Origin of the sequence: Bradyrhizobium sp. HKCCYLRH2015, from assembly GCF_051168215.1 — a bacterium.
Taxonomy (GTDB): Bacteria; Pseudomonadota; Alphaproteobacteria; order Rhizobiales; family Xanthobacteraceae; genus Bradyrhizobium.
Genome location: NZ_JBNPUO010000004.1, coordinates 110,560 through 168,230, shown reverse-complemented (window position 1 = coordinate 168,230; position 57,671 = coordinate 110,560). Strand labels below are relative to the sequence as shown.

Annotated in this window: 42 protein-coding genes and 1 pseudogene (2 of these 43 only partly in view); 20 read left to right on the top strand and 23 right to left on the bottom strand. The window is 66.3% G+C overall.

Going from position 1 to position 57,671, the window contains the following annotated elements; all coding sequences use genetic code 11:
• Positions 1-1,046 carry the 5' portion of a caspase family protein gene (locus ACQR1H_RS11895; protein ID WP_410053121.1) on the bottom strand. It extends 451 nt beyond the left edge of the window, so 1,046 of the gene's 1,497 nt are visible here — the first part of the coding sequence; its start codon is at positions 1,044-1,046; its stop codon lies beyond the left edge, outside the window.
• 481 nt (positions 1,047-1,527) lie between these two features.
• On the opposite strand from ACQR1H_RS11895, the gene ACQR1H_RS11890 reads away from it, so the two are divergent.
• Positions 1,528-2,994: a DEAD/DEAH box helicase gene (locus ACQR1H_RS11890; RefSeq protein WP_316236563.1), complete on the top strand. Its 1,467-nt coding sequence runs from the start codon at positions 1,528-1,530 to the stop codon at positions 2,992-2,994.
• Positions 2,995-3,341: 347 nt separating this feature from the next.
• A complete protein-coding gene (locus ACQR1H_RS11885) occupies positions 3,342-4,409 on the top strand; it encodes a GGDEF domain-containing protein (RefSeq protein WP_316236564.1) in 1,068 nt (355 codons plus the stop codon).
• A gap of 31 nt (positions 4,410-4,440) precedes the next feature.
• On the opposite strand, the gene ACQR1H_RS11880 is transcribed toward ACQR1H_RS11885, so the two are convergent.
• From ACQR1H_RS11880 to ACQR1H_RS11845, 8 genes are all read right to left on the bottom strand, one after another.
• Positions 4,441-5,007 carry a TfoX/Sxy family protein gene (locus tag ACQR1H_RS11880; RefSeq protein ID WP_315800128.1) on the bottom strand — a complete coding sequence of 189 codons (567 nt, stop codon included), beginning with the start codon at positions 5,005-5,007 and terminating at the stop codon, positions 4,441-4,443.
• Between the two features lie 117 nt (positions 5,008-5,124).
• On the bottom strand, positions 5,125-5,514 hold the full coding sequence (locus tag ACQR1H_RS11875; RefSeq protein WP_316236707.1) for a HesB/IscA family protein: 390 nt from the start codon (positions 5,512-5,514) through the stop codon (positions 5,125-5,127).
• A gap of 61 nt (positions 5,515-5,575) precedes the next feature.
• Positions 5,576-5,947 carry an SUF system Fe-S cluster assembly protein gene (locus ACQR1H_RS11870; RefSeq protein WP_315800129.1) on the bottom strand — a complete coding sequence of 124 codons (372 nt, stop codon included), beginning with the start codon at positions 5,945-5,947 and terminating at the stop codon, positions 5,576-5,578.
• Positions 5,944-7,191, bottom strand: a complete 1,248-nt coding sequence (locus ACQR1H_RS11865; RefSeq protein WP_315800130.1) for a cysteine desulfurase — start codon at positions 7,189-7,191, stop codon at positions 5,944-5,946. The genes ACQR1H_RS11870 and ACQR1H_RS11865 overlap by 4 nt, the downstream gene beginning before the upstream one ends.
• The gene (gene sufD / locus ACQR1H_RS11860) at positions 7,188-8,501 is read right to left on the bottom strand and encodes a Fe-S cluster assembly protein SufD (protein ID WP_434885634.1); all 1,314 of its coding nucleotides are present in this window, start codon (positions 8,499-8,501) and stop codon (positions 7,188-7,190) included. Before sufD ends, ACQR1H_RS11865 begins: the two co-directional genes overlap by 4 nt.
• A gap of 19 nt (positions 8,502-8,520) precedes the next feature.
• Positions 8,521-9,273, bottom strand: a complete 753-nt coding sequence (gene sufC, locus ACQR1H_RS11855; RefSeq protein WP_434907583.1) for a Fe-S cluster assembly ATPase SufC — start codon at positions 9,271-9,273, stop codon at positions 8,521-8,523.
• 114 nt (positions 9,274-9,387) lie between these two features.
• Positions 9,388-10,884, bottom strand: coding sequence for a Fe-S cluster assembly protein SufB (gene sufB / locus ACQR1H_RS11850; protein ID WP_316215729.1), 1,497 nt, complete (start codon positions 10,882-10,884; stop codon positions 9,388-9,390).
• Between the two features lie 84 nt (positions 10,885-10,968).
• Entirely contained in the window at positions 10,969-12,132 is a 1,164-nt protein-coding gene (locus ACQR1H_RS11845; RefSeq protein ID WP_434907582.1) for a cysteine desulfurase family protein, read from the bottom strand.
• 116 nt (positions 12,133-12,248) lie between these two features.
• Between ACQR1H_RS11845 and ACQR1H_RS11840 the strand changes: the two genes are divergently transcribed.
• Together ACQR1H_RS11840 and ACQR1H_RS11835 are read left to right on the top strand one after the other, a co-directional pair.
• Positions 12,249-13,100 (top strand): LytTR family DNA-binding domain-containing protein, encoded by an 852-nt coding sequence (locus tag ACQR1H_RS11840; protein ID WP_434907581.1) that lies wholly within the window; start codon positions 12,249-12,251, stop codon positions 13,098-13,100.
• 333 nt (positions 13,101-13,433) lie between these two features.
• Entirely contained in the window at positions 13,434-14,081 is a 648-nt protein-coding gene (locus ACQR1H_RS11835; RefSeq protein ID WP_008971476.1) for an alpha/beta hydrolase, read from the top strand.
• Between the two features lie 156 nt (positions 14,082-14,237).
• Here the strand turns inward: ACQR1H_RS11835 and ACQR1H_RS11830 are convergent, their stop codons facing one another.
• Together ACQR1H_RS11830 and ACQR1H_RS11825 are read right to left on the bottom strand one after the other, a co-directional pair.
• Positions 14,238-14,915: a glutathione S-transferase family protein gene (locus ACQR1H_RS11830; RefSeq protein ID WP_434907580.1), complete on the bottom strand. Its 678-nt coding sequence runs from the start codon at positions 14,913-14,915 to the stop codon at positions 14,238-14,240.
• Between the two features lie 81 nt (positions 14,916-14,996).
• Positions 14,997-16,100, bottom strand: coding sequence for an anhydro-N-acetylmuramic acid kinase (locus ACQR1H_RS11825; RefSeq protein WP_315800137.1), 1,104 nt, complete (start codon positions 16,098-16,100; stop codon positions 14,997-14,999).
• 194 nt (positions 16,101-16,294) lie between these two features.
• Between ACQR1H_RS11825 and tyrS the strand changes: the two genes are divergently transcribed.
• From tyrS to ACQR1H_RS11810, 3 genes are all read left to right on the top strand, one after another.
• Positions 16,295-17,548 (top strand): tyrosine--tRNA ligase, encoded by a 1,254-nt coding sequence (gene tyrS, locus ACQR1H_RS11820; RefSeq protein WP_316178926.1) that lies wholly within the window; start codon positions 16,295-16,297, stop codon positions 17,546-17,548.
• 56 nt (positions 17,549-17,604) lie between these two features.
• The gene (locus ACQR1H_RS11815) at positions 17,605-18,864 is read left to right on the top strand and encodes an MFS transporter (RefSeq protein ID WP_434895172.1); all 1,260 of its coding nucleotides are present in this window, start codon (positions 17,605-17,607) and stop codon (positions 18,862-18,864) included.
• A gap of 142 nt (positions 18,865-19,006) precedes the next feature.
• Positions 19,007-20,704, top strand: coding sequence for a methyl-accepting chemotaxis protein (locus ACQR1H_RS11810; protein ID WP_434907579.1), 1,698 nt, complete (start codon positions 19,007-19,009; stop codon positions 20,702-20,704).
• A 49-nt stretch (positions 20,705-20,753) separates the two neighbouring features.
• Here ACQR1H_RS11810 and ACQR1H_RS11805 read toward each other — a convergent pair whose 3' ends face one another.
• The gene (locus ACQR1H_RS11805; RefSeq protein WP_434883135.1) at positions 20,754-24,452 is read right to left on the bottom strand and encodes a YhdP family protein; all 3,699 of its coding nucleotides are present in this window, start codon (positions 24,450-24,452) and stop codon (positions 20,754-20,756) included.
• Positions 24,453-24,968: 516 nt separating this feature from the next.
• On the opposite strand from ACQR1H_RS11805, the gene ACQR1H_RS11800 reads away from it, so the two are divergent.
• The 4 genes from ACQR1H_RS11800 to ACQR1H_RS11785 all read left to right on the top strand — a co-directional run bounded on the left by ACQR1H_RS11800 (position 24,969) and on the right by ACQR1H_RS11785 (position 30,095).
• Positions 24,969-25,655 carry a peroxiredoxin gene (locus tag ACQR1H_RS11800; protein WP_434883136.1) on the top strand — a complete coding sequence of 229 codons (687 nt, stop codon included), beginning with the start codon at positions 24,969-24,971 and terminating at the stop codon, positions 25,653-25,655.
• A gap of 105 nt (positions 25,656-25,760) precedes the next feature.
• Positions 25,761-27,125 (top strand): M23 family metallopeptidase, encoded by a 1,365-nt coding sequence (locus tag ACQR1H_RS11795; protein ID WP_316178936.1) that lies wholly within the window; start codon positions 25,761-25,763, stop codon positions 27,123-27,125.
• 109 nt (positions 27,126-27,234) lie between these two features.
• The gene (locus ACQR1H_RS11790; RefSeq protein WP_315800144.1) at positions 27,235-27,624 is read left to right on the top strand and encodes a hypothetical protein; all 390 of its coding nucleotides are present in this window, start codon (positions 27,235-27,237) and stop codon (positions 27,622-27,624) included.
• Between the two features lie 230 nt (positions 27,625-27,854).
• Positions 27,855-30,095 carry a TonB-dependent receptor domain-containing protein gene (locus ACQR1H_RS11785; protein ID WP_434845938.1) on the top strand — a complete coding sequence of 747 codons (2,241 nt, stop codon included), beginning with the start codon at positions 27,855-27,857 and terminating at the stop codon, positions 30,093-30,095.
• Positions 30,096-30,138: 43 nt separating this feature from the next.
• On the opposite strand, the gene ACQR1H_RS11780 is transcribed toward ACQR1H_RS11785, so the two are convergent.
• Together ACQR1H_RS11780 and ACQR1H_RS11775 are read right to left on the bottom strand one after the other, a co-directional pair.
• Entirely contained in the window at positions 30,139-31,305 is a 1,167-nt protein-coding gene (locus tag ACQR1H_RS11780) for a trans-sulfuration enzyme family protein (protein ID WP_315800146.1), read from the bottom strand.
• 104 nt (positions 31,306-31,409) lie between these two features.
• Positions 31,410-32,657 carry a LysM peptidoglycan-binding domain-containing protein gene (locus ACQR1H_RS11775; RefSeq protein ID WP_434883138.1) on the bottom strand — a complete coding sequence of 416 codons (1,248 nt, stop codon included), beginning with the start codon at positions 32,655-32,657 and terminating at the stop codon, positions 31,410-31,412.
• Positions 32,658-33,534: 877 nt separating this feature from the next.
• Between ACQR1H_RS11775 and ACQR1H_RS11770 the strand changes: the two genes are divergently transcribed.
• Positions 33,535-35,685: a methyl-accepting chemotaxis protein gene (locus ACQR1H_RS11770; RefSeq protein WP_315800148.1), complete on the top strand. Its 2,151-nt coding sequence runs from the start codon at positions 33,535-33,537 to the stop codon at positions 35,683-35,685.
• 12 nt (positions 35,686-35,697) lie between these two features.
• On the opposite strand, the gene ACQR1H_RS11765 is transcribed toward ACQR1H_RS11770, so the two are convergent.
• The gene (locus ACQR1H_RS11765; RefSeq protein ID WP_434839476.1) at positions 35,698-36,252 is read right to left on the bottom strand and encodes a DUF3124 domain-containing protein; all 555 of its coding nucleotides are present in this window, start codon (positions 36,250-36,252) and stop codon (positions 35,698-35,700) included.
• Between the two features lie 25 nt (positions 36,253-36,277).
• Between ACQR1H_RS11765 and ACQR1H_RS11760 the strand changes: the two genes are divergently transcribed.
• On the top strand, positions 36,278-38,005 hold the full coding sequence (locus ACQR1H_RS11760; RefSeq protein WP_434907578.1) for a cation:proton antiporter: 1,728 nt from the start codon (positions 36,278-36,280) through the stop codon (positions 38,003-38,005).
• A gap of 53 nt (positions 38,006-38,058) precedes the next feature.
• Positions 38,059-38,694, top strand: coding sequence for a uracil phosphoribosyltransferase (upp, locus tag ACQR1H_RS11755; RefSeq protein WP_315800151.1), 636 nt, complete (start codon positions 38,059-38,061; stop codon positions 38,692-38,694).
• Positions 38,695-38,705: 11 nt separating this feature from the next.
• On the opposite strand, the gene ACQR1H_RS11750 is transcribed toward upp, so the two are convergent.
• The 5 genes from ACQR1H_RS11750 to ACQR1H_RS11730 form a co-directional block, all read right to left on the bottom strand.
• A complete protein-coding gene (locus ACQR1H_RS11750; protein ID WP_434886064.1) occupies positions 38,706-39,629 on the bottom strand; it encodes a DMT family transporter in 924 nt (307 codons plus the stop codon).
• 83 nt (positions 39,630-39,712) lie between these two features.
• Positions 39,713-40,600 carry an NAD(P)-dependent oxidoreductase gene (locus ACQR1H_RS11745; RefSeq protein WP_434872732.1) on the bottom strand — a complete coding sequence of 296 codons (888 nt, stop codon included), beginning with the start codon at positions 40,598-40,600 and terminating at the stop codon, positions 39,713-39,715.
• Positions 40,597-41,731, bottom strand: a protein-coding gene (gene prfB, locus ACQR1H_RS11740) for a peptide chain release factor 2 (RefSeq protein ID WP_315737783.1) whose coding sequence is annotated in 2 segments (ribosomal slippage) — positions 40,597-41,661 and positions 41,663-41,731 — 1,134 coding nt in all. Because the reading frame shifts where the segments join, the coding sequence is not laid out codon by codon here. The genes ACQR1H_RS11745 and prfB overlap by 4 nt, the downstream gene beginning before the upstream one ends.
• A gap of 126 nt (positions 41,732-41,857) precedes the next feature.
• Positions 41,858-44,365 carry a penicillin-binding protein 1A gene (locus ACQR1H_RS11735; RefSeq protein WP_315800153.1) on the bottom strand — a complete coding sequence of 836 codons (2,508 nt, stop codon included), beginning with the start codon at positions 44,363-44,365 and terminating at the stop codon, positions 41,858-41,860.
• A 230-nt stretch (positions 44,366-44,595) separates the two neighbouring features.
• Complete coding sequence (locus tag ACQR1H_RS11730) at positions 44,596-45,912, bottom strand: N-acetylmuramoyl-L-alanine amidase (RefSeq protein WP_315800433.1); 1,317 nt, start codon at positions 45,910-45,912, stop codon at positions 44,596-44,598.
• Between the two features lie 805 nt (positions 45,913-46,717).
• On the opposite strand from ACQR1H_RS11730, the gene ACQR1H_RS11725 reads away from it, so the two are divergent.
• Positions 46,718-49,939, top strand: coding sequence for an Rne/Rng family ribonuclease (locus ACQR1H_RS11725; protein WP_434872731.1), 3,222 nt, complete (start codon positions 46,718-46,720; stop codon positions 49,937-49,939).
• A 111-nt stretch (positions 49,940-50,050) separates the two neighbouring features.
• On the opposite strand, the pseudogene ACQR1H_RS11720 reads toward ACQR1H_RS11725, so the two are convergent.
• Positions 50,051-50,314: pseudogene (locus ACQR1H_RS11720) on the bottom strand (dicarboxylate/amino acid:cation symporter); the annotation flags it as partial.
• A 37-nt stretch (positions 50,315-50,351) separates the two neighbouring features.
• Positions 50,352-51,551, bottom strand: coding sequence for a pyridoxal phosphate-dependent aminotransferase (locus ACQR1H_RS11715; RefSeq protein WP_315800157.1), 1,200 nt, complete (start codon positions 51,549-51,551; stop codon positions 50,352-50,354).
• Positions 51,552-51,703: 152 nt separating this feature from the next.
• On the opposite strand from ACQR1H_RS11715, the gene ACQR1H_RS11710 reads away from it, so the two are divergent.
• Together ACQR1H_RS11710 and ACQR1H_RS11705 are read left to right on the top strand one after the other, a co-directional pair.
• Entirely contained in the window at positions 51,704-53,098 is a 1,395-nt protein-coding gene (locus ACQR1H_RS11710) for a M48 family metalloprotease (RefSeq protein ID WP_315800158.1), read from the top strand.
• Between the two features lie 127 nt (positions 53,099-53,225).
• Entirely contained in the window at positions 53,226-53,990 is a 765-nt protein-coding gene (locus tag ACQR1H_RS11705) for a DsbA family protein (RefSeq protein ID WP_316180758.1), read from the top strand.
• A 121-nt stretch (positions 53,991-54,111) separates the two neighbouring features.
• Here ACQR1H_RS11705 and ACQR1H_RS11700 read toward each other — a convergent pair whose 3' ends face one another.
• Positions 54,112-54,780: a GntR family transcriptional regulator gene (locus ACQR1H_RS11700; RefSeq protein ID WP_434907696.1), complete on the bottom strand. Its 669-nt coding sequence runs from the start codon at positions 54,778-54,780 to the stop codon at positions 54,112-54,114.
• A gap of 180 nt (positions 54,781-54,960) precedes the next feature.
• On the opposite strand from ACQR1H_RS11700, the gene tcuA reads away from it, so the two are divergent.
• The 3 genes from tcuA to ACQR1H_RS11685 form a co-directional block, all read left to right on the top strand.
• Positions 54,961-56,376 (top strand): FAD-dependent tricarballylate dehydrogenase TcuA, encoded by a 1,416-nt coding sequence (gene tcuA, locus ACQR1H_RS11695; RefSeq protein ID WP_434907577.1) that lies wholly within the window; start codon positions 54,961-54,963, stop codon positions 56,374-56,376.
• Complete coding sequence (gene tcuB, locus ACQR1H_RS11690; RefSeq protein ID WP_434907576.1) at positions 56,363-57,460, top strand: tricarballylate utilization 4Fe-4S protein TcuB; 1,098 nt, start codon at positions 56,363-56,365, stop codon at positions 57,458-57,460. Before tcuA ends, tcuB begins: the two co-directional genes overlap by 14 nt.
• Positions 57,461-57,633: 173 nt before the next feature.
• On the top strand, positions 57,634-57,671 hold the 5' end (the start) of the coding sequence (locus ACQR1H_RS11685; protein ID WP_434863603.1) for a DUF1236 domain-containing protein. Its footprint extends 721 nt past the window's final position; 38 of the gene's 759 nt are visible here — the first part of the coding sequence; its start codon is at positions 57,634-57,636; the stop codon falls past the right edge of the window.

Genomic DNA, 57,671 nt, shown 5'->3' with positions numbered 1-57,671 from the left:
CGCGGATCGAGCACGTCCATGAAGCCGGTCTCGCGAAACTCCCCCGCCTCACCCATGCGCCAGGAAATGCCGAGCGTCGGATCGGCGATCGAGAACGTGACGGTCCAGCCGCCATTGTGGCGCGAGAACATCGCGATCGGTGCGTTCAGGCTCTCGTTCGCCGGCGGAATGCGCGGCGCGGAGACGGGAGGCAGCGCCGCGAGCTTCTGCTGCGGCTCGGCCGGCTTGTCGGCTGCAGCCGCTCCCTTCGCCATGCCGTTGAGAAAGACATCGTCGACCATCTGGTCGAAATAGACCGGGATCTGCTTGTGCCGCACGGTCTCGGCGAGCTCGCTGACCACGCGGCGGGTACGCTGCGCCACCTGCACCAGATTGACGCCGGGCTGCGTCAGCTCCTTGGCGAAGGTGCGCGTGAACACCGAGTTCGGATTGGCGTCATCGTTGGAGAGCCGGTCGAGCGCGGTCTGGCGCGGGCCGGCCGAGAACACCGAGAACACGCCTTCGGGCAACTGCGTCATCGGCGCCAGGCCGCCCCCACCCGCCACCGCGCGCGTGCCCGAGCGCTCGAACGGATTGTTGCGGCAGGCATCGAACACCAGGATCGAGGTGCGCGCCTTCTTGTTCTGCAGCCGCTCGATGACGCGGTCCGCAAGGATCGAGGCGTCGCGCACCAGCTCTTCCTGGCCTTCGGTGGCCGCGGGCACGTCGGTCGGCAACAGGAAGTTCTGGCCCGCGATCTCGAAGCCATGACCGGCATAGAAGAAGAACGCGGTGTCGCCCGGCTCGACGGCGTTGTCGAACGCCAGCAGCGTCTGGCTGAACTGCTGGCGATTGAGATTCTCCGCGACCATGACGTTGAAGCCGAGCTGCTTCAGCGTGTCGCCCATCGTCCGCGCGTCGTTGACGGCCTTCTGCAGCTTCGGCACGAACCGGTAGTCGTTATTGCCGATCACGAGCGCGACGCGCTTCTCGGCATGCGCGGCCGGCGCCAGAACCACCGCCAGCATCGCCAGCCCGCACGCCAGCCACATCCGCATCGATCTCATCGTCCGTCCCTGCACTCATCGCGTGGGCTGCCGCCCTCGGATAGTCGACGGCACGCCGCCACCGGTTCATCCCCGGGGCACACGCGGCTGCTCCCCCTGCCGAACACACGCCGCAATTCCGTCGACAATTCGACCGGAGCGCTTTCCGCGACCGGCCGCCAAGTGGTTCGGGTCCCCCGAATGCGACAGCTCGACGACAGGTTGCCTGCAAAAAAATGCAAAAACATTAAGCTTTTTCGGTACTTCGCTCCCCTCTTCCATTGACTTTGCAGGATTCGCCCCTATCTTCCGCAGCAGCGCGGCCGGATCGCATCCGATTCCTGAGAGATTGACCGCGGGTCGGCGTTAGTCAGAAAACCCCCAGCTTCGTTAGAGCATGCCGTTTCGGGGTTGAGCGCGACCACAGCCTTTTACCCTCGATTCCTAACGGCGGCGTCGAATAGAGGCCCCGTCGCCTATCGGCGCGTGACATAGAGGCTCGATGTCTTTTTCCAATCTCGGCTTGTCCGACAAGGTGTTGGCTGCAGTAGCGGCCACCGGTTACACCACTCCGACCCCCATTCAGGAACAGGCGATTCCCCATGTGCTGGCGCGCCGCGACGTGCTCGGCATCGCCCAGACCGGCACCGGCAAGACCGCCGCTTTCGTCCTGCCGATGCTCACCATCCTCGAAAAGGGCCGCGCCCGCGCCCGAATGCCGCGCACCCTGATCCTGGAGCCGACCCGCGAGCTCGCGGCCCAGGTCAAGGAGAATTTCGATCGCTACGGCGCCGGACAGAAGCTCAACGTCGCCCTGCTGATCGGCGGCGTCTCCTTCGGCGACCAGGACGCCAAGCTGACCCGCGGGGTCGACGTGCTGATCGCCACGCCAGGCCGACTGCTCGATCATACCGAGCGCGGCGGCCTTCTGCTCACGGGCGTCGAGTTGCTGGTCATCGACGAAGCCGACCGCATGCTCGACATGGGTTTCATTCCGGACATCGAGCGCATCTGCAAGCTCGTTCCCTTCACCCGCCAGACCCTGTTCTTCACCGCGACCATGCCGCCGGAAATCCGGCGCATCACCGAAGCCTTCCTGCACAATCCGCAGAAGGTCGAGGTCTCCAAGCCGGCGACGACAGCCGTCACGGTGACCCAGTTGCAGGTGCCCTCGGGACGCGAGGCGCATCAGAAGCGCGAGGTGCTGCGCAGGCTGTTGCGGGACGCCAAGGATCTCAACAACGCGATCATCTTCTGCAACCGCAAGCGCGACGTCGCCATCGTTCACAAGTCGCTGCAGAAGCACGGCTTCAGTGTTGGCGCCCTGCACGGCGACATGGACCAGTCGGCCCGCACGGCCGCGCTCGATCAATTCCGCAAGGGCGAACTGCCATTGCTCGTCGCCTCGGACGTCGCCGCACGCGGCCTCGACATTCCCGAAGTCAGCCACGTCTTCAATTTCGACGTGCCGCATCATTCGGACGACTACGTTCACCGCATCGGCCGTACCGGCCGCGCCGGACGGACCGGCACTGCAATCTCGATCGTGGCTCCGGCCGACCAGAAGTCGATGGTCGCGATCGAGAAGCTGATCGGACAAGGCATTCCCACCATCGAAGGCGACTACGAGGTGCAGGAATCCTCGGGCGACGAGGACAGCCGTGAGCGGCGTCCGCGCGACGCCGCGCGTCGCGGCAGCCGCGGCAAGGCGCGGGAGCGCGATGCGGGATCGCGTGATCGTGATGCAGCTCCGCGCGAGCGCGATCGTGAGCCGCGGCCAGCAGCGCCGCGCGCCGCCCAGGCAGCTTCTCCCCGGCCTGCTGCGCCGAGCGCCCGCAAGGAACAACCGCGTAACGAACAGCCTCGCAATGAAGCGCGGCGGCCGCGGCGCGACCACGACAACGAGCCTGCCGATCATTCACATCTGCCGGCGTTCCTGCTTCGCCCGGTGCGGGCCCCGCTTCCCTGAGCGAGTACAAGATTCCGGGCTGCGCGACATGCGGCCGCCCGGACTGTCGCGTCCGCGATGATCCGTTGCTGCATTCGTCGTACTTGACTGGAGTCGACATCGCCGAGCCCTCGGCGAATACGCGCGCGCGCGAATAGTTCCAGCTCGCGTCAGCAAGTTCCCGCAGCATCCTATGCAGCTCATTGAACATATGCGGTGCCGGTCCCAGATGAACGGCTCGTGCGCACATCCGGGACTCTACGGCCGTATTTACCCCTGGTTCACAAACGTCCTTTAGCTTGGCCGGCATTGTTTATTTCATTGCTGTGACGACGACGGCGACGCGGGCGATTGGGGGAGAACCTGTGGTGGTCAATGCGCTTGACGAACACGAACGCACGATAGGCTTCGCCGAAGTCGCGCTCAGCCAAATCAGAACGCTTCGCCATTCGGCAAATCCGCGCAACTACGAGATCTGGTACGTCTACGCGACGGGCTACAACGCACCGCTGAACGAGATCATCAACGAGACGCTGTCGCGCAACGGCAGGCTGTCGCAATCCGATCTGGATCAGCTCTACGACTCCTACCTCGCGCATCTCAAGACCTCGGATCGCATCGACAAGGTCGGCGCGCGCGTGGTCGGCGAGATCGACGACCTGATGAACATGCTCAGCGATGCCCTCGGCAGAACCGCGAGCTACGATGCGACCCTCGCGGGCGCCGATCAACGGCTCGCATCGGCCACCAGCCGCGAGCAACTGGTCGACATCATCGAGGCGCTAGCCCATTCGACCAAGCAGATGCGCGAAACCAACCGCATCCTCGAAGAGCGGCTGACGCTGTCGAAGGACGAGATCAGCGGGCTGCAACACAGCCTGGAGGTGATCCGGGCCGAGAGCCTGACCGATCCGCTCACAGGGCTCGGCAACCGCAAATATTTCGACCGGATGCTCGAGACGACGGTGCAGTCGGGGCTCGCGACCCAGCAGCCGCTGTCGCTGCTGATGTTCGACATCGACCATTTCAAGTCCTTCAACGACTCCTACGGACATCTCACCGGAGACCAGGTGCTGCGGCTGGTCGGGATGACCCTGAAGCATGCCATCAAGGGCCAGGACATCGCCGCGCGCTACGGCGGCGAGGAGTTCGCTGTCGTGCTGCCGAACACCACGCTGCAGCACGCACTGACAGTGGCCGATCACATCCGCCGCGCCGTCACGGCAAAGGAGCTGAAGAAGAAGTCGACCGGGGAGATCCTCGGACGTGTGACGATCTCGGTCGGCCTGTCGCTGCTGCGGGCCGGCGACGACACCGATACGCTGATCGAACGCGCCGACGCCTGCCTCTATGCCGCCAAGCGCAGCGGGCGCAACAAGGTGGTCTGCGAGAACGATCCCGAATATGCGGCTGCCACCCGCGGCCAGGTTGCCTGAGGGCCAGGTGGCCAGCCGAGCGTCGAGAGCATCAGCGCGTCCGCGATGATGCTGTGCGCGACGTCCGGCCCCGCACCGCCGTCGCGCTGCGAGCCTTGCGGCCGGCGGGCGCCGTTTCCGCGCCCTTGCCAACGCTCTTGGCAACGTTCTTGGCCACCTTCCCCGTCTTGACCGACTTGGTCTTTTTCGCTGCTGTCTTGGTCGCTCCGGACTTGCTCCGACCACGCGCCGGTACCGCCTCGCTGCGCGGCGCAGCCCGTTTCTTGCTGGTCCGCTTGCTCAAGGCGGCCCTCTGCGCCGCCGCAAACGCATCTCTCGCCCATGCCGCGAACTCATCGGTGTCGTCGAACAGATGCGCCGGCACCTGCCAATACGAGCGCACCGTCATGGTCCGCGCGCGCGTCTCGTAGGAGAACGGCTTGGATCCGGCCTCCTCAAACCTGGCAAAGCTGGCCTCATCGGCGCGCAGGTAGAGACCGCTGCGCAGCGCGAGCGCAAAGTTGATGCCGTCGGCAGAGATGCCGAAGCCGGAGAACATCCGCCGGATCGTGACCGGACCGAAGCCGGCGAACAGATCGGTCAGGAATTCGCGGTCCATCGCACCAGCTCCCGCCAACACCCAGTTGCTCGCCTGGAGTTTTCGGTCGGGAGGGTGGCGTGTGTCAATGTCCGGAACGCGACAGGGTCCGGTGCCGTCCCGGCGGAAAGCCGACGATCAGACCTCGGCCGGCTTGAGCTGAACCGACTCGCCGCAGCCGCAGGCGCTGATCTGGTTCGGGTTGTTGAACACGAACTGCGCCTGCATCTTGTCGGCCTGATAGTCCATCTCGGTCCCGAGCAGAAACAGCACGGCCTTGGGATCGACCAGGATCTTCACGCCCTTATCCTCGACCACCTCGTCGGTCGGCCGGATATCGTGGGCATATTCGACCGTGTAGGACTGTCCGGCACAGCCGCCGTTCTTGACACCGACGCGCAATCCAATGATCTCGGACTCTGCGCGATCGGTCAGCTCGCGGATGCGCGTGGCCGCGGCATCGGTCAGCCGCAGCACCTGCGGACGGGGCCGCGGCTTCGGCTTGCTGGCAACTGGCGTGTTGGTCATATCGGTCATCTGGTCAATCCCGGCGTTCGATCAATCCCGACCGCCATTCAAACGTCGTGCCTCACCACATGTTGAGGACGAGGCGGGCCTCGTCGCTCATCCGGTCCGGCGTCCATTGCGGCTCCCAGACAATGCTCACATTGACCACGCCGACCCCCGGAACGCTGGCGATCGCGTTCTCGACCATGGTCGGCAGCTCGCCGGCCGCCGGACAGTTCGGCGTCGTCAAGGTCATCATCACGTCGACGCTGCGGTCGTCCTTGATGTCGACCTTGTAGATCAGGCCGAGCTCATAGATGTCGGCCGGGATCTCCGGGTCGAACACCGTCTTCAGCGCTGCGATGATCTCGGTGGAAAGCCGCTCGGTCTCCTCCGGCGGCAGCGCCGAATGGGTTTCGACAGTCTGAGTTTTGACGTCGGCCGTGTCGGTCATGCAAACAATTCCCGCGCCTTGATCAATGCCTGTGCAAGCTGATCGACCTCTTCCCTCGTATTGTACATGCCAAACGAGGCCCTGCAGGTCGCCGTGACGTTGAATCTCTCCAAAAGCGGCATCACGCAGTGCGTGCCCGCACGCACCGCGACGCCCTGGCGGTCGATCACGGTCGCGATGTCATGAGCATGCGCCCCCTTCATCTCGAACGAGATCACCGGCCCCTTGCCCTTGGCGGTGCCGATCAGCCGCAGCGAGTTGATCTCGCGCAGCCGATCCTGGGCATAGGTGAGCAGGTCGTGCTCATGCGCGGCGATGCGCTCCTTGCCGACCGAGTTGACGTAATCGATCGCGGCGCCCAGCCCGACCGCCTCGACGATCATCGGGGTGCCCGCCTCGAACTTGTGCGGCGGATCGCCATAAGTGACCCAGTCGCGCGCAACCTCGCGGATCATCTCGCCGCCGCCATTGTAGGGGCGCATGGCAACGAGGTGGTCGTATTTGGCGTAGAGCACGCCGATCCCGGTCGGCCCGTACAGCTTATGGCCGGTGAAGACGTAGAAGTCGCAGTCGATGTCCTGGACGTCGATGGCGAGGTGCACGGCGGCCTGGCTGCCGTCGACCAGCACCGGGATGCCGCGCGCATGCGCAATCCGAACGACCTCCTTCACCGGCACGAGCGTGCCCAGCATGTTCGACATCTGCGTGATCGCGACCAGCTTGGTCCTGGGCGTCAGCAGCTTCTCGAACTCGTCGATCAGGAAGTTGCCCTCATCGTCGACCGGGGCCCACTTGATCACCGCGCCCTGCCGCTCCCTGAGGAAATGCCAGGGGACGATGTTGGAATGGTGCTCCATGATCGAGAGCACGATCTCGTCGCCCTCGCCGATGTTCGGCCCGCCCCACGATGACGCGACCAGATTGATCGCCTCGGTCGCGTTGCGGGTGAAGATGATCTCCTCGCTGCGGCGCGCATTGAGGAAGCGCGTGACCCGCTCCCGGCCGCCCTCATAGGCTTCCGTGGCGGCATTGGCGAGATAATGCAGGCCGCGATGCACGTTGGCATATTCGCTGGTATAGGCCTGCGTCATGCGGTCGAGCACCGCGCGCGGCTTCTGTGCCGAGGCGGCATTGTCGAGATAGACGAGCTTCTTGCCGTAGACCTGCAGCGCCAGCGCCGGAAAGTCCTCGCGGATGCGGGCGACGTCGTAGGATCCGTTGGAGACGGCGGGATGCGTGCTCATGCGCGCGCCTCCATCCAGTCCTGGGCGGCAGCGATGACGCGCTCGCGCAAGGAATCGTCCTCGATCGCCTCGATGGCTTCGCCGACGAAGGCCTGGATCAGCAGCGCCTGGGCCTGCTTCTCCGGCAGGCCGCGGGCCTGCAGATAGAACAACAGGCTGTCGTCGAGCGCGCCGGCGGTGGCGCCATGGCCGCAGGAGACGTCGTCGGCGAAGATCTCGAGTTCGGGCTTGCTGTCGGCCTCGGCCTCGTCGGACAACAGCAGCGCCCGCGTCATCATCTTCCCGTCGGTCTGCTGCGCGTCGGGGCGGACGATGATGCGGCCCTGGAATACCGAGTGGGCGCGATCGTCGAGCACCGCGCGAAAGTTCTCGCGGCTGGTGCAGCCGGGCACCGCGTGATCGACCACCAGCGTCAGGTCGCCATGCTGCCTGTCGCGCAGCAGGTTGACGCCGTTGATGATCAGCTCGCTGCCTTCGCCCTTGAGAGTGATGAAGCCCTGCAGACGACTGACGGCGCCGCCGGTCGTCATGTTGAAGAGATTGAGTTTCGACCGCGCACCGACCTCGTACTTGGCTGACGTGATGTTAACGGCATCCCTGGCATCGCGCATCAGGCGAATGGTGGACAACGCAGCGTCGTCACCGAGGGAGACGACCACGGCGTCATTGGCCTGATAGCCCGAGGCGCCATCGGCGGCGATCGCGCTTTCGATCAAGGTGGCCTGCGCGCCGTTCCCCACCGAAAGATGCGAGCGACTGGCACGCGATGCCTGCGATGCCGTCGCGATGTGAATGATCTGCAGCGGATGCGAGAGCTTTGCACCATCCGCCACGGAGATCAGGACTCCGTCGGTCGCGAGCGCACCGTTCAACAGGACCATCGCATCGTTGACGGTCGTCTCCAGCAGCCGCTCGCTGCCGGCGCTCTGCAGCGCCTCGCGCAGCGTGTGAACCTTGACACCATCTTCGGAGGCCGAGATGTCCGAGAGCTCCGCCACGAACACGCCGTCGACCAGCACCAGCTTCCGAGCACCGTCGACGGCAACAGAAGCCAGCACGGTTTTTGCCCGCGCCAGCGCCGCCGCGTCCGGCGCGCCTGCCAGCGGCAGCACCTCGCGCATCAGCGCACGCAGATCGGTGTACTTCCATTCCTCGATACGACGGTGCGGCAGGCCGGTGCGCTCGAAGGCCGAGAAGGCTTCGCGCCGGATATCGACCACCTTGCCGGTGCCGGGCAGACGGCCCAGAGCGGCAGAGAGCAAGCTGCTCGCCGCCGGACCGCTGTCGTTCTTGACCAAAGCTACGTTCATCACAGATCCATTCGCGAGCTCAGGCCGCGTCTTCGAACTGGGCGTAGCCGGACGCCTCCAGCTCGAGCGCGAGGTCCTTGCCTCCGCTCTTCACGACGCGGCCCTTCGACATCACATGAACGACGTCGGGCACGATGTAGTTCAGCAGCCGCTGATAGTGGGTGATCACGATCATCGAGCGCTCGGGTGAACGCAGCGCGTTGACGCCGTCGGCGGCGATGCGCAGCGCGTCGATGTCGAGGCCGGAATCCATCTCGTCGAGGATGCAGAGCGACGGCTGGAACAGCGCCATCTGCAGCACCTCGTTGCGCTTCTTCTCGCCGCCGGAAAAGCCGACATTGACGCCGCGCTTGAGCATGTCCTGCGGAATGCTGAGCGATTTCGAGATCTCGCGCACCTTCCTGAGGAAGTCCGGCGTCGAATACTCCTCCTCGCCGCGCGCCTTGCGCTGCGCGTTCAGCGCTGTCCGCAGGAAGGTCATGGTCGCGACGCCGGGGATCTCCACCGGGTACTGGAACGCCAGGAACACGCCCTTGGCGGCACGCTCGTCCGGTGCCATGGCGAGCAGATCCTCGCCCTTGAACAGGATCTCGCCGCCGGTCACCTCATAGCCCGGCTTGCCGGCGATGACGTGGGACAGCGTCGACTTGCCGGAGCCGTTCGGCCCCATGATCGCATGCACCTTGCCGGCGTCGATCGACAGCGTCAGGCCGTGGAGAATCTCGCGCTCCTCGACGCGGACCTGCAGGTTGTTGATTTCGAGTAGTGCCATGATCTGTTTCCGCTCAACACTTGCCCTGGCGCCACCGATCCATCGGGCCCAAAGGACGTATGATATCGATATCAGCACGAGCGGGCCGCGCCGCGGCCCCGCTGCAATATGGCCTTAGCCGACCGAGCCTTCGAGGCTGATCGAGATCAGCTTCTGGGCCTCGACCGCGAACTCCATCGGCAGCTGCTGCAGCACGTCCTTGACGAAACCGTTGACGACGAGCCCGACCGCCTCCTCCTGCGAAAGACCGCGCTGGATGCAGTAGAACAGCACATCCTCGGAGATCTTCGACGTCGTGGCTTCGTGCTCGAAGGTGGCCGAGGAGTTCTTGGCCTCGATGTAGGGCACGGTGTGCGCGCCGCATTTGTCGCCGATCAGCAGCGAATCGCAGGCGGTGAAGTTGCGCGCGCCGGTCGCTTTCCGGTGTGCCGTCACGAGGCCGCGATAGGTGTTCTGCGAGCGGCCCGCGGCAATGCCCTTGGAGATGATCCGGCTCGTCGTGTTCTTGCCGAGATGGATCATCTTGGTGCCCGAGTCGACCTGCTGGAAGCCATTCGAGATCGCGATCGAGTAGAACTCGCCACGCGAATTATCGCCGCGCAGGATGCAGCTCGGATACTTCCAGGTGATCGCAGATCCCGTCTCGACCTGGGTCCAGGAGATCTTGGAGTTGGCGCCGCGGCAGTCGCCACGCTTGGTGACGAAATTGTAGATGCCGCCCTTGCCTTCCGAATTGCCCGGATACCAGTTCTGCACCGTCGAGTACTTGATCTCGGCATCATCCAGCGCGACCAGCTCGACCACCGCCGCGTGCAACTGGTTCTCGTCGCGCTGCGGCGCGGTGCAGCCCTCGAGATAGGACACGTAGGCGCCCTTGTCGGCGATGATCAGCGTGCGCTCGAACTGGCCGGTGTTGCGCTCGTTGATGCGGAAATAGGTCGACAGCTCCATCGGGCAGCGCACGCCCGGCGGGATATAGACGAACGAGCCGTCGGAGAAGACGGCCGAGTTCAAGGTCGCGTAGAAATTGTCGGAGGTCGGCACCACGCTGCCGAGATATTTCTGCACCAGCTCGGGATGCTCGCGGATCGCTTCCGAGATCGGCATGAAGATCACGCCCGCCTTCTTCAGCTCCTCCTTGAACGTCGTCGCCACCGACACCGAATCGAACACGGCGTCGACCGCGATCTTGCGGCTCTCGGGGCTGCCAGCGCCGGGCACCGGCTCGACGCCCTCGAGGATCGCGACCTCGCGGAGCGGAATGCCGAGCTTCTCGTAGGTCTTCAGAATCTCCGGGTCGATCTCGTCGATCGAGGAGAGCTGCTTCTTCGGCTTGGGCGCGGCGTAATAATACAGATCCTGGAAGTCGATCTTGGGGTAGTCGACGCGCGCCCAGGTCGGCTCCTGCATGGTCAACCAGCGGCGATACGCCTCCAGCCGCCATTCGAGCATCCAGGCGGGCTCGTTCTTCTTGCCCGAGATGAAGCGGATCGTGTCTTCGGAAAGCCCCTTGGGAGCCTTCTCGGATTCGATGAGTGTCTCGAACCCATAACGATATTGGTCGACGTCGATCCGCCTGACGCGGTCGACCGTCTCTTGTACGGCTGGCATTCCATCCTCCGCTCGCGGTTTCAAGGACCGCGGTGGACACGTTCTGGAACCGTCTTACGACGTTTCGCGGACGAAATCACGCCCTTAGAATCGCTCAAGCACGGTTTCGTCGCCACCTTTAAGTAGGGTCAATGACAGCTTTCGCCAAGCCTGCAGGCACCGGTCGACATCCGCCTCGGTCGTGGACCAGCCCAGACTGAGGCGCACCGCTCCCTGCGCCGCCGCGGAACCAACGCCCATGGCCTCCAGGACGTGCGACGGCTGGACCTTGCCAGACGAGCAGGCCGAGCCGGAAGACACCGCGATCCCTTCAAGATCGAACCCGATCACGGCCGTCTCGGCCTTGAGCCCCGGCGCCGTGAACAGCGTCGTATTCGGAAGCCGCGCCGCTTCGGAGGAAAATACCGTCACGCCGGCGGTCTGACGAAGGCCCGTTTCCAGCCGGTCGCGCAGCGCCGTGATCCGGGGCAGGTCGACCTCGAGCTCAGCCAGGGCAGCGCCGGCTGCGGCGCCAAATCCGGCAATTCCGGCCATGTTTTCGGTTCCAGCCCGGCGACCGCGCTCCTGGCCGCCACCGCGGAGAACCGGAATCGGCTCCTCCACGCCGGCGCCCAGAACCAGCGCGCCGACGCCCTTCGGTCCGCCGATCTTGTGCGCAGAGATGGTCACAAGGTCCGCGCCCATCTGTTTGATATCGAGGGGTATTTTCCCAAATGCCTGGACCGCGTCGACATGCAGCAGGCCGCCCGCCTGGTACACGATCTCAGCAACTTTCGAAACCGGTTGAAGCACCCCGGTCTCGTTGTTGGCGGCCATGACGGACACAAGCGCCAGCGGTCCCCCGGCCAGCAGGGCTTCCAGGCGGCCGGGATCGACCACGCCCGAGGCATCGACCGGGATCGTCTGCACCGCCGATGGCGCGAAGCGGCCGCCGGCCAGCACCGAGGCATGCTCGACGGCCGACACCAGCAGCCGCTCGACTGGGCCGGTCGGCGCGCGCAGACCCGGGCTCAAAGCGAGCACATTGGCCTCGGTTCCGCCGGAGGTGAACATCACGCGGCGCGCGACGGTGCCGAGCCCGCGGGCGATGACCTCGCGGGCCTCCTCCATCAGCCGCCGTGCCTTGCGGCCTTCGGCGTGAACCGACGAGGGATTGCCGACCAGATCCATGGCAGCGAGAATCGCCGCGCGCGCTTGCGGCCGCAGCGGGGTCGTCGCATTCCAGTCGAGATAGATCCTGTCGGCCATCGGTCCGTTCATATCAACTCGGGCCACGAACGACCATGGCTCGTCGGCACCATGATGATGCGCGACGGCCAGCGTGGTATCGTCGGGCGCGAGATTGAGATAGCGGGTCCGGTGCCATGAACAAGCTTGTCGGCTCGATGCTGCGTCCGAATGATCGGAGCTTCTACGCCATCATGGCCGGGCTCTCGCTCGGCATCGGCGTCGTCAACGCCCTCTCGGCCGCCCACGATGCCGTCAGGCGGGGAGCCGCCTATGATCTGGAAAAGCAGCTGCTGTGGGAGATGACGAGCATCATCGTCATCATCCTGCTGGCGCCGTTGCTGGTCGTCACCGTTCGATTGATCCGGCGGGGCCCGGCCGCCCCTGTCCGTCTCGTCGCGCTCGCCGTTGCCGCCGTCATCGTCTTCTCCCTGCTCCACATCACCGGCATGGTGATGCTGCGCAAGCTGCTGATGTGGGGCGCTGGCGGCGCCTACGACTTCCAGTTCTCGCTCGCCACCATCGTGTACGAGTTCCGCAAGGACGTCATGACGGCGCTGCTCATCGGTGCCACTCTCTGGCTGTACGACGGCTATCGCGCGAGCGCTCTCCAACAGCCGACACGGCGATCCGAGCCTCCTGCCCCTGCCACGCTCTGGCTGCGCGACGGCGCGAGCCGCATCCGCGTCGCGCCGGCCGACATCCTGTGGGTCGCTGCGGCCGGCAACTACGTGGAATACGCCATGGCCGACGGCAGGCGACATCTGATCCGCGGCACCCTGTCGGTCGCCGAGGCCGAACTCGCCCGCTTCGCGCTGGTGCGCATCCACCGCGGCCGGCTGGTCAACATGACCAGGGTCACCGCGCTTTCGGTTCTGCCATCAGGCGAGTTCGACCTGACCTTCGACGGCGGCCAATCCGTCCAGGGCAGCCGCCGCTATCGCAGCGCGGTTGCGCCATTGGAGCAGACGGTGGTGGCGGCGCGCTGAAGCGGCCGCGGCTGCCGACGAAAACGCCTGTATTTTCATCGAATTGCAGGCGCATTCGGGGCACGCTCCGCGGCCGCCTCAGCCCGCAGCCGCTTCGATGGCACGCTCGGCATCCCTGCTGCCGCCGCCTTGCCGGGCGTTGAAAATCCTTGCTTTTTGCCCTGCGCTCCATGCTAGAAGGCCAACTTCCAGTCACGCCAGCGCCGCTCCGTCCAAGCGAACGGATGGCGCTCGGTCACCACTTTTCCTGCTGATGTCCCCTGCTGAACTCTTCGGCGAGGCGCCAGATGAAGCATGGACGAAGTCGGTCGACGCTCTGCCAAGGATTCTCTGATGCCTGAAGTCATCTTCAACGGTCCGGCCGGCCGCCTCGAAGGCCGTTACCATCCGGCGAAGCAGAAGAACGCGCCGATCGCGATGATCCTGCATCCGCATCCGCAGTTCCACGGCACGATGAACCATCAGATCGTGTACCAGTGCTACTACGCCTTCGCGCATCGCGGCTTCTCGGTGCTGCGCTTCAATTTCCGCGGCGTCGGCCGCAGCCAAGGCTCGTTCGACCACGGCACCGGCGAGCTGTCCGATGCGGCCTCCGCGCTCGATTGGGCGCAGACCATCAACCCCGAGGCTCGCGCCTGCTGGGTCGCCGGCTTCTCGTTCGGCGCCTGGATCGGCATGCAGCTCCTGATGCGCCGCCCGGAGGTCGAGGGCTTCATCTCGATCGCGCCGCCCGCCAACCTCTACGACTTCTCGTTCCTGGCGCCCTGCCCGTCCTCCGGCCTGATCGTGCACGGCGAGCGCGATGCGGTGGTGCCGCCCAAGGACGTCAACACGCTGGTCGAGAAGCTGAAGACGCAGAAGGGCATCGTGATCGACCAGCAGGTCATCCCCGGTGCCAACCACTTCTTCGACGGCAAGCTCGAGCCGCTCATGGAGACGATCACGGCCTATCTGGACATGCGCCTCGCCAATGTGAGGTGAGGCCGGGCGATGTTCTGTAGGGTGGGCAAAGGCGAGTCCAACGCGCCGTGCCCACCGACTTCATGTGTGCATGCTGAGCCAATGGTGGGCACGCGATCAGATCAGCGCTTTGCACCGATCTGATCGCTTGGCCTACCCTACGCCTCGCGTACTTTCTCAAGCAGCCTGCTTCAACAAATAAGCGTCGTGCCTCACAAGGAACGCGCGCAGCAGCGTCGGACAATCGGCGCCGACCGCCGTCCTCACACTCGGCCGCTGCGCCAACTGATCACGCCAGGCCCGAACCTTCGGCGTTGAAGCAAAGATGCCGAGATCGGCATAGCCATCGAACACATCGAAATAGCGGAAGACCGGCGCAAACACCGCGTCGACCAGGCTGAAACGCGCACCATTGAAATACGGCCCCTCGCCCAGCGCGTCCTCGACGCGCGCGAACTTCGCCGTCAGCGCCTCACGCTTGGCCGCGAAGACGGCGGCATCCTGCGTCGTCTCCAGGCCCCAGAGATCACCGAGGATCGCCGAGCCGAACTCCATCCAGGCGCGATGCTGCGCGCGGGCCAGCGCGTCCTCGGGATGCAGCCTCACAGCCGGCTGCGCGTCCTCGATGTACTCGCAGATCACGTTGCTCTCGAACACCGCCACCTCGCCCTGCGCCGTCGGCACCACCAGCACCGGCACCTTGCCGAGCGGCGAGATCTTCAGGAACCAGTCGGGCTTGTCGGCAAGATCGATGTCGATCCGCTCGAACGCGACACCCTTCTCGGTGAGCGCGATGACGGCGCGTTGCACATAGGGGCAGAGCTTGTGGCTGATCAGCTTCAGGGAGGGCGACATGACATCCTCGGCAGTTTGATGCAGATGCATCAAACTAGATGCACACGCATGGAACTGTCAAGATTCATGCAATTGCATGGATCACGGACGCGCGATCACTCCGCCGGTCATCGGAAACGGCACCCCGGTGGTGGTGGGATAGCTCAGCGGCAGGCCCTTCATGCCGCGCACCGCCAGGAAGCCGAATGCCTGGGCCTCGATCGCGTCAGCCGACCAGCCCAGCGCATCGGCCGATTCGACGCTCGCCGGCGCGACGCGCTCCCGCAGCATCCGCATCATGGTATGGTTGCGGGCCCCGCCGCCGCACACGATCCAGCTCGCCGGCGGCTTCGGCAGCAGCGGAACGACGCGGGCGATCGCAGCCGCCGTGAACGCCGTCAGGGTCGCGGCCCCGTCCGCCGGCGTCACATCGCCGAGCTTCAGCGCGGCGAAATCGTTGCGGTCGAGCGATTTCGGCGGCGGCAGCGCGAAGAAGGGCATGTCGAGCGCGCTCGTGATCCAGGCCTCGTCCGGCCTGCCCTGCTCCGCCACGCGGCCATCCTGATCGAACGCCTGGCCGGTCGTGCGGTGCATGAAGTCGTCGAGCAGCGCATTGCCCGGACCGGTGTCGCAGGCGATCAGCACGTCGTCGCCATCGATATAGGTGATGTTGGAGACGCCGCCGATATTGACCACGGCGATCGGCCCGGGGCGTGACAGCGATTGCGCCAGGGCACGGTGATAGACCGGCACGAACGGCGCGCCCTGCCCGCCGAAATCGACGTCGGCGGCGCGGAAATCGTGCATCACCGGGATATGGACGGACTTGGCGAGCGCGGCGGCATCGCCGATCTGCACCGTCAGGCGGCGTTCCGGGCGGTGCAGCACGGTCTGCCCATGGAAGCCGATGATGTCGATGTCCTCAGGCTTGAGCCGGTGCTGCGCCAGGAACGCGGCGATCGCCTCGGCGTGCGCCACCGTCACGGCGCGCTCGGCATCGCGTACCCGCCCGGGACGCGCCTCGCGCCGCTCGATCTGCACCGCATCGGCGAGCGCCTCGCGCAGCAGGCTGCGCTCGGCGGCGCCATAGGCCCGGTAGCCCGTGGGGCCGAGCCTCTTGATCTGCCGCCCGTCGGTCTCGATCAGGGCCACGTCCACCCCGTCGAGCGAGGTGCCACTCATGAGGCCAAGTGCGGTCAGAATCATTGCAGTCGAACCCGAAAACCCTGCCCTGCTTGCCAAGTACGGCCGATTTGAGGTCCCGCCCGGGCCGCGCCCATGCTTGTACAAGCCCGGCGCATCTTATAATGCCACAACGCCCGTATCCGCGGCATGTGCCCTACCGCACCCCGCCGCGACAAGCGGTCAATACCGTAAACAAATGCTCAGAGTCGCCGACAATGACTGGCTTCAAGTCTGATTTCCTGAACGTGCTGCAGAGCCGCGGATTCATCCATCAGTGCTCGGATTTCGAGGGCCTGGATGCGCTCGCCGCCAAGGGTCAGGCGACCGCCTATGTCGGCTATGACTGCACCGCACGCTCGCTGCACATCGGCAACTTCCTGACCATGATGATGCTGTACTGGCTGCAGCAGACCGGGAACAAGCCGATCACCCTGATGGGCGGCGGCACCACCATGGTCGGCGATCCCTCCGGCAAGGACGAGACCCGCGCGATGCGCACCGTCGAGGAGATCGAGGCCAACAAGGCCTCGATCCGCGGCGTGTTCGCCAAGGTGCTGCGCTACGGCGACGGCGCGACAGATGCCATCATGCTCGACAACGCCGAATGGCTGACCCAGCTCAAGTGGATCGAGATGCTGCGCGACATCGGCCGGCACTTCTCGGTCAACCGCATGCTGACCATGGACTCGGTGAAGCTGCGGCTCGAGCGCGAGCAGGAGATGAGCTTCATCGAGTTCAACTACATGGTCTGCCAGGCCTACGACTTCGTCGAGCTGGCGCGCCGCACCGGCTGCCGGCTCCAGATGGGCGGCTCGGACCAGTGGGGCAACATCGTCAACGGTGTCGAGCTCGGCCGCCGCATGGGCACCGAACAGCTCTTCGCGCTGACGACACCGCTGCTGACCACCGCCTCGGGCGCCAAGATGGGCAAGACCGCGCAGGGTGCGATCTGGCTCAACGCCGACCAGTGCAGCCCGTATGATTTCTGGCAGTACTGGCGCAACACCGAGGACGCCGACGTCGTCAAGTTCCTCAAGCTGTTCACGACGCTGCCGCTGTCGGAGATCGAAAAGCTCGGCGCGCTCCAGGGAGCCGAGATCAACGAGGCCAAGAAGGCGCTGGCGGATGCGGCGACCGCCTTGCTGCACGGCAAAGAAGCGGCGCGCACCGCGGCCGAGACCGCGCGCCGCACCTTCGAGGAAGGCGCGATCGCCGAGAACCTGCCGACGGTCGAGGTCGCCAGGAGCGAGCTCGATGCCGGGCTCGGCGTGCTCAGCGCCTTCGTCAAGGCCGGGCTCGTCGCTTCCAATGGCGAGGCGCGGCGGCAGATCAAGGGCGGCGGCCTGCGCGTCAACGACGTCGCGGTCACCGACGAGAAGATGGCGCTGACACAGGCGGAGCTGACCAGCGAGGGCGTGATCAAGCTGTCGTTGGGCAAGAAGCGCCATGTGCTGGTGAAGCCTGCATAGCCGCATTCGCTTTTGCCTGCTTGTCAGGGAACGCCGAAAGGCGCTCCCATGACGGCATGACGATCAGCGCGCCGCAAGAGCCTGCGCAAGCCGAGGAAAGCCCGACAGCTCGACCACGAACGCACTTGGCGTTCGTGGTGCTGGGCCTGTGCTTCGCGCTGTCGGTGCTCGGCCGCGGGCTGGGAGAAAGCTTTACCGTCTTCCTCAAGCCGATCTCCGACGGCTTTGGCTGGGACCGCTCCGAGGTGGTCTCGATCTATTCGCTGACGGCGCTCGCCGGCGGCCTCGCCGCGCCGCTGATCGGACGGCTGTTCGACCACACCGGGCCGCGCGCCGTCTATGCGCTCGGCCTCCTGCTGCTCGGCACAGCCTTCACGGCCGCGGCGCACGCGCGGGCGCTGTGGCAGTTCCAGATCAGCATCGGCCTGTGCGTCGGCATCGGCATCGCGCTGATCGGCAACGTCCCCAACTCGATCCTGCTCGGCCGCTGGTTCGGCAAGAAGCTGCCGACCGCGATGGCGGTGATCTATTCGGCGACCGGCGCCGGCGTGCTGATCCTGCTGCCGGGCTCGCAACTGCTGATCGACGCCATCGGCTGGCGCAGCACCTATCAGGCGTTCGGCGCTGCAGCCTTCAGTCTGCTGGTGCCGCTGGCGTTGCTACCGTGGCGGCTGTTCGCCGCCGGCGCGCCTCACATCACCAGGCCGATCAGCGACGAGCTCGCTGATGACGCCTGGACGTTGTCGCGCGCGCTGCGCCACCACGCCTTCTGGGCGCTGTTCTCGACCTTCTTCTTCACCGCCATCGGCATGTATGCGATCGCGCCGCAGGTCGTCGCCTATCTGATCGATGCCGGCTTTGCGCCGCTGCAGGCCGCCACCGCCTGGGGCTTCTCGGGCGTGGTGCTGCTGTTCGGCATGCTCGGCGTCTCCGCCCTCGACGGGCTGATCGGCCGGCGGCCGTCGGTGCTGTTCTCCTACGCCGTATCGATCGCAGGAATCCTGATGCTGTGGGCGCTGCAATTTGCGCCGAACATCTTCCTGCTCACCGGCTTCGTCGTCTGCTTCGGCAGCATGATCGGCTCGCGCGGGCCGCTGTTGTCGGCCACCGCGATGAAGATCTTCCGCGGCAGGCGGCTCGGCACCATCTACGGCACGATCACGATCGGCAGCGGGCTCGGCTCGGCGCTGGGATCGTGGAGCGGCGGCGTCATCCACGATCTCACTCACGGCTATGATGCCGTCATTCTGCTGGCGCTCGTGAGCGTCGTCATCGGGATGATCCCGTTCCTGGTCGTTCCCGCCCTTCGCACGTAGTTGGCGTGCGCCCGATTAAGACGTGCTCACGAGCGGCGAGCGCTGCTCGTCCACATAGTGGACGGCGCGCAACAACCACGCGTTCATGATTAGTAAGCAGCTTGGTGATAGTTGTTTCGGCAACAAGAACGAAGAGGACGCCGTGACACTGCTCAGCCGCATGAAGTTCCGCACCAAGCTCGCAAGCATGGTGATCCTTGCGATCGCGACGGTGATCGCGATCGTGGCCGTCTCCGGCTGGCTCAGCCGCGCGCGGATGCTGGAAGACCGCATCACCCAGATGCATACCGCGGTGGACCTCGTCTACGGTCTCGCAGAGACGCTGCAGACGGAGGTCGCGGCAGGAAAGATGTCGGTGGACGAGGCCAAGAACAAGTTCCGCTATCTTGCGCGACGAATGACGTTCAACAACGGCCAGGGCTATCCGATCGCCTACAACGCGGCAGATTCGGCGCTTCTGCTGAATGCCGCCAACGAGAAACTGGAGGGCAAGATCCTCGGCACCAAGGACGCCAACGGCGTCATGATCGCCGATGCACAGATCAAGGCCGCCCAGCAGAAACCCGAAGGCAGCACGACCTCCTACCTCTATCCGCGGCCCGGCCAGACCGAGCCGCTGCGGAAGGTCGTCTTCGTCCGCGCCTTCGCGCCGTGGAACATCGTCATGAGCTACGGGCTCTATGTCGACGACATCGAGGCGGACGTCTATGCGCTGCTGATGCGGCTCGCCGGCATCGGCGCGGCGCTGCTCGTGCTGCTCGGCATCCTGTCCTTCCTGATCTCGCACAACGTGGTCGGCGGGCTGCATCGGCTGAAGGATCGCATGCAGGACATCGCCGGCGGGCGGCTCGAGCAGCCGGTCGCCGAGACCGAACGCGGCGACGAGATCGGCCGCATGGCCGAGACCCTGGAGGTACTGCGCAAGACCGCGATCACCGCCCGCATGCTGGAGCATGAGCAGGCCGCATCCAAGCAGCGCAGCGAAGCGGACAAGCGCGACGCGCTGATCGCGATGGCCGACCGCTTCGATGCCTCCGTCGGCCAGCTCGTGGCCCTGATGGCGTCCGGCGCCGGAGAGCTCGAGGCCACGGCGAAATCGATGACCGGCACCGCCGAGAGCACCAATGCGCGCGCGACCGCCGTCAGCTCCGCCGCGAATGAAGCGAGCTCGCGCGTCCAGACGGTCGCCACCGCCGCCGAGGAATTGACCTCGTCGATCACCGAGATCAGCCGTCAGGTCGCCCAATCGGCCGAGGTTACCGGACGCGCCGTCGAAAGCGCGCGCCATACCGACGGGATCGTCCGCGCCCTGGCCGACGGCGCCAAGCAGATCGAGCACGTCGCCGAGCTGATCTCCAGCATCGCGGGCCAGACCAACCTGCTGGCGCTCAACGCCACGATCGAGGCCGCGCGCGCCGGCGAAGCCGGGCGCGGCTTCGCGGTGGTCGCAGCGGAGGTGAAGAGCCTGGCCAGCCAGACCGCACAGGCCACGCAGGAGATCGGCGACCGCATCGCCCAGATCCAGAACGCGACGCGGGAAGCGGTCGGCGCGCTCGACGGCATCACCCTGACCATCGAGGAAGTGTCCGCGATCGCGGCCACGATCGGATCGGCGATCGAGGAACAGGGAACGGCCACCGCGGAGATCGCGCGCAACGTCACCCAGACCGCGCAGGCCACCCGTGAGGTCACCGCTAATATCGGCGGCGTCTCGACCGCAGCCAACGAGACCGGCAGCGCCGCGAGCCACGTGCTGATCGCCGCCGGCAACCTCTCCAAGCAGGCCGAGCAGCTCTCCCGCGAGGTCGACACCTTCCTTGCTGGCGTCAGAGCGGCCTGACCGCATCGATCCGCTCTGTTGACGTCGCCGACGCCGACGGCCGGCAGCATCAATTGTTCGGCGGCAGCTCCGCCGGCGGGTATTGCTGCTTGCCGGTGTTGAAATCCATGATCTTGCGCGTCACGCCCGGCAGCATGGCCGAGATCGGATTGATGCGCACCACCGGCTGGCTCGGCGTGCCGACGACCTCGTAGGTCACGCCGAACAGACCTTCATTGCTGCCGCCGAGGAACAGGCCGACGATCGGGATCTGGTTGAACATGTTGTTCAGCCCGTACAGCGGCACGATCGTGCCGGAGGCGCGGACCTGGTTGACGTTGTAGTCGATGCTGCCCTCGATGGTCAGGCCGAGCGTCGGCCCCTTGACCACGCCGTCGCGGATCGAGAGCAGCCCGTTCTGCCGCGTGAACTCTGCGCGCAGCATCGTGAAGGCGATGCCCTGTGACGCGCCCTGGGCCGCACCGGAAGCGGCGCGGTCCAGCGCCTGCTCACCCCTGACGGTGAAGTTGCGAACGATCGCGAGGCCTTCCTTGGGGCTGGAATCGGCCGTCGGCGGCTCCATCGCCAGCTCCAGCTCGCCGCCGGCCATCTTGGAATAGGTGTCGGCGAAGCGCAGCAGCGCGCCTGCATCGTTGGTCACGAGATAGATCACCTCGCGGCCCTGGCGGCGCGCGCGCGGATCGGAGCTGGGCGCCTCGCGGCCGACGCGGATGTCGGCCGTGACCGGCGTGTCGCGGCCGACCTTGCCGGTCAGGTTGAAGCTCTTGAAGGCGCCGCCGCGCCGGGAGAGCTTGACGTCGACGCTGCGCAGCGCCTCGCCGTTGAAGCCGGCGACGGCGCCGAGCTTGACCTCGGCGTCGAAGTCGAGGTTCGAGCGCGCCTTGTTCTTGTCGGCGTCCTTGTTGGTGCCCGAGATCGCCGACTTCAGGAAGCCGCGGCCGTCGAACACGTCGCCACGCATCGACAGCTTCAGCACGCCGTCCTGGCCGCGCTCGGCCTTGAGCTGCGTCTTGTCGCCTTCCGACGGCGAATAGGTCGGGAAGTTCGCGTTCATCAGGTCGCCGTTCTGGTCGACTTCCAGCGAGCCCTTGATGGAGACGCCACCGCCTTCGATGTTGATGTCCTCGAAGCGGGTCGACTGCTGCTTGGCGACCACGTTGAAGGTGGCCTTGCTCGCCTTGCCCGGATTCTTCACCCAGCCCGGCAGCAAATTGTCGAGCTTGAGCTGGGTCAGATCGGCCTCGACACCGAGCCGGCTGTCACGATCGGCGGAGCCCGCGATCTTGCCGTTGAGCTTGAGCGGCACGTTGCCGGTGATCGCGGTGCCCAGATCCATGCCGAGCCGGGCGCGGCTCGCATCATCGAGGATCGCCTGCATCTTGATGTCGGCGTCGCCCTCGGTCGGCTTGCGATAGTCGAGCGTGGCCGGCTGGCCGTTGATCTTGACGTCGCCCTTGACCTGATAGCCGGCGGTGTTGGCCACGATCTTGAGCGTGTTGGCCTCCAGCTTCTGGTTCATCACCAGCTTGTCGGCGGCAAAGCCGTTGAGATCGGCCGTGACCGCGTAGCTGGTGTCGGCCTTGGTCAGTTCGCCCTTGACCGGCATCGCGAGATTCACGCTGGCCTGGAACGTTCCCTTGGTCTGGTTGGGATCGATCGGCATCGACGACAGATCGTTGAGCCGGTCAGAGGCGAGGATCTCGGCGGCCGCGGCGACCTGGCCCTCGACGCGCATGCGCACCCGCGACGGCGACGGCTTCGGCGCCATGTCCGGCACTTCGAACACGACGTCGGAGAAGTTGAGCTTGCGCCCGGCCGGCGTATCCGCGACGCCCTGCCCGATCGTCACCGTCGCGGTGCGGCCGGTAACATGCGCCTTCACGTCGGCATCGCGCACCGACGGCAGGCCGTCGACCGGATGCACGGTGACATTGGTGGCGACGATGTTGACGTCGAGACCATCGTCGGGAATCGGCGGTCCCTTGCGCGGCAGGTTGCGCGTCGGCGAATTGACGGCGACGTCGATCCGCTGCACCGAGCCGCGCTCGATGCGCTCGATGATCCAGGCCCGCACCTCCGGCACGATCAGCGCCGGCCAGATCCGTTTCATCGCCAGCGCAGGCATCGGCGTCGCGGCGAAGCCGAGCTTCAGCCGCGGCTCTCCGGCATACTCGACGCTGCCAGTGCCGGCGACGCCGATTTCACCGTTGGACACCTCGGCCTGCGTCAGCAGCACGCGCTTGCCCTCGGTGTCGAAGCGGAAGTTGATCGAGATGCGGTTGAAGATGAGCGGTGGCTCGTTTTCGATGGCGCCGAGCAGAATGGTGCCGCCGTTGAGACCCAGCCGCCAGTCGTTCGCGGTGTCGTTCGGCGGCTCGAGATTGGCGTTGAGCGTGATGCGGTTGGCGCCAGAGATCACCTTCAACGGCGCGATCAGCACGCGGCGTCCGGCGTCCCATTCCATGCTGATCTCGGCGGAATCGATCGCCATCGGATAGTCGGGCGTATCGGTGTCGATGATCTTGCCCGCGCCGATGTTGATCTTGCCGCGCAGATAGGTCGGCAGCCCGTCGCGCGCGAGCTCGCCCTTGATCTCGCCGGTCATGGGCAGGTCCGCCATGTAGGTGAGATCCTTGAGTCGCATCGCCAGCAGGATGTTGCTGGTGGAAACCTTGTCAGCCTTGATGTCCACCGTGCGCACGCCGTTGGCCTGGGGCCCGACCAGAATGCGCAGCGACCACGGCCTGGCGCCCTCTTCGCCGAGGCTCAGCGCCACGCCGCCGCCGGACGGCCGGCGCAGGCTGAGGCTGATGTTCTCGAACGTCCATTTGTTGCCGCGCTGCTGGTCGTCGACGACCAGCACGCCGTTCTTCAACCCGATCTCGTTCAGGTTCTGGCCATCGAGCCCGGTCAGGCTGAGGCTGTCGAGCCAGTCCAGGCCGGCGAGCAGGCCGTTCGGCGCCGCGGTCGCCGGCAAAGTCGAAGTGGCCGGCGCCGACGGCTGCGGGCCGGCCTGCGGTCCCGGTGCACCAGGCGATGGCGCGGCCTGTCCCGGCCGCGGGAATGTCGGCGGCAGGCCGGCGTCGCGCTTGGAGGCGACGCCCGTCGCCAGCGGCTTGTTGGTCTCACCCGTCGACACCGTGACGGTGCCGTCCGGCGTGATGCGAATCGCGAGCTCGGCGTCGACCAGCTTGAGGCTTTCGGCGCGCAGCTGGCCCATCAGCAGCGCGGCGCCGGACAGCCGCACCTCGGCCTTGGGCGCGCTGGCGACGATGGCGTGATCCTGGTCGCGCACGATGATGTCGCGGATCCGGACCGCGATCCTGATCCGGCCGGCGCGCTCGATCTGGGTGCCGCCGACCTCGACGGTATTGCCGTGGCCGATATTGTCCTCGATCGCCGCCGCGAGCCATGGCGTCGCTATGTCGAGGCTGATCGGGCCCGCACCGAGCCGCAGCCACAGGCCGGCGAAGCCGAGCCCGACGAGCAGCATGAGCGATGCCAGCGTGATGACGACCCGCTTGGCCACGCGGCCGCCCGGCAGACGCGGTCGCGCCCCGCCGAATCGACCGGTGCTCCCGCCCGAATCGGGCCGCGACAACAGGCTCCGGGCGCGCTGCCCGACCATCTCGTCGTGCTCGGCGGCAGCCTCATACTGGTCGGCCACATCCCAGTCGGCCTCATCCCACTGCTGGCCCTGGGTGTCCGCTTGCAGATGGGGCCGCTGGGGTGATGTCTGTCTTGCCATTGCCTCTCGGTGCCGGCCCCTCGTGTCCGAAATAGTCGTGCCAATCTGGCCTCGGCCAGGTTGGTCGCCGGTGTGGCCCCGCCCGTTCACGCAGCGCGCGTGCTCACTGCCGGCAGGAGTCGATGCCCCAATGATCCCGTCACGCTTCGGCGGGTGCTGTCAACACGCCCGCTGGCGCTTCGCCGGCGGCGCGGACGACGCGCGGAATCCTCGTCACTATACCCCGCCGCCGTCAGGTTTGCCCACCTGCTCGCGCCAGCGGACCGGCGCCTCTCCACCGCCGGACGAAATTTGTGGCGGGGACGTCTGATCCGGAGACGGTACGAGAGTCGTCATTGCACTGTGCTCAACTGCGCTGGTGCTCACGCCTGCTGGTAGCCATGATCTTCGCTTCATCGCAAGAGGCGCAATCCCCTGCGCGCCGCGAAGCACGGATGCCAGATCGATCCCGGGACACCGGACAAGAACCGAGATACTTTCATTTTTGAGCCGCCGAAAGCGACGAAAGGAAGGCGTATGTCGAAGGAATCACGAAAGAAATCCTCCAACCCGGCGTCCTACGGGACGATTGACGGGAACCGGCTCGCCACCGCGGCCAAGAAGGCCACCAAGAAGACGGCCAAACCGGCCGTGACGAAAGCCGCCAAGACGACCTCCGCCAAGACGACCTACGCCAAGACGCCGACCACGAAGGCCGCCGCTGCGAAGGCCAAGCCCGCGGCGCCGGCTGCCAGCGGAACGGGCCTTGCCGAGGGCGCCAAGGCACCCGCGTTCAAGCTGCCGCGCGATGGCGGCGGAACCGTCTCGCTCGCCGACTACAGCGGCCAGAAGCTCGTGCTGTTCTTCTATCCCAAGGCCAATACGCCCGGCTGCACCAAGGAGGCGATCGACTTCACCCGCCTGTCGAAGGACTTCGCCGCTGCCGGCGCCGCAGTGCTCGGCGTCTCCGCCGATTCGGTCAAGGCGCAGGACAATTTCCGCGACAAGCACGATCTCGCGGTACCCCTGATCTCGGACGAGAAGCATGAGATGCTGGAGGCCTACGGCGCCTGGGGCGAGAAGTCGCTCTATGGCCGCAAGTTTCTCGGCATCATCCGAAGCACCGTCTTGATCGGCGCCGACGGCCGCGTCGCCAAGGTGTGGCGCAACGTCAAGGTCGACGGCCACGCCGACGCGGTGCTGGCGGCGGCGCGCGCGCTCTGAGAATGCGCCGGAGAGCGTTGGGGGAAAATTAACCATGCAGGGGTCAAATCGCTCCCGTAAATGACGCCGCTGGAACGACGATCTCCAGCCGGCGCGGGAGTGCCGATGTCGTATCGTTCCGGCCATCACGCCGAATATCCCCAGCACCATCCTCATGACCGCGGGCACGCCCACCATCATCGGCGCGCACCCGCCAGCCATCCGGCGCCGGTCGCGGCCGCATCGCAGAGCGACTACACGCTGGTGCATGCCGGCAAGCAGGTGCGCATCGGCCCGGTGGTGTTCTGGATCGTGGTCGGCACCGTCAGCCTGCTCGGGCTGTGGTCGGCGGCGACTGCGACCTATTTCGCGTTCCGCGACGACGTGTTGACGCGGCTGATCGCGCGCCAGGCCGAGATGCAATACGCCTATGAGGACCGCATCGCCGAGCTGCGCGCCAAGGTCGACCGCGCCACCAGCCGGCAACTGCTCGACCAGGAGCAGTTCGACCAGAAGCTCGACCAGATCCTCAAGCGCCAGACCGCGCTCGAGGGACGTGCCACCGCGCTCGGCAGCATGCCCGACATCACCGGCTCGATCCGCGCCCCGGCGCGTGCGCCGGTCGCGATCGAGCCGCCATCGGCGACAGCCGCGCCAAAACCGTCGCCGATCAGCGACACCGTGATCTTCACCGCGCCGCCGGACCGCGAGGCCCGGCTCGAATCGCGCAGCCCCGTGATGGCGAATGCGCAGCCCAACCCATCGACCAAGCTCGCCGGTGTCGACAACGTGCTGACGCGGCTGACGCGCTCGCTCGACCAGGTCGAGGCGCGGCAGGTCGCGATGCTGTCCTCGGCCGAGGAGACGCTGGAATCGAAGCTGCGCCGGATGCGCGGCGTCATCACCGATCTCGGCCTGGACATGGGCCAGCTCGAAGCGGCCGCGCCAAAGGGCGGCATGGGCGGCCCGTTCGTTCCGGTCAAGCTCGGCGCCGAATCCGGTCCGTTCGAACGCCAGCTCTACCGCATCAACATCACCCGCGCGCAGGTCGAGAAGATGAACCGCACGCTGTCGCTGGTGCCCTATCGCAAGCCGGTGATCGGCGAGGTCGAGTTCACCTCCGGCTTCGGCGTGCGCTCCGATCCATTCCTCGGCCGCCCCGCGATGCACACCGGCCTCGACTTCCGTGCTGCCACCGGCGATCCGGTCCGCGTCACCGCCAACGGCAAGGTGGTGAATGCCGGCTGGGCCGGCGGCTACGGCCGCATGGTCGAGGTCGATCACGGCAACGGCCTCTCCACCCGCTACGGCCATCTCTCCGAAATCAACGTCAAGGTCGGCCAGCAGGTGAAGATCGGCGACATCATCGGCGAGGTCGGCTCGACCGGCCGTTCGACCGGCCCGCATCTGCACTACGAGACCCGCATCGACGGCGAAGCCGTCGACCCGCAGAAATTCCTGCGCGCCGGCGTGCGGCTGAGCGCCGGGTAAGATCGCTCATCCGGCAAGCCGACGCGCGACCAACGCGCAACGGCATTGCGCGATCGCAATTGGTGCTGTTCCGCAGACATGCTAAGCATGCTGCGGGGATTTCAGGGCCGTGCGTCGCATTTCATCACACAGCAAACATCTGACGGGCGCCGTCGCCTGTGCGATGGCCTATGTGCTGGCGCTGCAGGTCACGCTGGCGGTGAGCCTGAACGCCTGGCTGCCGCCGAGCTTCGCCTTCGTATTCGGTGAGATCTGTCACGAGCGAATCGACAACGCTCGAGGGGGCGCCGACAGCTCGGAAGCGCCGGCTGCGGCGTCAGCGGCGCATTGTCCGCTCTGCGTCACCCCGGCTTTCGCACTGCTGCCGCCGCCCGACGCACCCACGGTCAGCCTCCGGCGCGTCCTTGGCGTTGCGTTCGAACCGATCGCGCCCTTGTGGCGCGCGACTGCCGAGGTCGACGCCGGGCACCGGGCGCGCGCGCCACCTCGGCTCGCCTGAGCGGCGGTCGCCGCATCTTCAGACACATCGCTGCGCCACATGCCGCCTCCGCTCTCACGGAGCCGCAGCGTGATGGCACGCACATCTTGGCATCATCAGCCGGGCGCCGTTGGCGCGTGCCCAGCTCCCGATCTCATCCGCAGATATCTGCGCAGCATCCTCCAGAGTTCTCCATGTCGAACGTCCTTTCAGGCTCAAAGCCGCCCACTGCCTCTTTACCTCCGCGACCGATGTCGTCGGCGCTGCTCGCGGCGACAGCCTTGCTGTGCTCCGCCGCTGAACCCGCCAGCGCGCGCCCCGCGGCGTCGCTGCCGACCGTCACCGTCGACCCCGCGCGTCAGCGCACGGCCAAGCCTCGTCCCCGGCCTGCGGCAAGCCGCGAGACTCACGCACCGGCCCCACACGCCACGGAAGCCGCCACGCAGCAGAAAGACACCGGCCCAACAGCTGCAAGCCGCACGCTGCCGCCGCAGGCCGGCTTCGAGCGCGGTCTCTCCTCGAGCGATTCGGCAGGCCTCGTCACCGACCTGCCGGGCGGCGCAGCCTGGGGCGCCGGCGGCGTCTCCAGCCTGCCCGCGATCAACGGCATGGGCGCCGACCGGCTCCAGGTCGCGATCAACTCGATGCTGATCTCGCCGGCCTGCCCGAACGAGATGAATCCGCCGCTGTCCTTCGTCAATCCGGCGATGATCGCAAAGATGCGCGCCTATCTCGGCATCGGCCCGGTCTCGGTCGGCGGCGACTACATCGGCAGCCGCATCGATGTCACCACCGCACCGCCCGCCTTCGCGGCGACCGACGGCTGGATCGCCAGCACCCGAATCGCCAGCTTCTTCCGCAGCAACGGCAACGACTATGGCGTCGATGCGACGGCCACGGCCGCCAACCGCGACACCAGCGTCACCTACACCGGCGGCTGGGTCAGGTCCGGCAACTACAAGGCCGGCGACGGCACCACCGTGAAGTCGACGCTGTACGAGACGCAGAACCACGCCATCAGCATCTCCAAGCGCAGCTTCGGCAACCTGTTCACGTTCCAGGTGGGCGGCCAGTTCATCCCCTACCAGGGCTATGTGAACCAGTACATGGACATGGTCTACAACCGCGGCCTGTTCGCCAACGGCCGCTACGAAGGCACGTTCGACTGGGGCCTGATCGAGGCGTCCGCCTTCGTGCATCAGATCCGGCACACGATGGGCTTCATCGCGCCCGACAAGGTCGCCTCGATGCCGATGGACACCAAGGGCCTCGACGGCGGCTACGCGATCAAGGCGACGCTGCCGGTGTCGGGCCAGGACCTCCTGCGCGTCGGCAACGAGCTTGCGCTCAACCGGCTCGACGACTGGTGGAGCCCGGTTGCCGGGTCGATGATGATGGGGCCGAACAGCTTCATCAACATCAACGGCGGACAGCGCGACCGCATCGGCACCTTCGTCGAATGGGAGCGGCACTGGGATCGGCAGTGGACGTCGATCGTCGGCCTGCGCAACGACATCGTGCGGATGAACACCGGCAACGTCTCGGGCTACAACGCGATGATGTACGGCGCCGATGCCGCGGCGTTCAACGCCGCCGACCATGCCCGGACCGACGTGCATCTCGACGGCTCCGCGCTCGTCCGCTACGAGCCCGACGCGATCAGCCAGTTCGAGCTCGGCTTCGCGCGCAAGACGCGCTCGCCGAACCTGTATGAGCGCTACGCCTGGTCGACCAATGCGATGGCGATGCAGATGATCGGCTGGTTCGGCGACGGCAACGGCTATGTCGGCAACCTCGACCTCAAGCCGGAGAAGGCGCACACCGTGAGCTTCACCGCCGGCTGGCACGATCCGGCGCAGAAGCTGTGGGACGTCAAAGTGACGCCCTATGCCAGCTACGTGCAGGACTACATCGACGTCGACCGCTGCAAAACGGCGAGCTGCCTCGCCAGCAACCCCGCCAACCTGACGACAAATACCGGCTTCGTCTATCTGCAGTTCGCCAACCACGACGCCACGCTGGTCGGCGTCAATGTCGAAGGGCGCCTGACGGTCTGGGACGACCTGACCTACGGCCACGGCCAGATCCGTGGCCTGATCGGCTACGTCAGGGGCTACCGCACCGACGGCGTCGACCTCTACCACATGATGCCGGTCAACGCGAAGCTCGCGCTCGATCATCATCTCGGCGGCTGGACCAATTCGGTCGAGCTGCAGCTCGTCGGCTCCAAGAATGTCGTGAGCCAGGTCCGCAACGAGCTGACCACGCCGTCCTACGCGCTGGTCAACCTGCGCACCGGCTACCAGTGGCAGCACGTGCGGCTCGATCTCGGCGTCGACAACCTGTTCAACCGGACCTATGACCTGCCGCTCGGCGGCGCCGATCTGGTCGACTATCAAGTGGTGTCGATGATGGGCTCATCCGCGGCCTACGGCTACGCCGTCAAGGGCCCTGGCCGGTCGCTGAATGCGCGGCTTAGCGTGAACTTCTGACGACGGGCCGGCCCGCGGCGCGAACACCGCGGGCCGGCATGTCTCAGGAGGTTTCGAGCGCGTCGAGGAATCGCGACAGGTCCTCCCACAGATCGCCCGGCTCCTCCAGCCCGATGCTCAGCCGCACCAATCCCTCCGCGGCATTCCATGCGCGCACCGTGCGATCGGCCGTGACATCCATCGGCGCAATCAGGCTGTGGGTGCCGCCCCAGGAGGCGCCGATGGCGAACAGACTGAGATGTCCGAGCGCCGGATAGATCCGCGCGGTAAACTCCGGCCTGATGACGACGCTGAACACCGTGCTCGCAGCCTTGAAGTCGCGCGCGAAGATTTCGTGGCCGGGACAGGACGGCAACGCCGGATGCAGCACGCGCGCGACCGCCGGCGACTGTTGCAGCAGCTCGGCAAACTCACGCGCGACGCGACCCGAATGCGCCATGCGGACTCCCATGGTCTCGATGCCGCGCAGCGCCAGCGCCGCCTCATCCGGCGACACGCCGATACCGAGCACGCCCAGCACGTCCTTGAGCGCCTTGCGCAAGCTCAGGTCCTTGACGGTGATCGAGCCGAGCAGCAGGTCGGAATGACCGCCGACATATTTGGTCAGCGCCTCCACCGCGAAATCGACGCCATGCGCCAGCGGCTTGAACAACAGCGGGCTCGCCCAGGTGTTGTCGCAGCCGGTGAGCACGCCGCGCACCTTTGCGGCCCGCGCGATGGCCGGAACGTCCTGCACCTCCATCGTTCCCGAGCCCGGCGATTCCAGCCAGATCAGCTTCGTGCTGGCATCGATGAGATCGCTGATGCCGCCGCCGATCAGCGGGTCGTAGACCTCATGCGAAATCCCGCGCGCGGCGAGATAGTTCGCGCACAGATGACGCACCGGCGGATAGACGTGATCGGGGATCAGCACCTTGTCGCCGGGCTTGAGCACGGCGAGCATCGTGATCGCGACCGCGGCCTGTCCAGACGGGACCAGCACGGTGCGCTCGCCACCATGCAGCGCGCTGATCTGCGCCTCCAGGGTCCGCGTCGTCGGCGTGCCATGCAGGCCATAAGTGTAACCGTCGAGACCACGCTCGGCGCGCCGCGCAAAGTCCTGCGGCTCGTCATAGACGATCGTCGAGGCGCGATGGGTCGGAACCGCCAGCGACTTGAAGCCGTCGTGCGACACGGCGGGGTGCTGAACGCAGCGGGTGAGATCGTGCATGGAAACCTCGTGAGACAATGCTGACGGCCATCTTAGCGCAACGGCGCGAGCAGCGCGCTCAGGTGCAAGCACGTACAGAAGTCAAAATCCTTTGTGCTGCGCAGCTAGCGCTTCGCCGGCAGCACGAACACCTGGCCCGGATAGATCAGATCCGGCCGGCGGATCTGCTCGCGATTGGCGCGGTAGATGACTGCGTAGCGCGTGCCCTCGCCGAGGAGACGGCGGCTGATGTGCCACAGGCTGTCGCCGCGCGACACGGTGATCGTCCTCGCGCCACTGCGCGCGGGTGAAGCGGCAACGTCCTTCAGGTCGGCCGGCGACGCGGACGCAAGCTGCGTGCGCGCGCCGGGAGCACCGCCGCTTCCCTGCCCCTGCCCCTGGCCCGCGGCCGCTGGCAGCGAGGCCGTGGTCAGCGCCTCCGGCACCTTCAACGGCACCTCGGCCCGCGCCTGCACGGCGCCGGTCTTGGCATCCACCTCGTCGAGCCGCAGCCGGTCCTTGCCGGCCCAGGCGGCATCCTTGATGGTCGTCGCGACGCGGCCATCTGCACCGGCCGTCGCGGTGTCGACCAGCCGGTCGTTGAGATAGATCCGGACGGTGGCCCCGGGCCGTGCGCGGCCGCCGACGCGCAGATTGCCGTTCGGCTCGAAGTCGACGGCCTCGACCGCGACCGCCAGCGGCACCGATGCGGCCGGCTTCGACAGCACGCGTGTCGGCTGGTCCGGCGCGATCACCGCGACGGTGGCCGGGCGCTTGCCGGCCTCGACCACCACCGCGACGCTCTGCTTGGACGAGATCTCGCGGCCGTCCGGCTGCTTGGCCCGCAACGTCAACTCGAACGTCCCGGCGGGCAGCGGCGGCGGCACCATGGAAAATTGCCCCGAGCGATCGGCCACCACTCGCGCATGCGGCTCGCCGTTGCGCAGCAACTCGACAGTGGCGCCGGGCGCCGCACGGCCGGCAACGACGGTGTCGCCCGACGGCTCCACGCTGACGACGTCGAACGACGGCCCATCGCTCTCGGCCGCCGGCGGCGCCACCGGCGCCAGCAGCGAAGCCAGTCCGCTGGCCTGTTGCTGCGCGCTGGCGAGCGCTGCCGCGGCTTGGCTCGCGCCGCCCTTGTCTGCCGCACCCGGCTCAGCCGCCGCAGCGCGCTGCGGAGCAGCGGGCGGACCGTCTGTCGGAGCGCTCGGCGCGGTCGCGCCAGTCCGGCTCGCAGACGTCCCCTCACGCTTGAAGATCGGGAGGTCGAGACCGAAGCCCTGCGCGAACGCAATGGCCAGGCCCGCGATCGCGAGCGCCGCAACGGCGCCGCCACCCCAGATCAATCGTCCGCCGTTTCCGATGCTCATGCGGTGATCCGTCCTGTGCAAACGAGGCGCGGAGACGACGGCTCCGTCAGCGGGAATCTTGCTTTGCACATAGCATCATACAGGGCGGAATGCCATTGCCCCCGCGGCTGGGGGCAGCGATAGAGCCGCCCAACTTCCCAGTCAACTTGCGAGGTGTGACTTCCCCGCGCATCGGCAAAGCGCCAATCAGCCGCGAGCCCGCAGTGTCGAACCAGGCCCCCGTTGCAGAGCATGTCTGAGAATGCGGCAGAGCCCGACAATCACAAACTTTCCTATTTCTTTTTTCCAGAAGTCGTGTATGATCCGCGCATCCCGCCTCGTTGCGAGGGGCGTACGCGTCGTCACGGACGTTGGGGCGGGATGCGGTGGACGTGGGCTGCGATGCACGACGGGCATGGCGGCCGCGAACGATGAAGTCGCGTGGTCCTGACCTCCCGATGCTGAGGCCAAGTTCGTGCCGGTGCAGATGCGCTGGTGCGGATGACGGGGGCAAGAAAGCCCGGTCCCCGGGGAGATCGCGTATAAATCGTTAAAACCATCGCGCAGGGAATGCCGGTTACGGCTTTGCCTGTGGTACCTGCCGCCTGCATTTTTTTCGCAGGCGGGCCATGGGTGAGGCCTTCACCCGGCATTCCCTGCGCCCTCGTCTCGAGGGCTCGCTGCCGAAAGCTCGGACGCCCGTGCGTCACGAGGGATTTCGCATGCTCTATTGCTGATTGTTTGAGACGGTATCCGGCTCTCGAACCATCGCAATGCACAACGCGTAGTCCTACGGTGCCCATCTTTTACGCAACATTTAACGATCGGACCGCCTTCTCGCGTTCGTCCGAAGTTCAAATTCCGAATCCGATTCAATGGGCAGGTGGAGTTCATATCCGTGCGCAAGAATCTACCGGTCACGACCCATGAATACCCGATCACCGACGAGACGCTCATCGTCTCGCGCACCGATCTGAAGGGCAAGCTGACCTATTTCAACGAGCAGTTCGTCGATGCCGCCGGCTTCACTCCCGACGAGCTGATGGGCCAGCCGCACAACATCATCCGCCATCCCGACATGCCGGAGGCGGCTTTCGCCAACCTCTGGGACACGCTGAAGCAAGGAAAGCCGTGGGCCGGCGCCGTCAAGAACCGCCGCAAGAACGGTGACTTCTACTGGGTGCAGGCGACCGCGTCGGCCATCCGCGAGAATGGCGAGATCACCGGCTACACCTCGATCCGCACCAAGCTGCCGGCTGAGCAGCGCGCCGAGGCCGAGAAGGTGTACGGGCTTCTCAACCAGAACAAGGCGCAGGACTACACCATCAGCGCGGGCATCATCCGCCGCCGCTCGGTGTTCGACCGCCTGTCGCTGTTCACGGGTACGCTCAAAGCGCGCCTGACGACCTTGGCCGCGGTGCTGGGCGTGTTCATGTTGATCATCGGCGCAGCCGGCCTGATTTCGACCCGCTCCACCAATGTCGCCATGAAGTCGCTGTACGAGGATCGCACGATTCCGCTGGCGCAATTGTTCGAGATCAACGATCGCACCTTGCAGAACATGTCGTCGCAACAGTCCGCGGCGGCGAACGGCAAGGCCGGAAAGCCGATTGACGGCATCAGGGCGCTGGTGGACGGAAACAGCGCCAGGATCACCAAGGTCTGGGCCGACTACATGGCGAGCTACCTGACCCCGGAGGAGAAGATTGTCGCCGATGCCTTCGCGATCAGGCGCAAGGCCTATCTGGAGGAAGGCATCAGGCCAGGCCTGGCTCTGCTCGAGCAGGGCAAGTTCGACGAAGCGAGCCAGCATATCGCCACCAAGGGGCATGATCTGTTCGAGGCCGCCAAGCACGAGCTCGACAAGCTCGTCGAGATCCAGGTGAAGGAAGGCAAGGCGCTCTACGAGGAGGCCGAGAGTCAATATCTGGTGGTGCTCGCGATCATTTCGGTGATGATCCTGGCGGGCATCGGAATCGGCGCCACGTTCAGCCTGCAGAGCATCCGCGCGGTGCTGCGGCCGCTCAAGGTGCTCAACGACGCGATGCAGAACATCAGCCAGGGCAAGCTCGACAACCGCATTCCGGTAGAGCGCGACGACGAGATCGGCGAGGCGCTGCGCAACCTGCAGACCGTGCAGGCCATCGTCCGCTTCAACAGCGAGGAAGTGAAGGCTGTGCAGCACTCGGCCGAGGTCAAGCGCAAGGCCGGAATGAACAAGCTCGCCAGCGAATTCGAAAGCGCGATCGGCGGCATCGTGCAGACGGTGTCCTCGGCCTCGTCCCAGCTCGAGACGTCCGCCGGCACGCTGACCTCGAACGCGACGCGCTCGCAGGAGCTCGCCACCACCGTGGCCGCCGCGTCCGAGCAGGCCGCGACGAACGTGCAGTCGGTCGCCTCGGCCACCGAGGAGCTGACCTCGTCGGTGACCGAGATCAGCCGGCAAGTCCAGGAATCGGCGCGCATCGCCAACGGCGCCGTCGATCAGGCGCGCACCACCAACGACCGCGTCAACGAGCTGTCGAAGGCGGCCGCGCGGATCGGCGACGTGGTCGAGCTGATCAACACCATCGCCGGCCAGACCAACCTGCTGGCGCTGAACGCCACCATCGAGGCGGCGCGCGCCGGGGATGCCGGCCGCGGCTTCGCGGTGGTTGCGTCCGAGGTCAAGGCGCTCGCCGAGCAGACCTCGAAGGCGACCGGCGAGATCGCCCAGCAGATCTCGGGCATCCAGGCGGCGACGCAGGAATCGGTGTCGGCGATCCGGGAGATCAGCACGACCATCGAGCGGCTGTCGGAAATCTCCTCGACCATCGCCGCCGCCGTCGAGCAGCAGGGCGCGGCGACGCAGGAGATCTCGCGCAACATCCAGGAGGCGTCGCGGGGCACCACCGAGGTCAACACCAACATCGTCGACGTCCAGCGCGGCGCCTCGCAGACCGGCTCCGCGTCGGGAAGCGTGCTGTCGGCGGCGCAGTCGCTGTCGCAGGAGAGCGACCGGCTGCGGCAGGAGGTCGACAGATTCCTCGACAACGTGCGGGCGGCCTGAGCCGCCCCGCTCTCATCGCCCGGTCAGCCGGATCGGGCGCCCCTGACTGATGAAGGCGTAGTGGCCGGCGCCGATGCCGCCGACCATCAGCGCCTCGACGACGGGCTCGGCGATCTCACCGGTCGCGGCCCAGTCGACGACGAAATTGGCGCCGGTGCCGCCGCGGGTGTCCTTGACGGGCACGAAGATCTCGACGGTCGCGAACGGCCTCAAGGCGACGGGCTCGCGCAGATGCGCCTCCACCAGCGTGCCGGCCGTGTCGTAATAGTTGATGCGCCGGACGATCAGAGGCCGCTGCTCGGAGGCGTTGTGGATGCTCAGCGTCACCGAGAAATCGGCCTGGACCCGGCCCGGGGTCATCGCGACGCTGGAATAGACGGGGACGTAGACGGCGCCCGTGACCGTGACGGGCTGCGCCGGAACTGGCGTCAGCGAGCTCGCGAAAGTCGTGGTCACGTCGTCGGCCGCCTGCGCCGCGCCGGCCGCAACAGCTGCGATGAGCAGCAGCGCGAATGCGCCGGTCCGGATGTGACAGATTGCGGGTTTCCTTGCGCGGCGGCCCGACATAAGTTGCCGCCCCGGGGGTTGCTTCATGCATGAACTGATCGGCGACATCACGCTCTGCATCCTGTTTGCGTGGGTGCTTGGACTGGCGGCGCACAGATGGCGCCAGCCCTCGATTCTCGCTTATCTGGTCGCGGGCTTCGCCATTGGCCCCTTCGGCACCGGCTGGGTCAAGTCCCAGGAGTCGATTTCCGTGATCTCGGAACTCGGCCTGATCTTCATGCTGTTCATGATCGGGCTCGAGATCGACCTCAAGAAGATCATCCGCGCCGGCCCGGTGATTCTGATTGCCGGCGGCGTCCAGCTGCTCGGCGGTGCCGCGCTCGGCATCCTGTTCTTCGTCGCGATCGGCATGCGGATGGGTGCCGAAAGCTACGACGCGCTCTATCTCTGCGTCGCCTGCGCGCTGTCCTCGACCGTCATCATCGTCAAGGTGCTGTACGAGAAGCGCGAGCTCGACACCCTGCCCGGCCGCATCACGCTCGGCGTGCTAGTTCTGCAGGACGTGTTCGCGATCCTGTTTCTGGCGGTGCAGCCGAGCCTCGACGACCTCCATGTCAGCGTGATCCTGCTGTCTTTCGCCCGCGCCGGCACGCTGGTCGCGATCGCCCTGTTGCTCAGCCGCTACGTCTTGCCGCCGGTGTTCCACCGCATCGCGCGCACCCCCGAGCTGATCCTGCTCGGCGCGCTGGCCTGGTGCTTCCTGATCGGCGAGATCGCAGAAAGGCTGCACCTGTCGCGCGAGATGGGCTCACTGGTTGCGGGCGTCTCGCTCTCGACCTTCCCCTATGCGCTCGACGTCACCGCCAAGGTCACGACCCTGCGCGATTTCTTCATCACGCTGTTCTTCGTCGCGCTCGGCATGACCATCCCGATCCCGACGCTGTCCGTGGTCGGGCTGGCGCTGGTGATCGCACTGTTCACGGTGGCGAGCCGGCTGCTGACGACGTTCACGCCGCTCTACATGATGCGGCAGGGCCTGCGCGCCGGCCTGCTGCCGGCGCTCAACCTTGCCCAGATCAGCGAATTCTCGCTGGTGGTGATCCAGACCGGCGCCGCCGCCGGCCACCTCAAGAACGGCACGTCGAGCGCGGCCTCCTTCGCCTTCGTGCTGCTCGCGGTGCTCTCGACCTTCGTCATCGTGCGCTCCGACCCGATCGCGCGGCGAAGCATCCCGCTGCTCAAGCGGCTCGGGCTGCGCGACCTCGATTCGAGCAAGGACGGCGAGGCCGGCCATGAGGGCGGGCACGGCGCCGGACGGCCGATCGTTCTCCTCGGTTTCTTCCGCACGGCCAGCGCCCTCCTCAGCGAGATCGAGCGCAACGAGCCGGCGCTGCTGGAACAGATCGGCGTGGTCGATTTCAACCCGGTCGTCTTCCGCACCCTGTCCGATCGTGGCATCCAGGTGACCTATGGCGACATCAGCAATGTCGACACGCTGATCCACGCGGGGGTCGGCCAGGCCGAGCTGATCATCCTGAGCATCCCGGACTCGCTGCTCAAGGGCGCCAACAACGAGAAGCTGGTGCGACACGTGCGCAGCATCAATGCAACGGCCAAGATCGTCGCGACCGCCGACCTGCTCGCCGACGTCAACGACCTCTACGATGCCGGCGCCGACTATGTGACCGTGCCGCGGCTCAGCGATGCGCAGGTGCTGCTCAACCTGATCCAGGACGCCAGCGCCGGGCTCCTCTCCGAGCGCCGCAGCCAGGCCGAGGCGATGCTCGCCGACCGCCGCGAGGTGCTGCCATGAGCCGGGCGCGTATCCATCTCCGACACAATCTCCGATCCCGCTGGACTTGAATCATGGCAAACACGAGCGTTCACGTCGTCGATCACCCGCTGGTCCAGCACAAGCTCTCCTTGATGCGCGAGCGTGACCGCTCGACCAAGGGCTTCCGTGAACTCCTGAACGAGATCGGCATGCTGCTGGCCTATGAGGTCACGCGCGACCTGCCGCTCGAGCTCGTCGACATCGAAACGCCGATCGCGCCGATGAAGGCGCCGAAGATCGCCGGCAAGAAGCTCACCCTGGCGCCGATCCTGCGCGCCGGCGTCGGCTTCCTCGACGGCATGCTGGCGCTGATGCCGTCCGCGCGCATCGCCCATATCGGGCTCTACCGCGATCCCAACACGCTCCAGGCCGTCGAGTACTATTTCAAGGCGCCGCAAGACCTGAGCGACCGCACGGTGATCCTGATGGACCCGATGCTCGCGACCGGCAACTCCGCCTGCGCGGCTGCCGAGCTGCTCAAGACGCGCGGCGCCCGCGACATCCGTTTCGTCTGCCTGCTGGCGGCACCAGAAGGCATCGCCAAGTTCGAGAAGGAGCATCCGGACATCCCGATCTGGACAGCGGCGATCGACGAGAAGCTGAATGACCACGCCTACATCGTGCCCGGTCTCGGCGATGCCGGCGATCGGATGTTCGGCACGAAGTGATCGTGAACGGTTCAGCAGGACGGTCGCGGTGAAAGGCGAATGACACTGAAGATGCGACCATCGATCACCAGCAGCGCACTCCCGATCACCAGCGCACCGCTGATCTCCCGCAACGAGATGCTTTCGCCGAGCACCAGCGACCCGAGCAGGATCGTCGTCAACGGAATCAACAAGGTCACCAGCATCACGTTGGTCGCCCCGGAGCGGCGCAGGATCTGGAAGAACACGATATAGGCGAATGCCGTCGACAGCGCCGCAAGGCCGATGACCGCGACCCACGTCTGCAGCCCGGGAAGCGGGAGACGCCAGGGCTGGTCGACCATGCCGGCGATGACCAGCATCATCACGCTCGAAGCCGAGAGCTGGAAGGTGGCGGTCGCGAGCGGCGGCGATTGGGCGAGATGGCGGCGCACCAGCAGTGCGGCGATGCCGTAGCTGAGCGATGCGCCAAGACCGAACAGAATGCCGTAGCCGCCGGCCGAGCCGCCGAGCCCCGATCCGCCTCGCAGGATCACGACGCCGACGAGGCCCACGATCAGGCCCGCAGCCCGCCGGACCGACAGCCTTTCCTCCCCCGCGGCAGCCATTACCACGATGGTGAACAGCGGCGTGGTCGCGTTGAGCACCGCGGCAAGACCGGAGGTGATGAACGTCTGGCCGATCACGATCAAGCAGAACGGCACGACATTGTTGAACAGCGCCACGGCGAGGAACGGCAGCCAACCGACAATCCCCCTGGGAAAACCGAGCCCGCGCAGGCGCGCCACCGGCAGCAGAATCGCAGCCGCCAGCACGATGCGCAGCAGCACCAGCGTCAGCGGCGGCAATTCCTTCAAGGCGAGGCCGTTGAAGATGAACGACCCGCTCCACAGCAGCGAGAGCAGGCCGAGCAGCGACCAGTCCCGCGCGTCCATGCTCTCGTTCTGGGATGTCATCACGGCAACCGTGGTTCAATGTCGGCGTGAACGTTGCAAATAGGGCCGAGCGTGATCCACCCGCTTTCCGTCAGCGTCGCGCTCTACGGCGGGTCTTTCGGCCGCGAGATCAGCTCGATCATGCGGCCTTCGTCCTCATCCGGCATCGCCGCCTTCGCCCGCGCATAGGCGTCGACGGCCGCCTGGGCCATGACTGGGCGCTCACCGAGCAGTTCCTCGGCGAGCTGCAGCGCATAGGCTGCATCCTTGTGACGGAGTGCTGCGGTGAAGCTCGCGTCGGCGAAGTTGCGCGCGACCATGCGCGGGGCGTGGCGCAGCACCTGCGGGCTCGCCGCGACGCCGCCCTGGATCGCCTCGAGCACGAGATTCATGTCGAGCCCGGCCTGCTCGGCGATCGCGAGCCCCTCGGCGAGACCCGCGATCTGCATCGCGCCAAGCAGGTTGTTGATCAGCTTGTAGACGGTCCCGGTGCCCACCGGTCCGAAATGGCGAATGGTCGAGCCGATCGGCGCCAGATAGGGCCGCGCGCGGTCGAGATCGGCGGCGTCGGCGCCGATCAGCAGGGTCAGCTTGCCGCTTGCGGCCGCGTCGGGCAGCCCGGTCACCGGACAGTCGAGATATGTCACGCCGCGCGCATTCAGCTCGCGCGACAGGCGCAGCGTATGATCACGCGATACGGTCGAACATTCGATCGCAATCGTGCCGACCCGCATGGTGGCGGCGGCGCCATCCGGCCCGAGCCACACCGCGCGCGAGGCGTCGTCATCCGCAACCATGGTGACGACGGCGACGGCATCGATCGCCGCATCGGCCGGCGAGGTCGACCAGCGCGCGCCGCGCGCGATCATATCCTCGGCCTTTGCCTTGTTGCGATTCCAGACCGCCACGGAATAGCCGGCATCGAGATAGCGACCGGCCATGCCGTGGCCCATCCGCCCGAGCCCGATGAAGGCAACGCGCGCCGCGCTCAATCCACGTCCTCGATTGCGGCGCCCGGCGTCGTGCCGAACGCGCGCTGTGCCAGCGTCGCGGCCATGAACTCGTCGAGATCGCCGTCGAGCACGCCTGCGGTGTCCGACGTCTGCACGCCGGTGCGCAGATCCTTCACCATCTGATAGGGCTGCAGCACGTAGGAGCGGATTTGGTGGCCCCAGCCGATCTCGGTCTTGGCCGCCTGATCCGCCGCCGCCTTCTCCTCGCGCTTCTTCAGCTCGATCTCGTAGAGCCGCGCGCGCAACATGTCCCAGGCCTGGGCCCGGTTCTTGTGCTGTGAGCGGCCGGCCTGGCAGACCACCGCGACACCGGTCGGGATGTGCGTCAGCCGCACCGCCGATTCGGTCTTGTTGACGTGCTGGCCGCCGGCGCCGCCCGACCGCATCGTGTCGACACGGACGTCGGACTCCTTGATGTCGATCTTGATGCTGTCGTCGATAACCGGGAAGATCTGCACCGAAGAGAACGAGGTGTGGCGCCGCGCATTCGAATCGAACGGCGAGATCCGGACCAGGCGATGCACGCCGGCTTCCGTCTTCAGCCAGCCATAGGCGTTGTGCCCGGAAATCTGGATGGTCGCCGACTTGATACCGGCCTCTTCACCCAGCGATTCCTCGAGATACTCGACCTTGAAGCCGTGGGTCTCGGCCCAGCGCGTGTACATGCGCAACAGCATCTGCGCCCAGTCCTGGCTCTCGGTGCCGCCGGCGCCGGCATGGACCTCGAGATAGGTGTCGAACTTGTCGGCCTCGCCGGACAGGAGCGCCTCGAGTTCGCGCCGCGCGACCTCCTTCTTCAGCTCCTTCAGCGCATTCTCGGCTTCAGTGACGACGCCGGGATCGTTCTCGGCCTCGCCAAGCTCGATCATCTCGATGTTGTCGCTGAGCTCTCGCTCGACCTTGCCAATGCCTGTGAGCGAGTCCTCCAGCGAGGTCCGCTCCTGCATCAGCCGCTGAGCTTTTTGGGGGTCGTTCCAGAGATTGGGGTCTTCGGCGAGCTTGTTCAGCTCGGCCAGCCTTGCCGTCGATGTCTCGACGTCAAAGATGCCTCCTCAGCAGCCCGACCGACTGCTTGATCTCTTCTACGATTTTCTCGATTTCCGCGCGCATGTCGCTCTCTTCAGGCCGCGGCTCGAAGCGCCGCAGCATCGTCTCTCACAGGGGGATGTAACGGCGCTCGGCGCAAAGCGCAATCGCTCTGCACCGCACCGGCGTCAGTTTCAGCCGGCGCAATGCCTAATAGAGGCTTCCCGTACCTGGACGGATGATGAAGCTGCCTGCATCAGGCTGGCCGCCGCTCTGCGACGGCATCACGCGTCCATCGGCGTCGGCGACACCGATGACGGAGTAGTTGTCCGGGGGCGCCGTACCCGGTTTGAACGCTTCCATGATCGTGCGGCCGCCGTCGCCAGGGCTCGCGCGCATGCCCGTCTTGGCATCGACACGGACCAGCTTGATGCCGGCCGGGATCTTGAAGGGCGTGGCCGGCTTGTCGGCCAGCGCGAGCTTCATGAAGTCTTTTGCGATCGGCGCGGCCAGATGACCGCCGGTCGCAGCATTACCCCTACCGAGCGGCCGGGGCTTGTCGTAACCCATGTAGATCGCGACGGCGAGGTCCGGCGAGAAGCCGACGAACCATGCGTCCTTGGCCTCGTTGGTGGTGCCCGTCTTGCCGGCGATCGGCTTGCCGACCTCCTTCAGCACGGTCGCCGTGCCCGCCTGCACCACGCCCTCGAGCATCGAGGTGATCTGGTAGGCCGTCATCGTATCCAGAACCTGCTCCCGGCGGTCGACCAGCTGCGGCTCGCTCTGGTTCTTCCAGCCGTCCGGGGCGTCGCAGCCGCGGCACTCCCGGGCATCATGCTTGAAGATGGTGTGGCCGTAGCGGTCCTGGATGCGGTCGATCAAGGTCGGCTTCACCCGACGGCCGCCATTGGCGATCATTGAATAGGCGGTGACCATGCGCATGGCCGTGGTTTCGCCGGCGCCGAGGGCGTAGGACAAGTAATTCGGCAGCTCGTCATAGACTCCGAACCGCTTGGCGTATTCGGAAATCAGCGGCATGCCGACGTCCTGCGCCAGACGCACGGTCACCGTGTTCAGCGACAGACGCAGCGCGTTGCGCAAGGTCGTGGGCCCGAGATATTTCCCGTTGGAGAAGTTGTCGGGGCGCCAGACCTGCCCGCCCTGCCCCTGGTCGATCTCGATCGGTGCGTCGACGACCTGGGTCGACGGCGTATAGCCGTTGTCGAGCGCCGAAGAATAGACGATCGGCTTGAATGACGATCCGGGCTGCCGGTAGGCCTGCGTTGCGCGGTTGAACTGGCTCTGGTCGAAGGAGAAGCCGCCGACCATCGCGAGCACACGGCCGGTGTTCGGGTCCATGGCAACCATCGCGCCGGACACTTCGGGCAGTTGCTCGAGGCGATACTGGCCTTCGACCGGATTGCCTTCCTTGTACAGCGGATCGGCATAGATCACGTCGCCCGGCTGCAGCACCTGGGCGACCGACGTCGGCACCTTGCCGCGGCCGTTGGCCGTCGCAGCCCGCGCCCATTTCACGCCGTCAAGCGTGATCAGGCCGGTCTGGCGTTCCTTGCTGACGGCGCCGCCGAGTTCGCGCGGCGGCTGGAAGCCGATGCGGGCGGACTGGTCACTGGTCTCGAGCACTACGGCCATCCGCCAGGGCGAGATGTCGGAGAGCGACTTGATATCGGCGAGCTTCACACCCCAATCACCCGACGTGTCGAGCTTGGAGACGGCTCCGCGATAGCCCTGCTCCTGGTCGTACCTCACGAGTCCGGCGACCATGGCCTTGCGCGCCATGACCTGGATCTTCGGATCGAGCGTCGTCCGGACCGACAGGCCGCCCTCGTAGAGCTTCTTCTCGCCATAGCGCTCGAAGATGTCACGGCGCACTTCCTCGGCGAAATATTCACCCGCGAAGATGTGGGCGCCGGTGTTGCGGCTCGCGATCGTCAGCGGATCCTTGCGCGCCTTGTCGGCGTCGGCCTGCTTGATCCAGCCGTTCTCGAGCAGACGATCGACGACGTAGTTGCGGCGCTCGATGGCACGGTCGCGGTTCCGGATCGGATGCAGGCTGCCCGGCATCTTCGGCAGAGCCGCCAGATAGGCGGCCTCGGCCACCGTCAGTTCGTTGACCGACTTGTCGAAATAGACCAGCGACGCCGCGGCGATGCCGTAGGCGCCGGAGCCGAGATAGATCTCGTTGAGATAGAGCTCGAGAATCTTGTCCTTCGAGTAGGTGCGCTCGATGCGCATCGCCAGCAGCGCTTCCTTGATCTTGCGGGCGAACGACACCTCGTTGGTCAACAGGAAGTTCTTGGCGACCTGCTGGGTGATGGTGGAGGCGCCCTGCGGCCGGCGGTTCGAACCGAAGTTCTGGGCGTAGACCACGGCAGCGCGCGCCATGCCGGTGAAATCGATGCCGCCATGCTCATAGAAGTTCTTGTCCTCGGCGGCGAGGAAGGCGTTGATCACGAGCTTGGGAACCGCCTGGATCGGCAGGTACAGCCGGCGCTCCCGGGCATATTCACCGACCAGCGAGCCGTCGACCGCGTGCACGCGCGTCATCACCGGCGGCTCATAATCCTGCAGCTGGGAGTAGTCAGGCAGATCCTTGGAAAAATGCCAGATCAGGCCGGCCGCTGCTGCCACACCGACCAGGAACAAGACGGTACCGGCCGCGAACAGGAAGCCCAAAAACCGCACCAGAAAGCGCATCGGCGAATATCCGTTCCAACTCTTGTTTCGTCTCTCGGCTCGGACGCGGCGCACCCACGGGCGCTACCGCCAAAAATCACACGGTCGGCTGCAATGCCGCGTGACCCATGCCAGAGAAACGCATGGTCAAGCCTATCAGCGGTCAAGCCTATCACAAGTCTGCCGAGAAGGAATCCTCACTGATTCCGGGTGCCTCGCAGCACGTTTATACGGATGTTGCTGTGGCCAAACTAGGGCTTTGCGCGGACCGCCACCGGCTTGTCCGGCCTCTCGGGGCCCGCATTGGCAATGCGCTTGGCCAGAAAGGCATCGATCGCCCGCGCCATTGCGTCCGCCGTGCGCGACCGCCATGCGTCGGAGACCAGGTTCCCCATATCGCCCTTATTGGAGACATAGCCGAGTTCGACCAGCACGGATGGCACGTCGGGCGCCTTGAGGACGCGGAAACCGGCCGATTTCAGCGGGCGCTTATGCATATGCACCGCCGTCTTCATGTCGTTCATCAGCACACGGGCGAACCTGTTGGAAAACGTGCGTGTTTCCCGGCGGGCCAGATCGATCAGGATGTCGGCGACGTCGGCCGGCTCCTCTGTCAGATTGACCCCGCCGATCTGGTCGGCGCGGTTCTCGGTCTCGGCCAGCCGTTCCGCCTCGACGTCGGACGCCTTGTCCGACAGCGTGTAGATGGTCGCGCCCTGCGCAGTGCCCTCACCCCGCGGCAGCGCGTCGGCGTGGATGGAGACGAACAGAGCCGCCGATTGCTTCTGGGCGATGCGGACCCGGTCTCCGAGCGGGATGAAGGTGTCGTCGTCGCGGGTCATGACCACGCGGAACTTGCCCGACCGTTCCAGCCGGTCGCGCAGCGCCTGGCCGAAGGCGAGCACCAGATTCTTCTCCGGCACCTCGCCGCCCTGCGTGCCGTAGTCGATACCTCCATGACCGGGGTCGATCACGACCACGGGCCGGGTGTCCGGCGGGCCATCCGTCGGAGGGGTGGCGATGGCGACCGTCGTCGGCGGCGGCCGGACTGCCGGCGCGGGGTTCCCTGCGACCGCGACGGACGCCGTCGCGGAACCCGAATCGGCAGGCCTGGCCCGGCTGTCGCTGCCGATGGCGCGGGCGAAAGTCGCCTCGTCGACCTCCTCCAGTTCGAGCACCAGCCGCGGCGGCTGGCCGTTGGCGGCATCCAGCACCGTGGAGTTGGCGATTCGGGCCGGGCCGGTGAGATCGAAGACGATGCGGGACCCACCAGGCATCACCATCCCATAGCGGAACGCCTTCACCAGACCACGGCCGCTGGTCCCGGCTCCCGTGGGCAGATGAAAGCTGACCTGGGGCAGGTCGACGACGACGCGATAGGGTTCGCTGAGCAGGAAGGCTCGAAACGGCACCGTCCGGTCGAGATCGAGCACGAATCGGGTCTGTCGGGAATCGCCGGCGACCCGTGCATCGGTGGCGATCGGGAACCCGGGCCCGACTACGGCAGGCGGAACCTGGCCGACCGGCCCGCTCTGGGCGCGGGCCGGAATGGCGGCCGCGCATAACATTTGCGTGACGCACAGTGACGCGCATCCCAGCAAGGAAAGGTAATTCGCCCGGCCAACTGCCAAATCGATGCCTCCGCGGGATCGTCTTACCGCAACCAATCCCAGGGGTTAATCGCCAAATTTTGTCATTTTCGTTAAAGGCCACCGATTGTTGCGGTTCCGCGACGCTTCGCTTGCGCGACCTGACCATTCCTCGTATGTACGAAGGGCTGAAGGCTAATCCTTACTGCCGGTTGTGTCGCGTTCAACCTCCGGTGAAACGCCGGAAGCTTCGTGATCGGGGTGCTCGGTATCGAGTCCTTGATCGTGGCGGAGATTCCAGCGCCTTTCCGACGCTCCACCAAAGCCTGCGCGATCCCGCGCGGCCGCAACGGAGAGCCGGTCACGAGCCGAGTGGCGCCTGTCAGGGCGCCTCCTCGCAGAGACCGCCCGGGCACCAGGTCAGACACGGTATAGCCTGATACCGCGCCCGTGACAGGGTGGGTATTCGATCCAGGCAAGCGTTTCGGCGCAATCTGGCCTTCGGCAACAGAGAAGGCGGCACCCGCTGCCGCCCACATATTCCAGACGGGCCGACGCTTGATGCGCCAGACTGAGTTGCCAACCATGACCAGCGGACGATCCGCGCCGATGCGGGGCCAGACCCCCGCCCGGCCAATCGCCCCGCCGGCATCAGGGTTGGCGCGGCGCGACCAGCTGCGTTTAGGCCTTCCCCTCACCCCCGAATCAGGTGGACCGTCGCGTCATCCGACAGCGCGCCACGCGCTCGCGGCCAATCGCGCCCGTCGCCTCCAAGAGTTCCAATATGCCCAACAAGATGTTGATCGATGCTACCCACCCGGAAGAGACCCGGGTCGTTGTCGTCCGCGGCAACCGCGTCGAGGAATTTGATTTCGAAACGGCCCAACGCAAGCAGCTCCGCGGCAACATCTACCTCGCCAAGGTTACCCGCGTTGAGCCCTCGCTGCAGGCCGCCTTCGTCGAGTATGGCGGCAACCGCCACGGCTTCCTCGCCTTCAGCGAAATCCATCCGGACTACTATCAGATCCCAGTCGCCGACCGGCAGGCTCTGATCGAAGCCGAGGAGCGCGCGCACCGCGAAGCCGAAGAGGAAAGCGAGAACCGCTCCAATCGCCGCCGCAACCGGCACCGCAGTTCACGGCGCCGCGGCAGCGGCGAACGCGTCCAGAGCGAGATCGTCGAGGCCGCCGAGGCGGGCCTCCCTGCCCAGACCGAGGGGCATGAGGCCGACCACGAGGCGCCTGAGCACCACGCCTATGCGCAGGACGATCAGCCGCACGCCGACGCGACCGAGGCGCAAGGCTTCTCCGAGGGCCCGGTCGAGACCCACGACCAGGACGCGCCGGGCGAAGCTCAACAAGGCGCAGCCGACGAATCGCACGGCCATGCCGAAGAACCGCATGATGCCGTCGCCGCGCAGGCCCACGACGCCGCCGAGCAGCCCACTGGCGAAGTCGCGCAGACCGGCGACGCGCCCGCCACCGAGGCAGCCAGCCCCGTCCTCGGAGCGGACGAGCACGCCGACGAGCATGACCATGAGAGCCACGGTCATGACGAGCATCATGATGGCGAGCACGAGCATGATGAGCTCGATCATCACGAGCACGACCATCACGAGCATGATCACGATGAGCACGATCACGACGATGACGTCGCTCCCATGGCCGAGCACGCGGATCACGGCGTCACCATCGTGCCCGGCGACGAGAACGGCTCTGAGGCCGTGTCCGGCGACCACGAGGACGACGAGGACGACGGCGAGGAGATCGAGGAAGAGCTCGTCGAATCCGTCGGCGGCGACGACGTGCTGGAAGAAGTGCCGGAGCGCACCTTCCGTCCGCGCCGGCAGTACAAGATCCAGGAGGTCATCAAGCGCCGCCAGGTGATGCTGGTGCAGGTCGTGAAGGAGGAGCGCGGCAACAAGGGCGCCGCGCTGACGACCTATCTGTCGCTCGCCGGCCGCTACGCCGTGCTGATGCCCAACACCGCCCGCGGCGGCGGCATAAGCCGCAAGATCACCTCCGCGCAGGACCGCTCGCGCTTGAAGGAAGTGGTGCAGGACCTCGACGTGCCCGAGGGCATGGGCGTGATCCTGCGCACCGCCGGCGCCAACCGCACCAAGCCCGAGATCAAGCGCGACTTCGAATATCTGCTGCGGCTGTGGGAAACGGTCCGCGACATGACCTTGAAGTCGCAGGCGCCGACGCTGGTCTACGAGGAAGGCTCGCTGATCAAGCGCTCGCTGCGCGACCTCTACAACAAGGAGATCGACGAGATCCTGGTGGCCGGTGAAGACGGCTACCGCGAGGCGCACGACTTCATGAAGATGCTGATGCCGACCAACGTCCGGGCGGTGAAACAGTATCGCGACGGCCAGCCGCTGTTCTCGCGGATGGGCGTCGAGAGCCAGCTCGACGCGATGTTCTCTCCGACCGTGCAGCTGCGCTCCGGCGGCTATATCGTGCTCAACCAGACCGAGGCGCTGGTCTCGATCGACGTGAACTCCGGCCGCGCCACGCGCGAGCATCACATCGAGGACACCGCTCTCAAGACCAATATGGAGGCGGCCGAGGAAGTGGCGCGGCAGCTCCGTTTGCGCGACCTCGCCGGGCTGATCGTCATCGACTTCATCGACATGGACGAGAAGCGCAACAACCGCTCCGTCGAGCGCAAGCTGTCGGACTGCCTGCGGCAGGATCGCGCGCGCATCCAGGTCGGCCGGATCTCGCACTTCGGCCTGTTGGAGATGTCGCGCCAGCGCATCCGTGCCAGCGTGCTGGAAAGCTCGACCGAGCCGTGCGCGCATTGCGGCGGCACCGGCCATGTGCGCTCGGTATCCTCGGTGGCGCTGCAACTGCTGCGCAGCCTCGAAGAAACGCTGATGAAGGGCGCGACCCACAACCTCGTGGTCCGCACCCGCACCGAGGTGGCGCTCTACGTGCTGAACCACAAGCGCGGCCATCTGCGCGACCTCGAGAACAGCTTCAAGGTCTCGCTCGCCGTCATCGCCGACCCGAGCGTGAGCGGCCAGCAATCCTTCATCATCGATCGCGGCGAGCAGGTGCATACGCTCGAGGCCGCCAAGGCGCTGCTCGCGGCGCAGGCCTCCGCCCCGCCGCTGGTGGCCGAGGACATCTACGACGAGGAAGAACCGTTCGACATCGAGACGGAATCCGAGGTCGAGACCGAGGAGACCGAAGGCCTGTCCGAGGACACGGCCGACGGCAGCGCTGTCGAAGGCGAGCGGGACGGCGCGCGTCGCAAGCGGCGCCGGCGCCGGCGCGGCCGCGGCGGCGAGACCCGCGAGGGCGCGCTGCCTGAAGGAACGGCCGGACTGCAGCCCGCGGAGCCGGGCCCTGCCGCCGACCAGTCAGCCGAGGACTCCGACGGCGAAGACGACGAGTCGGAGGAACAGCCTGCGTTCGCCCAAGGCGAGCAGACGGATCAGCCTGGCGGCGAGCGGCGTCCGCGCCGGCGTGGACGTCGCGGCGGTCGCCGTCGGCGCGGTGGCGCGGAAGAAGGTCTCGCCGCGTCGATCGGCGACGAGCTCGCGCCAGCTTCGGCATCGGAGGCAGAAGCCGCCGTGGCCGATTTCGACGGCAACGGCGCTTCCCACCACGACGAGGAAGAGCCGGCAGAACCCGCGGCGCCGGTCCAGGCGTCGGCCGCAACCGAGGCCGATGAGCCCCTCGCTGGCGCCTCCGCGCCAATGCCCCAGGCTGCTCCCGGTCAACCCGAAGTGCAGCAGACCGAGGCTCCGAAGACGGAATCCGAGAAGACCCCGCGGCGTTCGACGGTTCGCGAGAAGGTCAGCTTCCTCACCGAGCCCAGGCCGGAGAGCGCGGTTTCGGCCGTCAACGTCGCCGAGAGCAGCACGCCCGCTCCGGCTGCCGACGTCGCGGCGTCCGAATCGGTTGCCACCGAGCCGGCGGCCACCGATTCCTCGTCCCCTGCGGCCCCGCGCCGGGCCGGCTGGTGGTCCCGCCGTTTCGGTGGCGGGCAGTAGCCCCCGCTCTCCGACGCTTCAATGCAAAACGCCCGGCCAGATGGCCGGGCGTTTTTCATATGGCGTATGGCGATCGTTCCTGGCCGTGACGACCGGAGGCCGCTCAAGCCACGTCACGGCCGTCTCGACATCCGACGGATCGATCTGCTGATTGAGCCGTCTCTGCAGGAGATCATGGTCGCGTTCGTCTTCCCGCCACGAGACGAACACGGCGGCCGTGCCGTTGCCGGTGATGTTGGTCGGCGCACGCGGCTCGCGCATGAACTCGTCGGTCGAGCACACGATCGCCATGCCCGGAACCAGGGCCGGCTTCACGACCGACAGCGTTGCGGCCAAGGTGACGAAGACGGCAACGTCAACGCCGCTCGTGCCCTTCAATGACGAAGGGTGCACAACCGACCTCACCCGCGCCCTAGCCTAGCCAGCGCGCGATCCGGGCCACCGCCTCGCGCATGTCCTCGGCCGAACGCGCATAGGAAAAGCGCACGAAGCTGCGGCCGTGGATCGGATCGAAGTCGACGCCCGGCGTGGCGGCCACATGGGTCTCCTCCAGCATCCGCTTGGCGAAGTCGAAACTGTCGGAGGTGAAGTCGGACACGTCGGCATAGAGGTAGAAGGCGCCGTCGGCCGGCAGGAACCGGGTCAGGCCGGCCTTCGGGAAACCCTCGATCAGGATGCGGCGGTTCTCCTGGTAACCGTGCTTGATGGCCTCCATCTCGGCCCGGCCGTCGAACGCCGCTTCCGCCGCGATCTGCGACAGGGTCGGAACCGAGATCGCGAGGTTCTGCTGCAGACGCTCGATCGGCCGCACCAGCGCATCCGGCACCACCATCCAGCCGATGCGCCAGCCCGTCATGCAGAAGTACTTCGAGAACGAGTTGATGATCAGGGCCTCGCTCGACAGCTCCGCCGCCGTCACCGCCGGAAACGCGTAGTCCAGACCGTGATAGATCTCGTCGGAGATGAAGCGGATGCCGGCATCGCGTGCGGCTGCAATGACGCCGCCCAGCGCCTCGCGCGACATCATGGTGCCGGTCGGATTGGCAGGGCTTGCCACCAGCACGCCCTTCAGCGGCGTCTTGCGGTGCGCGGCGAGCAGCGCCTCGCCGGTCAAAGCGTGACGGTTCTCCGCCGTGGTCTCGATCAGCACCGGCTCGCAGCCCAGCGCCGTCAGGATGTGGCGATAGGGCGGATAGCCCGGCACGGTCACGGCCACGCGGTCACCGGGCTCGAACATCGCCAGGAACGCCAGGATGAATCCGGCGGAGGATCCCGTCGTGATCACGATCCGCGCCGGATCGATCTCGCAAGCATGCGTCTCGCGATAGTGCCGTGCGATTCGCTGCCGCAGCGACAGCAAACCCAGCGCCGAGGTGTAGTCGATGCGGGCCTGATCGAGCGCGGCATGCGCGGCCGCGATGGCCGCTCGTGGCGCAGCCGCCGCCGGTTGGCCGACCTCCATGTGGATGACATGTCCGCCGCCCGACTCGATCCGCTCGGCCGCAGCCATCACGTCCATCACCATGAACGGTGGAACATTGCTGCGCGCGGACGGCGCCGTCAGGTTGGCGATCCGCTGTTCCAATGTCGGTATCACTGTCGCATCCACCATCGATATCTGCTATTGACCCCGGCTGTCCGGACCCGCTCCGTGAACCGGTCGAGGTCAGCCCATGGGCCTCGTTCGCCGCAGATGAGCCGCATTCCGCCGTTTGGTGGGCAATAGCCCGTCTCGCGCCTCGCGCCAATTGCAAAGATCGCCTGATGTCGCTCCGTATCGTTCTTCGCAAGAAACTGTCCGGCGGGCTTGCCGCGGTCGTCGCGGCGGCCGTGACGCTGGCGCCGCTCGCGCCTGCGTCGGCGCAGCAGGGCAAGGGACCGCCGATCCTGCGCGACACCGAGACCGAGGTGCTGCTGCGCGAATATACGCGGCCGATCCTGCGCGTCGCCGGGCTCGAAAAGCAGAACATCCAGATGGTCATCATCAACGATGCGTCCTTCAACGCGTTCGTTGCCGACGGCCGCCGCATCTTCGTCAATTACGGCGCGATCCTGCAGTCGGAAAATCCGAATCAGCTGATCGGCGTGCTCGCGCACGAGACGGGCCATCTCGCCGGCGGTCATCTCGCCAAGCTGCGCCAGCAGCTCGCCACCGCGCAGACCCAGATGATCATCGCCACCATTCTCGGGGCCGGCGCCCTCGCCGTTGGCGCGCGCGGCGGCGGCAGCGGCCTGGCCAATGCCGGCGCCGCGACGCTGTCGGCCCCGGGCGAGGTCATCCGCCGATCGCTGTTGTCGTATCAGCGCCAGCAGGAGGAGAACGCCGACCGTGCGGGGGTGAAATTCCTCACCGCGACAGCGCAATCGCCGAAGGGCATGTACGAGACGTTCAAGCGCTTCACCAATGAGAGCCTGTTCGCCGCGCGCGGCGCCGACCCCTATCTGCAATCACATCCGATGCCGGCCGATCGCGTCGAGGCGCTCGAGGGCCTCGCGCGCCAAAGCCCCTATTGGGACAAGAAGGACGACCCCGCACTGCAGCTGCGCCACGACATGGTCCGTGCCAAGATCTCGGCCTTCATGGAACGGCCGGACACGGTGGCACGGCGCTATCCATTGTCGGACACCGGCCTGCCCGCCCGCTACGCCAGGGCAATCTCCACCTACCTGCATGGCGACCTGCGCAGCGCCCTGAGCCAGATCGATGGCCTGATCCAGGTGCAGCCCAACAACCCCTATTTCTACGAGGTCCGCGGCCAGGCCCTGCTGGAGGGCGGCCGCCCCACCGAGGCGATCGCCCCGCTGCGCAAGGCGGTGCACCTGTCCAATAACGCCCCGCTCATCGAGATGTTACTTGGTCAGGCCTTGGTGGCATCCGAGAACAAAGCCTACACTGACGAAGCGATCTCGATCTTGCGCGCGGCGGTCGCGCGCGAATCCGAGGCGCCGCTCGGCTATTCCCAGCTCGCGATGGCCTACGGTCGCAAGGGCGATTATGCGGAGGCGGATCTGGCCTCGGCGCAGGCCGCCTTCCTGCGTGGCGACAACAAGACGGCGCGCGAGCTTGCCTCGCGTGCAAAAACCCGCTTCGCGGTCGGCTCGCCGGGCTGGGTCAGGGCCGACGACATCGTCACGGCAAAGCCGCTTTCCGGCCAGTAGGGTGTCGGACAGCGGGGGTTGGCGCCCGCTGAAGTTTTGAACTACTGCTATCATCCGATCCAGAATATCAGAATACCGTCACGACCATCGACAAGGACCCGATCATTTGACCCAGAGGACCTCCTTCATGCCGTCAGTCCGCACGCTCATTCCCGCGATGTTGCTCGCGCTTTCGCTCTGCGGCGTGCCTCAGCTCGCGTCGGCGGAGAGCTTCTCCGACAGCCAGCGGGGCGAGATCGAGACCATCGTCCGAAACTACCTGATCGCGCATCCCGAGGTGCTCGAAGAGGCGATGGCCGAGCTGCAGAAGCGTCAGACGGCGGCCGAGGCGGCCAAGCACGAGGCCAGCGTCAGCAAGAACGCCGAGACCATCTTCAACTCGCCGCGCGGCGTCGTGCTCGGCAACAAGGATGGCGACGTCACCTTCGTCGAGTTCTTCGATTACAATTGCGGCTACTGCAAGCGCGCGATGGCCGACATGATGGAGCTGATGAAGAGCGACCCGAAGCTGAAGGTCGTGCTCAAGGAATTTCCCGTGCTGAGCCAGGGCTCCGTCGAGGCCGCACAGGTCGCGGTTGCCGTTCGCATGCAGGCCCCGCAGAAATATCTCGACTTCCACCAGAAGCTGCTGGGCGGCCGCGGCCAAGCCGACAAGGCCCATGCGCTCGCCGTCGCCAAGGATCTCGGGCTCGACATGGCGCGCGTCGAGAAGGACATGGCGAGCCCCGAGGCCAAGGCGACGATCGAGGAAAACTTCAAGCTCGCCGAGGAGATGGGCATGAACGGGACGCCGAGCTACGTGATCGGCAAGCAGGTCGTGATCGGCGCCGTCGGCGTCGAGGGCCTGCGCGAGAAGATCAGCACGGCCCGCTGCGGCAAGGCGAGCTGCTGAGCATATCTGCCAAAGCGTCTCGCCATCATGGGATCAATCGAAGGCCGGCTGTCTCAGCCGGCCTTCTTCTTTGCCGTGAGCCGGTGAAGAAGCGACAGACCGGTGGCGGCAGCGCCCTCGCCTATCCCTTCAGCCTCATGCCGAGCCGGGTTCGAAGTGCCTCGCGGATGTGCCCGCGTGCAATCGCCTCGGCCCGATCGGGATCGCGGATCGCGATCGCCTCGATCAGCTTACCATGCTCGGCCGCGGCTGTTGCCGCACGTCCTTCGGCCGCAAACGTCGTGGTTCCCAGCAGCGCCGTCGCGACATGCATGTCCTCGAGGGCGGCGTCGAGATAGCGGTTGCGCGCGGCGCGCTGGATCGCACCGTGCATCAGCCGGTTCAGCCGCGCCAGCTCGGCGGCGTCCCCCGCGCTGACAAAGCTCGCATGAATGTCGCGGAGCGCCGCGACCTCGGCCGGCACGGCATATTGCGCGGCGAGCCGGGCCGCGGCGCCTTCGAGAATTTCCCGCATCGCGTACAGCTCGAGGACTTCGTTCTCGTCGAGACTGCGCACGATCAGGCCGCGTCCACCGGCCGGCTGCACCCACCCCTTGGCCACCAGCTTGCCGAAGGCCTCACGGACCGGCGTCCGGCTGACTTCCAGCTTCTGCGCCACCTCGTCCTCGCGCAGCCGGTCGCCGGAGCGGTAGACGCCATTCTCCAAGGCCCGGCACAGCGCGCGAAACACCGCCTCGCCGAGAGAGACATTGTCGCGATCGATGGTGAGCGTAGGGCTTCCTGAGGACATGGCTGCAATGTCTCGCATGCGCGCGTGTGACGACACCATCTCTTGCATATTTTTGTATACAATAGTATACGAAATCATGTGCTGTTCGAACGGGTTTAAGCCCGGTTTCCATCCATCGACCGAGCCATTGCCGAGGGGGCGCGAGAACGTCCGCTCGCGGTATGACAGGACGAGCCGGATATGACGGCCGAGCATGCCATCGCTGAGCATCCGCGGGCCTATGATGTCGTGGTCGTCGGCGGCGGCAACGCGGCCCTCTGCGCCGCCATTGCGGCCCGGCGTGCCGGCGCATCGGTCATCGTGCTCGAAGCGGCCTCGAAGTTCTATCGCGGCGGCAATACGCGCCACACCCGCAACATGCGCTGCGCCCATGACGCGGCGACCGCGACGTTGAGCGGCCCCTACACCGAGGACGAGTTCTGGGACGATCTCCTGCGCGTCACCGAAGGCCAGACCAACGAGCAGCTGGCGCGCCTGATGATGCGCGAGTCCAAGGACATGCTCGACTGGATCGTCGAACAGGGCGTGCGTTTCCAGCCCTCGCTCGGCGGAACGCTGAGCCTGGGGCGGACCAACTCGTTCTTCCTGGGCGGCGGCCGGGCGATGCTCAATGCGCTGTATCTGACCGCCGAGCGGCTCGGCGTCGACGTGCGCTACGAGGCCGAGGTGGTGGGGCTGGAGATCGACGGCAACCGCTTCCGCGCGGCGATCGTTCAACACGGCAACGGCCGGATGCGCATCGGCGGCAAGGCGCTGGTGGCGGCCGCAGGCGGCTTCGAAGCCAATATCGACAAGCTGGTCGAGGGCTGGGGCGAGATCGCGCGCAACTTCCTGATCCGCGGCACGCCCAACAATCGCGGCACGGTGCTCGACATGCTGCTCGGCGCCGGCGTCGACAGCATCGGCGATCCGACCCAGTGCCACGCGGTGGCGATCGATGCGCGCGCCCCCAAATATGACGGCGGCATCATCACGCGGCTCGACTGCGTCGTGTTCGGCATCGTCGTCAACAACAACGCCGAGCGCTTCTACGACGAAGGCGAGGACGTCTGGCCGAAGCGCTACGCGATCTGGGGACGCCTGGTGGCTGCGCAGCCGGACCAGATCGCCTACATCATCTTCGACACGAAATCGGCGAACCTGTTCATGCCGTCGCTCTACCCCGCGATCGAGGCGGCCAGCATCGCCGAGCTCGCTGGCAAGCTCGGCCTCGATCCGGACAGGCTGACCGCCACCGTCGCGCATTTCAACGCGGCGGTGCGCGACGGACAATTCAATCCCGACATCCTCGACGATTGCCGCACCGAGAACCTGATGCCCCCGAAATCGCATTGGGCGCGCCGCATCGACAGCGGCCCCTACTACGCCTATCCGGTTCGGCCCGGCATTACCTTCACCTATCTCGGCGTGCGGGTCGATCACGCCGCAAAAATGATGATGAAGTCCGGCGGTCCCGCCGACAACATGTATGCCGCAGGCGAGATCATGGCGGGCAACGTGCTCGGCCGCGGCTACGCCGCAGGAATCGGCATGACGATCGGCAGCGTGTTCGGGCGCATCGCCGGCCGGGGAGCAGCGACACATGCAGCGCAGTGAGGCGTTGACCGAGGCGGATCGGCTGATGACGATCTGCAATTCCTGCCGCTATTGCGAGGGACTCTGCGCCGTGTTTCCGGCGATGGAGATGCGCCGCGCCTTCACGGGCGGCGACCTCAACTATCTCGCCAATCTCTGCCATGCCTGCGGCGCCTGCTACGTCGACTGCCAGTTCGCGCCACCGCACGAGTTCGATGTTCGCGTCCCCTCCGTCTTGGCCCGGGTGCGGCACGAGAGCTATGCCGACTATGCCTGGCCGCGCGCGCTGGCGCCGCTGTTCAGGCGCAACGGCCTCGCGGTGTCGCTCATCGCGGTGATCAGCATGGCCGCGTCCATCCTCGGCATCGTGGCCTTCAACGATCCGGCCGCGGTGTTTGCAGGCCGGCACGGCCCCGGCTCGTTCTACGCGCTCATGCCCCACAACGCGATGGCACTGTTGTTCGGCGCGGCCTTCCTGTGGGCCATCATCGCCTTCATCATGGGCGCCCGGGCCTTCTGGAATGACATCGGCGAGCCGAGCTCGACCCTGACGCGGCCACGTCCACTGCTGCGCGCCGTCCGCGACGCAGCCAGCCTGCGCTATCTCGATGGCGGCGGCGTCGGCTGCTACAACGAGGACGAGCGGCCGCGCGACACCAGGCGGTTCTATCACCAGCTGACGTTCTGGGGCTTCATGCTCTGCGTCGCATCGACCAGCGTTGCGACGCTCTATCACTATCTTCTGCACCGTGAGGCGCCGTATCCATTGTGGGATCTGCCGGTCGTGCTCGGCACGCTCGGCGGATTGGGCATCGTGCTCGGCCCGCTCGGACTCTACACCGCCAAGCGCAGGCGTGAGCCTGCGATGATGGATGCGGGCAGTCTCGCCATGGACGTCGCGTTCCTGGCGATGCTCGTGCTCACCGGCGCAACCGGTCTCGCCCTCCTCTTGCTACGCGAGACCAGCACGATGGGCCTGCTGCTCGCGCTCCATCTCGGTGCGGTATTCGCGCTCTTCATCACGATGCCCTACGGCAAGTTCGTGCACGGCCTCTATCGATTCTTGGCTCTCGTCCGCTACGCGCGCGAACGTCACGGCGCGTAGCTCATGCGAGCGCGACTGATCGCCACGATGGTCATGCGGCGTTCATGACCCTGAGCATCCGTTCATAAGGTTGCGATCTGCGACATTTTTCCGGAACGATCGGAGACGCACGGAACGACTCCTACTTCCTGCCGTTGTCGGCGCGGGCAGTGCCAATACGAGGAGGATAGAGGATGACCAATCGCTTGATGGTATCAGTTGCTGCAATCGC

What these genes read in the sequence shown, in the direction of transcription:
- ACQR1H_RS11890 (WP_316236563.1), top strand. Translation starts at nt 1,528, where the DNA reads ATGTCTTTTTCCAATCTCGGCTTGTCCGACAAGGTGTTGGCTGCAGTA.
- ACQR1H_RS11880 (WP_315800128.1), bottom strand. Translation starts at nt 5,007, where the DNA reads ATGGACCGCGAATTCCTGACCGATCTGTTCGCCGGCTTCGGTCCGGTC.
- ACQR1H_RS11875 (WP_316236707.1), bottom strand. Translation starts at nt 5,514, where the DNA reads ATGACCAACACGCCAGTTGCCAGCAAGCCGAAGCCGCGGCCCCGTCCG.
- ACQR1H_RS11870 (WP_315800129.1), bottom strand. Translation starts at nt 5,947, where the DNA reads ATGACCGACACGGCCGACGTCAAAACTCAGACTGTCGAAACCCATTCG.
- ACQR1H_RS11865 (WP_315800130.1), bottom strand. Translation starts at nt 7,191, where the DNA reads ATGAGCACGCATCCCGCCGTCTCCAACGGATCCTACGACGTCGCCCGC.
- sufD (WP_434885634.1), bottom strand. Translation starts at nt 8,501, where the DNA reads ATGAACGTAGCTTTGGTCAAGAACGACAGCGGTCCGGCGGCGAGCAGC.
- sufC (WP_434907583.1), bottom strand. Translation starts at nt 9,273, where the DNA reads ATGGCACTACTCGAAATCAACAACCTGCAGGTCCGCGTCGAGGAGCGC.
- sufB (WP_316215729.1), bottom strand. Translation starts at nt 10,884, where the DNA reads ATGCCAGCCGTACAAGAGACGGTCGACCGCGTCAGGCGGATCGACGTC.
- ACQR1H_RS11845 (WP_434907582.1), bottom strand. Translation starts at nt 12,132, where the DNA reads ATGGCCGACAGGATCTATCTCGACTGGAATGCGACGACCCCGCTGCGG.
- ACQR1H_RS11840 (WP_434907581.1), top strand. Translation starts at nt 12,249, where the DNA reads ATGAACAAGCTTGTCGGCTCGATGCTGCGTCCGAATGATCGGAGCTTC.
- ACQR1H_RS11835 (WP_008971476.1), top strand. Translation starts at nt 13,434, where the DNA reads ATGCCTGAAGTCATCTTCAACGGTCCGGCCGGCCGCCTCGAAGGCCGT.
- ACQR1H_RS11830 (WP_434907580.1), bottom strand. Translation starts at nt 14,915, where the DNA reads ATGTCGCCCTCCCTGAAGCTGATCAGCCACAAGCTCTGCCCCTATGTG.
- ACQR1H_RS11825 (WP_315800137.1), bottom strand. Translation starts at nt 16,100, where the DNA reads ATGATTCTGACCGCACTTGGCCTCATGAGTGGCACCTCGCTCGACGGG.
- tyrS (WP_316178926.1), top strand. Translation starts at nt 16,295, where the DNA reads ATGACTGGCTTCAAGTCTGATTTCCTGAACGTGCTGCAGAGCCGCGGA.
- ACQR1H_RS11815 (WP_434895172.1), top strand. Translation starts at nt 17,605, where the DNA reads ATGACGATCAGCGCGCCGCAAGAGCCTGCGCAAGCCGAGGAAAGCCCG.
- ACQR1H_RS11805 (WP_434883135.1), bottom strand. Translation starts at nt 24,452, where the DNA reads ATGGCAAGACAGACATCACCCCAGCGGCCCCATCTGCAAGCGGACACC.
- ACQR1H_RS11800 (WP_434883136.1), top strand. Translation starts at nt 24,969, where the DNA reads ATGTCGAAGGAATCACGAAAGAAATCCTCCAACCCGGCGTCCTACGGG.
- ACQR1H_RS11795 (WP_316178936.1), top strand. Translation starts at nt 25,761, where the DNA reads ATGTCGTATCGTTCCGGCCATCACGCCGAATATCCCCAGCACCATCCT.
- ACQR1H_RS11785 (WP_434845938.1), top strand. Translation starts at nt 27,855, where the DNA reads ATGTCGTCGGCGCTGCTCGCGGCGACAGCCTTGCTGTGCTCCGCCGCT.
- ACQR1H_RS11780 (WP_315800146.1), bottom strand. Translation starts at nt 31,305, where the DNA reads ATGCACGATCTCACCCGCTGCGTTCAGCACCCCGCCGTGTCGCACGAC.
- ACQR1H_RS11775 (WP_434883138.1), bottom strand. Translation starts at nt 32,657, where the DNA reads ATGAGCATCGGAAACGGCGGACGATTGATCTGGGGTGGCGGCGCCGTT.
- ACQR1H_RS11765 (WP_434839476.1), bottom strand. Translation starts at nt 36,252, where the DNA reads ATGTCGGGCCGCCGCGCAAGGAAACCCGCAATCTGTCACATCCGGACC.
- ACQR1H_RS11760 (WP_434907578.1), top strand. Translation starts at nt 36,278, where the DNA reads ATGCATGAACTGATCGGCGACATCACGCTCTGCATCCTGTTTGCGTGG.
- upp (WP_315800151.1), top strand. Translation starts at nt 38,059, where the DNA reads ATGGCAAACACGAGCGTTCACGTCGTCGATCACCCGCTGGTCCAGCAC.
- ACQR1H_RS11750 (WP_434886064.1), bottom strand. Translation starts at nt 39,629, where the DNA reads ATGACATCCCAGAACGAGAGCATGGACGCGCGGGACTGGTCGCTGCTC.
- ACQR1H_RS11735 (WP_315800153.1), bottom strand. Translation starts at nt 44,365, where the DNA reads ATGCGCTTTCTGGTGCGGTTTTTGGGCTTCCTGTTCGCGGCCGGTACC.
- ACQR1H_RS11730 (WP_315800433.1), bottom strand. Translation starts at nt 45,912, where the DNA reads ATGTTATGCGCGGCCGCCATTCCGGCCCGCGCCCAGAGCGGGCCGGTC.
- ACQR1H_RS11725 (WP_434872731.1), top strand. Translation starts at nt 46,718, where the DNA reads ATGCCCAACAAGATGTTGATCGATGCTACCCACCCGGAAGAGACCCGG.
- ACQR1H_RS11715 (WP_315800157.1), bottom strand. Translation starts at nt 51,551, where the DNA reads ATGGTGGATGCGACAGTGATACCGACATTGGAACAGCGGATCGCCAAC.
- ACQR1H_RS11710 (WP_315800158.1), top strand. Translation starts at nt 51,704, where the DNA reads ATGTCGCTCCGTATCGTTCTTCGCAAGAAACTGTCCGGCGGGCTTGCC.
- ACQR1H_RS11705 (WP_316180758.1), top strand. Translation starts at nt 53,226, where the DNA reads ATGCCGTCAGTCCGCACGCTCATTCCCGCGATGTTGCTCGCGCTTTCG.
- ACQR1H_RS11700 (WP_434907696.1), bottom strand. Translation starts at nt 54,780, where the DNA reads ATGTCCTCAGGAAGCCCTACGCTCACCATCGATCGCGACAATGTCTCT.
- tcuA (WP_434907577.1), top strand. Translation starts at nt 54,961, where the DNA reads ATGACGGCCGAGCATGCCATCGCTGAGCATCCGCGGGCCTATGATGTC.
- tcuB (WP_434907576.1), top strand. Translation starts at nt 56,363, where the DNA reads ATGCAGCGCAGTGAGGCGTTGACCGAGGCGGATCGGCTGATGACGATC.